The organism is Ruminococcus sp. YE71, from assembly GCF_900119155.1.
In the GTDB taxonomy this organism is placed as follows: domain Bacteria; phylum Bacillota; class Clostridia; order Oscillospirales; family Ruminococcaceae; genus YE71.
This window is the reverse complement of sequence record NZ_FPIR01000017.1, coordinates 1-57,671: the sequence shown is the minus strand read 5'-3', so window position 1 is coordinate 57,671 and position 57,671 is coordinate 1. Positions and strand designations below refer to the sequence as shown.

Sequence of the window (57,671 nt, the reverse complement as noted above, 5' to 3'; positions counted from 1 at the left end):
ACCGCATCTGCTGATACCCGTGCTCACCGAACCGCTGAAGGCGGCAGGTGCGCTGGGATGGGCGGTGAACGAGATGAACCGCCGCTACGCGCTACTCGAAGCAAACGGCGTGAAGAATCTCGAAGAATACAACGAATTCGTCGATGAGATGATAGCCAACGACCCCGAGTGCAAGCGCACCAAACTGCCCTACATCGTCATCATCCTCGACGAGCTGGCTGAACTTATGATGGCGGCGAAAAATGAGGTCGAGGCTTCGATACAGAGCCTTGCTCAGCTGGCAAGAGCGGCGGGTATGCATATGCTCATCGCTACCCAGTCGCCGAGAACCGACGTACTTACAGGTATAATCAAGGCTAACATACCGTCGAGAACGGCGCTGATGGTGTCCAATAATGTGGACTCAAGAGTAATCCTCGACGAGGTGGGCGCAGAAAAACTGCTGGGACGCGGCGATATGCTCTTCAAGCCCGCAGGCTACCCGAAGCCGCTCAGAATCCAGAGCGGTTTTGCGTCCAGTCAGGAGATACGCGATATCGTGGCGTTCCTGAAACAGGAACACGGCGCTCAGTACGATCAGGAGGTCGTACACGAGGTCGAGCAGAATATGCCGAAGCCCAAGAACGAGGAGGACACCGAGGTCCAGATAAACCCCGACGACGACCTCGTAAATCAGGCGATAACCATTATCGTCGAAACGGGCAACGCCTCCACAGCGTTCTTACAGCGCAAGCTCAAACTCGGCTTCCCCAGAGCCGCCCGCATCATGGACGACATCGAGGCCATGGGCATAATCGGCCCCCAGGAAGGCGCCAAACCCAGAAAAATCATGATAACCAAAGAAGAATGGTACGAAAGACAGGGGCGTTCGTGAGTGAGGCGCGGTTTATTACCGGAGAAACCCGCCTTAGCTTCTCACCCAGCTCCCCTTCCAAAGACTTTTAATATGTCGTTTGTTGTGGTTTAGAAGATGGACTATCACCGCTTCAAAAGTGACCATCTGAAAAATTCCGCAAATGATGTGTTGACCTCCTTTGAACGTCTTTTTGGCAAGGTCGCCCAATGAGAAAAAGAACCACAAATTTCCCGACCTGCACAAACTAATAAAGAACCACCCAAAAGCCAAAAAGTATTAAAAATTTTAGTGAGGGGGGTTGGTGGAAGACCCTTTTTTAAAAGGGTCTTCCACCAAGATAGACAGCACTTTTCCAAAGACAAGCACACAAAGGTGAATATAATGTAAGAAGGTCGTGATCGTAATGAGTCCCGAGCAGAAACATATACGAAAAGTCAAGAGAAAGAATCGGCGGAAGCTGATCTTAGCGGTCATCATTGCAGGGGTGCTGATGTTTTTTGCTGTGTTCATGGGGCTGACGACGTTTCTGATGAGGTCGAGGTTCACGAGGGTGGACTATCCTGACAAGAAGTACTCATACAACTACCGTTACAGCCACTACGCGAGCAAGTATCCGAGGGAGGAAGTCACTTTCCTGTCGGGGCACAACACTCTGCACGGCTACATTTACGGCATGGACAACGACAAGGGTCTGATCGTGTTTGCCCACGGCATCGGCGCGGGACACGAGAGTTATATGCCGATACTTATCTCGATGGTTGACAAGGGCTGGCGGGTGTTTGCGTATGACGCCACGGGAAGCTGTTCGAGCGAGGGTTCGAGCACGATAGGTCTGGCGCAGAGTGCCATTGATCTTGACAAGGCGCTGACCTACGCAGAGAGCGACGACAGGCTCAACGAGCTGCCCATGTTCGTCATGGGTCACAGCTGGGGCGGGTATGCGTCAGCGGCTGTGCTGAACTTCGACCACGATATTAAAGCCTGCGTGACACTTTCTGGCTACTGTACGCCTATGAAGGAGCTGAACGAGGCGAGCGAGCTGATACTCGGCAGCGAATCGGCGAAGTATCTGACCCCCTTCATCTGGCTGTACAACAAGGCTTGTTTCAGGAACTACTCAGACCTTTCGGCGGTGGACGGCATCAATAAATCCAACATACCCGTCATGGTCGTTCACGGAACGTCTGACAAGACCGTGCGCTACGACGGCGCGGCGATAATCAATCAGCAGAGCAAGATCACGAACGAGAAGGTCGTTTACGTGACGATGGATGAAAAGCGCAGACGCGGTCACAACTCATACCTCTACTCGAAAAAGACCGTAAACTATATGCGCAAAAAACTCGACCCGCAGTTTGAACTGATGATGAAGCAGTACAACGGTAAGATACCGAATCAGGCGCTTGCTGCCTACTACCGTTCGGTGAACAAGAAGCTCGCGAACGGGATAAATACAGAGCTCTTCGATCAGGTGGATGAGTTCTTCACGCAGCAGCTTGAGCCGTCGTGAGAAAAACAGGACCATGCTTTTGGGATACAGGGCATGGTCTTTATTTTCGGGAGAATGGAACAATTATGAAAGTTTTATGTAATCTATTGCAATTTGCGGAATAATGTAGTATAATATAGATTACAGCATTTCTCAAAAAACAGAAAGGAATGGTAAAACAATGCTTAACAGCGAAAAGACAATGGACAAGATCGTGGCTCTGTGTAAGGGCAGAGGCTTTGTATATGCAGGCTCGGAGATCTACGGCGGACTTGCAAACACCTGGGATTACGGTCCGCTCGGCGTAGAGCTGAAGACCAACATCAAGAACGCATGGAGAAAGAAGTTCATTCAGGAGAACAAGTACAACGTAGGACTTGATTCGGCTATCCTGATGAATCCGCAGACCTGGGTAGCTTCGGGACACCTCGGCGGCTTCTCCGACCCGCTCATGGACTGCAAGGAGTGCCACACCCGTCACCGTGCGGACAACCTCATCGAGGACTTTGACGGCACAAACGTTGCAGGCTGGTCGAACGAGCAGCTGATGGACTACATCAAGGAAAAGAACATTCCCTGCCCCCAGTGCGGCAAGCACAACTTCACCGACATCCGTCAGTTCAACCTGATGTTCAAGACCTTCCAGGGCGTAACCGAGGACTCGAAGGCTGAGCTGTATCTGCGTCCCGAGACTGCGCAGGGTATCTTCGTAAACTTCGCGAACATCCAGCGCACCACCAGAAAGAAGGTCCCCTTCGGCGTTGCGCAGGTGGGCAAGTCCTTCAGAAACGAGATCACTCCAGGAAACTTCATCTTCCGTGTAAGAGAGTTCGAGCAGATGGAGCTTGAGTTCTTCTGCAAGCCCGGCACTGACCTTGAGTGGTTCGACTACTGGAGAAGCTTCTGCCGTGACTGGCTGCTGTCGCTGAACATCAAGGAAGAGAACCTGAGACTGCGCGACCATTCTGCTGAGGAGCTGTGCTTCTACTCCAAGGCTACCACCGACTTTGAATATCTGTTCCCGTTCGGCTGGGGCGAGCTGTGGGGCGTTGCGGACAGAACCGACTACGACCTGAACCAGCACATCAAGACATCGGGCAAGAACCTCGACTATCTCGATCCCGAGACCAACGAGAGATATGTTCCGTACGTTATCGAGCCCTCGCTGGGTGTTGAGAGACTGTTCCTTGCAGTTGTATGCGAGGCATATGACGAGGAGAACATCGGCACCGAGGAGAAGCCCGACGTTCGTACAGTTATGCGTTTCCATCCTGCGCTTGCTCCTGTAAAGGCTGCTGTACTGCCGCTTTCCAAGAAGCTGTCCGAGCCTGCGAGCAAGGTATTCGAGGATCTGTCGAAGAAGTTCTTTGTTGACTATGATGAAGCAGGAAGCATTGGCAAGAGATACCGTCGTCAGGACGAGATCGGCACACCGTTCTGTGTGACATACGATTTCGAGTCCGAGACCGACGGATGTGTAACAGTACGTGAGCGCGACAGCATGGAGCAGGTACGTATGCCCATAGCTGATCTTGAGAAGTATCTCGAAGAGAAGCTCGCATTCTAAAAACCAAACCACTGTCCCGTACACGCCAGAGACTAAAAAAGTTAAGGAGGGATGGAGACCCCCGCCTTAGCTGCGCACGGCTACAAAGGCTCCCCCAGCAGTGGCTCGGGGACAGCGTCCCCGCCCAGGGAACATGGCTTTGACCCGAAAGAGAGCCATCATCCCCCCCCCACAAAAATAAAATCGGCATTTCCCGAAAATCGAGGAAAAGAACTCTGCATGACAGCAGAGCTCAAATGAACCCTCGAAGCGTGAAATGCCGATTTTATTTTGCCAAAAGAGCGGAGCGACTTTTGGCAAAGCCCCCAAAAATCGCACCAGCGATTTATACAGACCTGCACAAACACTGCCATACCGAAACAGAGTAAACGGGACGGTGGTCTTGTTCTAAAAATATACCGCCTGTACAGTTACGTACAGACGGTATTTTTTTAGCCGCTTATTATCGATAATGTGCCGCTCTGTACAGGTGCCATCAGTACTCGTCCTGTGCCCCTGTAAACATTCACAAGCCCTTCTCCCGACGCCGCTGATCCTACCAGCGTCTTCGTCGTGCGCTCTACCGTGAAATTCAGCGACGATGACCACGCGATCGCAAAGTTTCCGTCGATCTTCAGCTGATCGTTCTCCAGATCTACGATCACCAGCTCCTCCCTCGGAACAGGACTCTCCAGCACCGCAATGCCATTGCCCCTCAGGCAGGTGTTGAACATACCCTCGCCGCCAAGCATCGCCGACGAAATGTTCGAGCGGGCAGTCACACTGATGTCAACACTGTCGTTCGCCGCAAGGAACAGACCGTCCTCTATCACAAGACTGCCGCCCCACTTGCCGATGTCCTCAAGCAGGATGTACTTGTACGTCGGTTCGAGCACCAGCGTTCCCGTGCCGACATACCTCGGCTTGACCGCCGATTCGCCCGTCACCTTGCTGCCCACGAACTTCTTGAGCATATCGCCTGCGCCCTTGATGTTGGTCTGCGCCTCCACCGCGCCTGCGAACCACTGCATCGCACCCGACTGGATCACAACGCCGCTGCCGTTCAGACTGCAAATGACCTGACGCTTGTGTACGCCCATCTTGGACGAAAAATATGCCGACTGAGCCGTCGAAGGCGACACCGAAAGGTCGCGCTCATACTCCAGCACCGAAAAACCTCCGAGCTGCTGAACTACCTTGTGGGCGGCTGTCTCCTGGAAAATGTTTGTTCTTATCATAATCGTATCCTCCTTTATAACGCAATCGGTCATGAATGCTATGTCAATTATACCTCAAATTTCATCAATTGTCAATATTTTTTCTACATTTCACTTTGCTGAGGACGAAAAAAATCGGCAGAATCCACACTTCTGCAGATAGTCTTTTTATCCCAGTGCCGCGTAGGATGCGTTCACCACATCTCTTGCCAGCTGAGTCGTGCCTGCGCCGCAGCGCTGAACGAACAGCGTCACCGACAGCTTTTCCTTCGGGTCGCAGAGCAGATATGTGCCCGTCCAGCCGTCCCAGCCGAATGCGCCCTCGTTCGCCAGCGTGCCTGCAAGGTTCCTGTCCTCCAGCACTCTCACGAGGTTGCCGTAGCCGTAACCCCTTGTGGAGTCCCAGTTGTAGGTCTTTCTCTGTTCGGGTGAAAGACCGTTCGTGCGCATGAAGTCCACACCGCGCCTGCTGATAACGCCCTTTCCGCCGCAGGCAAGCTCAGCGCCGAGCTTTGCGAGGTCGTTTGCGGTCGTGAAGAGTCCCGCCCCGCCCGACTCGAACTTCGGCGGCTCGTCGTAATCGTAGATGCAGAGGTTGACGTACTCGGGCAGTTTCCTGCTTTCGCCAGCGCCCTCGTACAGCACCGCCAGTCTGTCGCGCTTGTCCGCAGGCACATAGAACGCCGTGTCCTCCATGCCAAGCGGTTCAAAGATATTCTTTGCAAGGTACTCGGAAAAGCGCATTTCCGCGACCCTTTCGACCACCGCACCGAGAATGTCCGCAGACGAGCCGTACATCCACTCGTCCCCTGCCGCGTACATCAGCGGAGCTTTTCCGACTGCCGCCGCGAATTCCTGAGTGGTCATCGGTCTGCCGTTCTTGATGCTGTCGTCAAGTGCATCCCATACCTTGTTCATGACCTCCACGCCCTCGTGCCAGTCGCCCGGGTAAGCGATGCCCGAAGTCATGTTCAGCAGGTCGCGGATGCGGATGGGCGGCGAATCGAGCTTCTTGCCGCCGCGGACGTACTTCGCATCGGAAAACTCGGGGATGAGCCAGCCCAGCTCCCAGCTTGTGTCCAGCAGTCCCCTCTCGATAAGCTGCACGCAGGCGGTGGCGGTCACTATCTTCGAGCAGGAAAAAGCCCTGCAAATGGTATCGGGTGTGAACGCCGTTCCTTTTTCGGCGTCGGCAAGTCCTGCCGCAAAGATGTGTATCGGCTTTCCGTCGCGGGTCAGCACGAAAGCCGCACCCGTTTCCGACTGCCTTTCGATACTGCGGCTGACCGCGCTGTTGATATTCTCAAAATTCATATATGTCCCTCCGTTAATCGATGGTCTTGAGCGATTCCGCCATATTTATCCGTTCGAGCTTGTTCTCCATGACAAGGTCAACGAGGAAATTGAACACGAACGTCAGCACCACGCTGTACACATAGCTCAGCGGCAGTATGCGCACGCTGAACGACACCATGTCCACAACTATCTGCCCCATCACGAAGCGGTGCAGAAGTATGCCCAGTCCCAGTCCGACCAGAGTGCCGATGGCGGTGAGCGCGATGTTCTCCCGAAGGACGTATGCGCTTGTCTCGCTTCGGAAAAAGCCCAGCACCTTGATGGTGGCTATCTCACGCAGACGTTCGGTGATGTTTATGTTTGTAAGGTTATATATCACGATGAACGCAAGCCCCGCCGCGCTGACGATGACCAGCAGGACAACGTAGTCAAGGCTCGACATGGTCTTTCTCATGCGCTCTTTCAGCTCGGAATAAACGGTCACGTTCTTCACCGCCTTGTCCCCTGCTATCGCCGCCGCTTCCTTGAATTCGTCGGTGCCCTCAGCAAAGTTCATGAAAGCGCCGTTGAACTCGGGGGCGGTCCCCAGCTGTTCCGTGAAGGTCTCGGGGCAGGTGAAAACGTAGTTATACACATGGTTCCTGAACACGCCGATGACTTTCAGGTGCAGTTCGTTCAGCTTGTCGTCGCGCAGGGTGATGGTATCCCCCGTATGAACGCCGTAGCGTTCTTCAAGGCTCCTGCTGACCACAGCTTCGCCGCTCTTCGGCACGGGAACAGGCTCGCCGTCCGCCGTATTCATCCGCACGAAGCTGTCCATCCCGTCGTAGTTTTCGGGGACTTCAAGTGTGATGCTCTTGGTCTTGTCCTTCGTCACCAGATCCCACGAACACTCGCGCAGGAGCTTGTGCTCGGCGGTGTGTTCCGCGAGCAGTTTTTCCACGCTTTCGGGGAGCTTTCCGTCCTCTGGGTCGAATATCATGTCGGCGTCGGTCACGAACACCTCGCCGTACTGCACGTCCGCAAAGCCTGCTACCGAATCCTTGATGCCGAAGCCCGTCAGAAGCAGAGCCGTACAGCCGCTGATACCGAGTATCATCATGAAGAAGCGTTTCTTGTAGCGGAAGATGTTTCGCACCGAGACCTTCACAAGGAATCTCAGCCGCTTCCAGATGAAGGGTATCCTCTCCAGCAGAACTCGCTTGCCTGCCTTCGGTGCTTTCGGGCGCATCAGCGATGCGGCTGTCTCGGAAAGCTCGTAGCGGCAGGATGCCCATGTGGTACCCACCGAACAGAGCAGCGAGACCGCTCCCGAAATGACCGCCAGCTTAACATCGAACATATACTTCATCTCAAGGTCTACATACATGAGCTGATAGGTCATCCAGATGACTCTCGGGAAAAGCATGGTCCCCACGGCGTAGCCTGCCGCCGCGCCGATGACCGCCGCACTTCCCGAATAGAACATCAGCCTGCCCATTATCGAGCCGTTTGAGTAGCCCAGTGCCTTGAACACGCCTATCTGGGTGCGCTGTTCCTCGACCATGCGGCTCATGGTGGTCATGCAGACCAGCGCCGCCACCAGTATGAAGAATATCGGGAACACCTTTGCGACCTGCGCCACTATGTCCGAGTCGTTCTCGAAGCAGGCAACGCCGATGTTCGTACCCCGTCCCATCAGGAACGTCTCGGGCTTTTTCAGCGATGCGACCGCATCTCTTGCGTCTGCGATCTCGCGCTCGGCGTCGGCTATCCTGCTGTCGAAATTCTGCTTGTTGCTGTTGTAGGTCTCAAGCCCCGAGGCATAATCATCCTCGCCCTTCTGATATTCGGCAAGCCCCTTTTCGTACTCCTCCTCGGAAGCGTCGAGCACGGCCTCCTGTTCGGCAAGCTGAGCCGCAGCCGCTTCTCCGAGCTGCTGCTTCATCTTTTCAAGCTCTGCCCTGCCGCTGTCTATCTGTTCCTTAGCGGCGGCAAGCTGTTGTGAGGTCTCGTCGAGGGTCTTTCTCGCCTCTGCCAGCTCCTGCTCCGCGTCCGAGAGCTTCTTTTCGCCCTCCGAACGGTTATCTTCAAGTTTACGGGTTCCGTCAGCTATCTTCTCTTCCGCGTCGCTGACCAGCCGTTCATAGCGTGCGTCGGCGTGTTCGCGGGTGATGCGCTCCCACAAGTCCTCGTGAGCGTCCATATAGTCCTTGTAGCCCTCCGAGTAGATAGTCTCATCCTCGTCAAAGCGGACGTATATCTCCGAGTAGGCTTTGCTTCGGAAGGCTTCGGGCATCACGTACATGAACCCCGAAACGCTTCCCGTCCCTATCGAAGTCGTGCCGCGCTCGAAGTTGATATACAGCGGAGAATAGCAGTAGCCCACGACCTTGTATTTCCTGTAGCGGAACATCCCGATGGTCTCCTGCTCGTTTGAGTCCTTGATGCGGATGACCGAGCTTCCCTCCATATCCGAGTTCTTCATGCCGCCCATCTTTGCATCAAGCAGGCACTCGTCTGGAGATTCGGGCATTCTGCCGCTGGTCAGCTTTATCTTGTTTACGTTCTCCGTCAGCGAGTGCGCCTTGAACACGTACTCGTTCTTTCCGTCCCTGTCGGTGCAGAGTATATCTGCGGAATACGCCCCCTCACAGGCACGCACATCGGGCTGTGAGGCGAGGTCTTCAACGTCCGACTTTTCCCATCCGATGGTCGAGAGCAGGCGGTAGTCATACAGCTGACCCTCCTGCAAAAAGCCGTTCATGTTGTATACCATCGTCGGGGTGGTTATCCTCACTCCCGAAAAAAAGCCGACGCCCAGCGCGATTATCGCGAGTATCGCCATGTATCTGCCGAGACTGCTTTTTATCTCCCGCAGTGCCGAGAGCTTCATTTTCGACTTCATCCGCTCACCATTCTATCTGCTCAACATCGACTATCTCGTCATTGAGCCTCATGCTCTCGACCATGCCGCTCTTCACCGTGATGATGCGGTCAGCCATAGCCGCCAGCGCCGAATTGTGAGTGATGACCACAACGGTCATTCCGTTATTGCGGCAGGTATCCTGAAGGAGCTTCAGCACCGACTTGCCCGTGTTGTAGTCGAGGGCGCCCGTCGGCTCGTCGCAGAGCAGCAGCTTCGGATTCTTCGCCAGCGCCCTTGCGATAGCGACTCTCTGCTGTTCGCCGCCCGACAGCTGTGCGGGAAAGTTCTTCATGCGCTCTGCCAGCCCCACCTGTTCGAGCACCTTTTCGGCGTCGAGGGGGTCTTTGCAGATCTGTGCCGCAAGCTCCACGTTTTCGAGAGCGGTAAGGTTCTGCACCAGATTATAGAACTGGAACACGAACCCGACGTCGTAACGTCTGTAAGCGGTCAGCTGTTTCTTCGTGAGCTGTGAGATATCCACTCCGTCGAGCTTGGCGCTTCCCGAAGTGAGGGTATCCATGCCGCCGAGAATGTTGAGTATGGTGGTCTTGCCCGCGCCCGAAGCGCCGACTATAACGCAGAACTCGCCCTTGCCTATCTCAAAGCTGACATCGCGCAGAGCCTCTATCTCGACCTCGCCTGTCCTGTAAGTTTTTTTTACGTTCCTGAATTCAACGAATGCACTCATGATATTGTCCTTTTCGTTCGGTTATAAAAACGCAGGACGGTGGCTTGCCTCCGCCCTGCTGACTGCGGCGGGTATTCAGATGATATAGAACCAGGTCTCGTCATCTATCTCGCGTCGTTCTATCGAAGCGTGGGGGTCATCAACGTTGCCCTTGTCGGAGCTGTACTTGAAGGTAAGCTCCTGATTCTTGATGCTGACTCTCGCGCCGTCGGGTATCGAGGATGTGATGAAGGCGTTGCCGCCGATTACTACATCCTTTCCGATGATGGTATCGCCGCCGAGTATCGAAGCACCCGAATATATGGTGACGTTATCCTTTATGGTGGGGTGACGCTTCTTTCCGCGGAGCGACTGACCGCCGCGGGTTGAAAGCGCACCGAGGGTCACGCCCTGATATATCTTTACGTTGTTGCCTATCTCGGTAGTCTCACCGATAACTATACCTGTACCGTGGTCGATGAAGAAGTATTCACCGATAGTCGTACCGGGGTGGATGTCGATACCCGTAAGGCTGTGAGCGTGCTCTGTCATCATACGTGGGATGAGGGGCACACCCAGCAGGAACAGCTCATGCGCGATACGGCTCGTAACGATCGCGTAGAGTCCCGGATATGAATATATTATCTCGTCGGTGGAGAATGCGGCAGGGTCGCCGTCGTAAGCCGCCTTGACGTCAGTCTCGACAAGAGCGCGGATCTTCGGCAGCTTGCTCAGAAACTCAAAGGTAAGGTACTCGGCGGCGTTCTCGACCTCTTCGGGAACGGCATTCTCGTACTCGGGCGAACAGCTGAGCACGACGGCTATCTGCTGACCGAGATTGAAGGTAACGTCCTCAAGCAGCATAGTCAGGGTGTTGCGTACCGTATACACCTTGTAAAGACCGTTCCTGAAATAGCCTGCGAACACGATGATGCGTATCTTTTCAAGAATATCTATAACTTTTTTCTTATCGGGCATCGCATGGGATTTGACCTCATCTATGATGCGTCCGCCCTCATAGTCGCTTACGAGCATTTCCGTCAGCTCGCTTAACTTTTTTTCGATATTAGACATACGCTGTTCCTCCTGCGAACATATATGTTATATTATACAACATTATATGAAAGTTGTCAAGGTCGGATCCACGGACGAGTAGTGCATTTCGGGTCATGCAGAAAAAAAGCCTGCCCTGCGGAGCTTGGCTCGCGGGGGGCAGACTTTGCGCTTTAAGAGGAGAAATATCACGATTTTACACCGCCGAGCGCCACACCTGCTACGATGTACTTGGAGAGCAGGAAGTAGACTGCAAGCAGCGGAAGAACGGTCAGGAACAATCCAAGATAGATCGCGCCGTACTCGGTCTTGTAGATATCACCCTTGAGCAGGCTTACCATGATAGGCATGGTGTACTTTTCCTGCTTGGTGAGCAGGATGCTCGAAAGGAAGAACTCGTTCCACTTTCCGACGAAGGCGAAGATAGCCTGAGTAGCCATCGCGGGCTTCATCATCGGGAGAACGATCTGGTTGAATATGCGGAACTCTCTTGCGCCGTCGATACGTGCCGACTGGAGTATCTCCATCGGAAGGGAGGGTATCATGTATTGTCTCATGAAGAAAACAGTGGTAGGTGCGGCGATAGAGGGGAGTATCAGCGCGAGGAAGTTGTTCGTCATGCCTATCTGATACATGAACTGGTAGAAACCGATGGAGGTCACCTGAGCAGGTATCATCAGCACCGCCATGATGACGGTGAAGAAAGGCTTGCGGAGCTTCCAGTTATAAGCGACCAGCGCGAAGGCGGTCATGGTAGAGAAATAGATGTTGCAGAGTGTCGAGAAAAAGGATATGCCCAGCGAATTCAGGAATCCGCGGAGAGGATTGAAGGATTTGCCCGTCAGTACGGCGAAGTTCTTCAGCAGGCTGGTTCCCGGTATCAGCGAGATGGAGTGCTGCTGTATCTGGGTGGTGCTCCTCGTGGAGTTTACGATCATTATCACGAAGGGGAACAGGCACATAACGGTAAGCAGTACACAGACGGTATATGCCACTATCTTGAATGTCTTCTGTGACTCGGCTCTGCTTTTTATCTCATCCGAGCTGCTTGAAACAGGTGCGCTCGGTACAGTTCCGGCTGTAGTTGTCATTATTCCGTCCCTCCCTTACCTGGAAGCCGCAGCCTTCTGCGAGCGTTTCCATGCCTTTAATGCTTCTTTCTTTTCCTTCTCAGCCTTAGCCTCATCCTTGTCTCTCATGATGTAGAACAGTATCGCCGAGCATACCGCGATAACGATGAACATCAGCATACTTGCGGCAGCTGCACGGTTATAGAGGTAGCTTCCGCTGAACGCCTGATTGTAGATGAACACGCTTGTGGTGAGCGTTGAGTTATCGGGTCCGCCGTTCAGGAACAGCTTCGGGATATCGTACATATTCAGACCGCCGACCAGCGAGGTGATGAGGGTGTAAAGGAGTACGGTCTTGAGGTTGGGTATGGTTATCTTGAAGAAGGTCTGAACACCGTTCGCGCCGTCGATGTCGGCAGCCTCATAGATGTCGGGGCTTATGCCGAGAACGCCCGAGATGAGCACTATCATAGTATTTCCGTACCATGTCCAGAACTGGATGAAAGCCACGATGAACTTCGCCCAGCCTTTGCTGGTGAGGAAGTTGAAGGGCTTCGGAATGATGTGGAGCGAGGTGAGGAAATCGTTCACGGGGCCTACGGGGTAGCCGTAGAGCGAGTTGAACAGGATAGCCACAGTCGCCGCTGTGATTATGTTCGGCATATAGAACACTACCTTGAAGAAGCCCTTGCCCTTCAGCTCATACGAGTGGGATGTGAACCACGCCGTAAGCAGGAGCGCTAAGGTTATCTGGGGGATGAAGTTCATTATCCAGATAACGAGGGTGTTTTTCAAGGATGTAACGAACGATGGATTGTTTATAACATTTCTGAAATTGTCGAACGGGTTCTCAAGGATGCTCCAGTTCGTGTTGCCGAGACCTTTACAGTCGGTGAAGCCGAGTATAGCGGTATAGATCGTCGGATACAGCGAGAATATCAGAAACGCGGTCACGAACGGTATACTGAACAGATAGCCGTACTTGGCATAGTTCATACCATTGCTTTTGTTTTTCATAATATCACTCCCGAACGTGTCTTGACAGCTTCGGCTCCATTTCAGGGAGAAGCCTGCGGAGCGTGATACTCCGCAGAGCTTTCCGAGTTATTTCGTCCGAACTGTCGGGTCTTTTACTTTACGGTTACGTCAAGGTTATCGGCTACCTGCTGTTTGAAGTCCTTGATAGCGTCCTCGCGGCTCTTGTTGCCTGCGGTGTACTGACGTACCTGATCTCTCCAGTAGGTGTTGATAGTCTCATCGTACTGGGTCTTGTTCTTACCGTTCGCATACTGGTTAGCCTTGGTGAATACGTCGAACATATTCTGACCGCCGAGGAATTCGAGTTCGCCGTTGGACTTAGCCATTACAGTACCCGAAGCAACGCAGTCCTTTGTACCCGAATCGTTGTATGTACCGTTCGCCCACATATACTGTAAGCCGTTTTCGGAGCAGTCGAGGGTGATCCACTCGATGATCTCGCCGAGAGCTTCCTTGTTGGGCGAGGACTGGCTTGCAAGCAGCCAGGTACCGCCCCAGCAGAAGCCGATAGGAGAATCACATACAGCCCAGTCGCCGTAAGTGCCTTCGCCAACAGCTTTGCCGCCGCAGTTGTCGCCGAGAGTGTAGTTAATGAGCCATGCGGGTCCGAAGAAACCGAAGATGCCCTTATCGCCTTCGCCCTTCATATCAGCGAACCAGGCGTCCTGCCAGTCCTGAGTATCGTTGTGCCAGCCGTTGTCCTTGAGCATCTTGGAGTAGTCGAGGAACTGCTCGCGCTTGGGGTCGATGGTGAGTGTGCCGTCAACGATCCATGCCTGATCGGAGCTGTTCTCAACAGCGTGCCAGAGGTCGCCGTCGCCCGAAATTATGCCGTAGCCCTTAGCCTTGAGCTGTTCTGCAGCCTCCCAAAACTTATCCCAGCTCTGAGAACCGCCGCCGATAGCCGCCGAGATCTGATCGGGGTCATCGGTCCCGAAAACGTCCTTCGCGATGGAACGTCTGTAGATGAACGCACCGCCCGTAGCCTGATAGCCGAGACCAACGACCTTGTTGTCATTGTTGGTACCCATATCTACGGAGTACTGTGCGATGTCAGCTTCCTTTATCTTAGCGTCAACGTCGATGCCGAGCGACTCGTAGGGTGCAGCGTACTTAGCAGCGTCGCCCTGAGTATACTTGAGCACGAATGCGGACTCAGCGCAGTACAGGTCGGGAGCATCATCGCCGCCTGCCGAAAGTGCCTGGTCGAGTGCGGGCTGATACTGACCTTCGGTCGTAGCGATGATCGTGGTCTTTACCTCGTACTTCTTTGCGAAGTCGGGGTGCAGCTCCATGTACTTGTCGATCATTCCAGGTACCTCATCGGTGAACGCCCACACGTTGAGGACGGTCTTGCCGTCAGCGGTCTTTACCGCTTCTCTCTCCTGCACATCGTCGTCGGTCTTTCCGCAGCTGGATACTGCCAGTGCCATCGAAGTTGCGAGCATACCTGCTACAAATCTCTTGTGTTTCATAATCATTTCCCTCCTGAAACATTTTTGAAAGATTTTTTTGACTGTTGCGGAAATCACCTAATTGATCTCCGTTTCTGTATACATTTTATAACATTTGACCAAAATTGCCAATTCAAAAATTGCGCAGACTATAACAATTATTGCGCATTTTTTGGCAAGCCCATAAATTGTGGCAAACAGAAACGGACGCCGTCGCAAGCGTCCGTTTCTGTAAAAGCAATTAATAAGAAGGTGGAGGAAAAATTCATTTATAATATGCGCTGTTCCGCTTTTTCGGGGAAATGCAGGGTGCCGTCATCGGTCAGCCTGTCCCGTCCTGCCCTGTATAGGCAGCATCAGCGTCGGGTTTAATTATCATCTATCCTTTCAAATATTACTTTATAAGTCTGATATTATTTTACCACACACCCCAAAAATGTGCTATGCGTTTATTGCTTATGTGTTATCAAAAATTGCGCAGTTAAATAACAGGTTATTGTGAAATAAAAAATTATTGAGGTAAATCATTTCTTAATTTCGCAACAATTGATACATAAAATAAAAACCGAAAAGCAGCCGGGTCACAAAGACACGGCCGCTCTTCGGTTAGAAAGGTCAGAGGTTATATATGCTCTTCAGAAATATATCACTCTTATTCCGCAAGGTCGCTGTTCTGAGAGTTTGCGTCTGCGATGATGGTGTTTACAGAGATGTTGTTCTCATCAATAACAGTGCTCCAGTCCTTCGCGTCGTTAGGTCTGGTGGTAGCATCCTTCAGATCGAGCTGCTTTGACAGAGCGTCATTAACGCCGTTGGAGAAGTCAAACACAGCATTGGTCTTGCAGAGATCGAGGATGGTAGCACGCATAGCGATCATTTCCTCGCTCCACTTGTAGTCGTTTCTGAGCTGATCTTCGGTTATGTTCTGAGTCTCCTTGGAGCATAGCTGCATACAATTGAGGAACGCAACTACGCCCTTGGGGTTCGGAGCGCCTGCGATGAGGTGGTAGCCGTCGTTGCGGCTGGAAATGTAGTACTTGTCCGAATCATCCATTCTCGGCATCGGAACGAACATTACGCCGCCGTTTGCAACATCGCCGTATGCGATAGAGCTCTCGGGGTTGTTCTGGATGGACCATAAGCCGCAGGGATAGAACAGGGTATCGCCGTTGAGCACGCCGCCCGAACGACCGCGGTCGGGGCAGTAAACGCCTGTCTGTCCGAGTCCGTACATGAACTCCTGAACAGCAGCAACTTCAGGCTTCTCGATGTTGTTCACAAGCTTGCCGTCTTCCATCGTGATGAGCGGATAACCGCAGGCATCGTTCAGCGAAGAAGCGATCCAGTAACCGCCTACGCCGTACTTGCCCTGGCTGGAATCGGTGAACTGGATGCACATTTCCTTGAACTTGGACATAGTCCACTCGTCCTTCGCAAACAGCTCGGCAGGATCTTCAAGACCTGCTGCCTCAACAGTCTTGGGGTTGTAGATGCAGACATACTGCGGCTCGGCAGCGGTAGCAGCTACATAGTGACCGCCGTTGAATACGAACGCATCGTTAACGCTCTTGGAATCCTTCCAGAGGTCGGAGTCGAAGTCGAGATACTCGTCGAACGGCTGGAAGATATTCTTGAACACGCCCTTCGGGAAGCCGTCCATATCCATTGCGGGGAAGAAGTCGGGCGAATCCTTTGAGAGCACCTTCTTTGAGATGTCATCGTATCTCGTGTCCCAGGTCGTCGGGATATACTCGATATTGCCGTGATACTTGTCGCGGAACATCTGGATGTGCGGGGGAACGACCTGACCGTCGCCGGGGTTCAGATCCCAGTGTGCGATGAACTTGATGGTTGTATTCTCCAGCTCGATATCCTCCAGCTGATCGGAGAGGCTGTTTACCTGCTCCTGAGCCTCGGAATTGAGCTTGATCTCTTCGGGTTTCTTGGTAGTTGTATCAGCGGATGAATCACTGTTGCCGCCGCAGGCAGCCATACCAAGGCAGACAGCGAGCGAACATACAGCAGCCGCGATTCTCTTGATCTTTTTCATGTGAAAACCTCCATTTCGGTTGAACTCACGGAACGCCCAGACGTACCGTCCTGTGAACTTAATTAATTCTACAACACTTCTATCAAAAAAACTTGCCGATAATTGCTAAATTTCAACCATTAATTGCGGTTATTGTATAATATGTTACAATTTGGCATTATTTTAAGATAAAAATGTTACATTTTGACTTGGATATGATATGATTCCCCGATCTCCAAGTCTTTCCAATGATAAAATGATAATACATTTTGCACTTTTATTATATAGCACATATACATCCAGAGTTTAAAAAGAATATGTACAAAAGGTTAAAAATGCGTTTTCGTCTTGATTATACTCCTTTAATGTGGTACAATAACTATTGAGTGCTGGATCGGCGCTTATTTAATCGTTTACGGAATTCAACATTATCTGCGCAGACCGCTGTATACGGCACAAATGCGCACAAAGGAGAGATATATTTTGGCAGAATCTGCTACTTCACACGTAAATACGACTCCTGCTCAGCAGGGTGAAGAGATCAACCTCGTAATGCTCCTGCACGACTGTGTGCGCGGCGCCAAGAAATACTTCTGGCTGCTCATCGTGCTGTGCATTGTGGCTGTCGCAGGTGTGTTCGCATACAGCTACAGCACCTACGTGCCCATGTACCGCTGCAAGGCTTCCTTCACGGTATCCGCGATGGACAACTTCAACCCGAACTACTCCAGCAACTTCAACGCGAACCAGCAGTACGCGACTCAGATGGCTGCTACCTTTCCTTATATAATAGAGAGCGAGCTGCTGACCGACCTCGTCAAGAAGGAACTCAACGTTAACCAGATCAACGGCGAGATCACTGCAAGCGCTATCGAGAAGTCGAACCTGTTCACCATGATGGTAGAGAGCGACGACCCCGATGATGCTTACAATATCCTTATCGCGGTCATCAACAACTACCCCGAAGTTCTTGACTACGTTATCGGCGACACCCAGCTGGCTATCATCGAGCCTGCTGTACATTCCGACAAGCCCTACAACAGCTTCGACATCAAGAAGAACGGCGTTATCGGTATGGGTATCGGCTTTGTTCTGTGGTTAGCTGTAGTTGTTATTTACGCTATCAGAAGAAAGACCATCCGTACCGAAGAAGAGGTACGTCAGGTGCTGAACGCTCAGTGTCTCGGCTCTGTTCCGCTGACCATCCCGAAAAAGCGTTCCAGCGCAAATGCCGCTAAGCTCAACATCGCAAACTCCAAGACCGCTGAAAAGTTCAGCGAGTCTATCCGAAGCATCGCGATGAGACTTTCTAAGGAGATGCAGGAGAGGGATATGAAGATCCTCACCATCACCTCCTCCCAGAACGGCGAAGGCGTCAGCGTTATCGCATCGAACATCGCTTCCGCTCTCGCTGAGATGAACAAGAAGGTCCTCCTTATCGAGACAGACCCTTCTTCCGAGTCGGCTAAGTTCAACCTTGAGAAGCTCCTCGCAGGCGAATGCCAGTTCGAGGAAGCTGTAGGCTACGACAAGAAGCGCAAGCTCTATGTGACCACAACTCCCAACGGACTTTCCAACGCGAAGTTCGCGGCTTCGGTACTGTCCCTCAGACAGTTCATGAACACCATGTCCGAAAGAGTTGACTATATCATCATCGATGCTCCCGCCTGCTCCTTCATGAGTGAGACTTCCATCGCTATCCAGTATTCCGAGCTGGCAGTCCTCGTTGTGAAGCAGGATACCTGCGACCTCCGCAGAATCATGGAGAGCATTGAAAACATATGCAGTTTCGAAATCGATTTCGGCGGCTGCATCCTGAACGGAACCCAGACAGGTATCGGCGGCTACGGCTACGGCAAGTACGGCGGATACTACTACGGCTCAAGATACTCCTACTACAGAAAGGGTTACGGCTACGGTTACGGCTATGGCTACGGTTATGGCTATGGCTACGGCTACGGTCCTTCCCGCGACGAGGAGAGAGAGCAGGAAAAGCGCAGAGCGGAGCGTCCGACTGATGACTGATATCCACGCACATCTGCTTCCGGGCATCGACGACGGGGCACAGAACATGAAAGATACGCTCGATCTGCTCCGTGATTCAAGCGAGAGCGGTGTGACGCGTATCGTAGCAACACCGCACTTCAATCCATACTACGGCTGGAACAACTTCCGCACTCCCGAACTGACTCAGCTTTTTGAAAGCGTCCGACAGGCGGCTTCGGCTGAGAATATCGATATCGACATCGTGCTGGGGACGGAGATAAACGTTGACGATGATTCGGCAAGGCTCCTTGCCGAAGGAAAACTTTGTACCTACGGAAACTCGCGGTATGTACTCGCCGAGTTCGACGAAAGGGATACGGGCAGATGGGTCACTTCCCGTCTGGAAGATCTTGTTTCGGCAGGATATATCCCCGTAGTCGCTCACCCCGAACGCTACTACTTCGTGACGGATGAGCCCTGGATAGTCTACGACTGGCTCGAAGCGGGATGCCTGATACAGCTGACAAAGGGCAGCATCCTCGGCAGCTTCGGTCAGGAAGCGCAGGATAACAGCGATTACCTGCTCGATGAGGGCTGGGTGACCTGTATCGCCAGCGACGGACACAGAAGCGGAGGGATTCGCAACAGCAAGATGAAAAAGATCAAGGAATATATTGCAGACGTCTACTCCGAAAAAATGGCGAGACTTCTGCTTGAGGATAACCCGGCAGCGATCGCTCTCGGGAAAGAAATTGTTGAAAGAGGGGTAAGAGCTTGAGATACCTTAGAATAGGAGTCGTTCTGCTTTTTATAGCGGCTCTCGCACTGTATGTGCTCACGCTCATCAATGAACTGAAGCGTGACCATACTCCGCCAGTCATCAACAGCGTGAGCGATGTCGTTGAACTAAGCGTGAAAGACGATGAATCAAAACTGCTGGAAGGACTGACCGCTTCGGATGATGTCGATGGCGACCTTACAGATAATATCATCCTTTCAAACCTTTCGCACTTCACCGAGAAGGGCGTTTGTAAGGCTAACTACGTTGTATTCGACAAGGCGCACAATTCCGCGTTCTATACAAGAACTGTACGCTACACCGATTACACTTCGCCCCGTTTCGAGATCGACCAGCCCCTTTCTTACCGTCTCGGAAGCAACGTCCGCTTCGCTGACAGCGTAAGGGCTGTGGACTCCATCGACGGCGATATCACACAGAGCATCAAGATCGCTTCGGCAAATATCTCGAACTTCTCCGAGGGCGTTTATCCCGTGAGACTTGAGGTGACAAACCGCTTCGGCGACAAGGCTACCGCTGATATCATGGTGGTAGTTTCCGCAAGAGAGTATCAGCAGACGCTGGCTCTCAAAGACTATATCGTTTATATCAAGAAAGATTCTGAGTTCGATCCCTTCAAGGAGATCACAGGTACCACCGCTGTTGACGGCGACGGAAATAAGGCTCAGTTAAAGGACATACAGATCAACGGCTCGGTGGATACATCGACACCCGGCTGCTACAGCCTTGTCTACTCCTATAAGAAGAAAGAGGTCTTCGGCAGCAGCGAAGTATTCCTTACCATTGTTGTAGAGGGGGACTGATGTATGCAGGAAGAAAATGTCTTAAATTTAGAATATATCAATCCGAAAATAATGCTCAGGGTCCTGACAAGGAACATCTGGGTGATAGTTCTCGCGGCTGTCAGCGTGTTCATGATAACTTCGGCTGTCGGTCAGGTGATCTATAAACCACAGTATACTTCGTCCGCGACCTTCGCGATCAACGCAAAGAACTCCACCGCTACCGCTTCGCTTACGGTAACAAAGGAAATGGCTCAGGTTTTCGGTGAGATATTCCAGAGCGACGTCCTCAAGACCCTCGTCAAAGAGGATCTCGAACTGAACAGACTCTCCGATACCATCTCGACTGCCGTTATTCCCGAGACTAACCTCATGAAAGTCACTGTTTCCAGTGAAAGCCCCGAGAGCGCTTACAAGACAATGAATTCGGTGGTTTCAAACTACAGAAACGTTTCCGACTACGTTTATCAGGACGTTATCTTTGAAATAATAAAAGCTCCCGACGTTCCGCTTGAAGCTGAGAACGCAGGAATCTCTCTCAAAAACCGCGTGCTCTTCTCTCTTATCGCTGCCATCGCAGCTACCGCAGGTATCGCGATCATCTACATCTTCGACGACTCGATACAGACTATCGCAGCTGCAAGAGACAAGATCGACGGCGAACTTTACGGCGTTATCCCCCACGAGGAAAAGAATCAGAAGTTCAACAAGAAGACTTCGATCCTTATCGGAAACCCGACTACCAGCTTCAGCTTTACAGAAAGCTATCACAGCCTTTCCGCAAAGCTCGACTACAAACTCAAAAAGAACGCGCAGAAGGTACTGCTTATCAGTTCCGCTGCCGAGAACGAGGGCAAATCCACCGTTTCCGCGAACATCGCGCTTGCGCTTGCTGACAGAAAGCGCAGAGTTCTGCTCGTAGGATGCGACTTCAAGAAGCCCGCACTCAGAAAGATCTTCGATATCCCCGAGGAACAGGTCGATGACCTCTGCGACTATATCGAAGCAGGCGACATCAGCCATGATTACCGCTTCGTCAGAGCGAAAAACATCTTCCTCGCTTGCAGCGTTAAGGGTATCCACTCTACTCAGAAGATCATCTATTCCGACGCTCTCAAGGAGTTCGTTGAGAAGGTAAAGAACAACTTCGATTACATCATCCTCGATACTCCTCCTATGCTGCTGACTTCTGACGCTGAGGCGCTCTCGAAGATCGCAGACGCTTCCCTGCTCGTTGTTAAGCAGGACTACATCACCGCAGGCGGTATCAACGACTGCATCGATAAGCTCGTGACAAACAGCAAGTTCTTCATGGGCTTCGTCCTCAATAACTTTGAACAGTTCGGAAAGAAAGAGGATATCTCGGTATCCCACGGACACTCCCGTCATCACAAGCACCACAGTGCATAAGAAACAATTTCAGCCGATCGTTATTATTACGGTCGGCTGTTTTTTTCTGAAACAAATGTGAAAAAGTTTTCTCTGATTTGTGTAAGAATAGCACGATTTTTCATATACATTTGACAATTTCGGAAATTTTGGCAAAAATAATCAAAAAAAGTGTTGAAATTTATTTAGAATTGTGTTATAATATATTTGAGAAATGTATGGGCTGCATGAAAGGCAGCGAATAATTACATTCCGAGGAGGATTCACAATGTTTAAGATACTGATAGTTGATGACGAACACATGATGCTCACTATCGCAAAACGTGTTCTTTCGGAAAAATATGAAGTCGTGACCGCTTCGGGCGGTAGCGAGGCTATAGAAGTTTACTCAAAGGAACAGCCCGATATGCTGCTCACCGACCTGCTCATGCCGGGGATGTCGGGTATCGAGCTCAAAGCCGCTCTGCGCGAAAAGTACGGCAGGGAGATACCTACTCTCTTCATGACTGGTGTCGATGAGAGTGCCGAGCTTGACGGCGCCGATCATGTCACAAAACCTATCAACGCCGATGAACTGCTCGGTAAGACCGCGGAGATACTCAGCGGTATCGAGGACAGGTTCGCAAGAGTTTGCGCTAACGGCAACGGCGCCCTGATGCTCGCCGAGATAGTCGGCAGCTCCGCACCGTCGCAGGCTGTTACCGACGGCTTCGTGCAGGCGCTCCACAAGGCGCTCATGCCCGATGATCTGCTCGAAAAGAACGGCAGCGTGTTCAGGATATTCGTCTATGACCTCTCTTCGGACAGCTCCGCAGAAGAGTTCATAGCTTCACTTGACAAGACCGTTTCAAAACTCTCCGACGGCAAGAATTCCATCGCGGCTGGCGTTGTGTTTGCACCAGAGCACGGCACAGACTGCGCTGAACTTACATCCTTCGCCGAGAAGTGCCTCGCCGACATCAAATCGAGAAAGAACGGCGGATGTGCTGTATTCTCGCCCTTCGATGAACAGCCTATCGCAGGCTCGTCCTCACCGTCCAACCTCCAGAGCCTCAGCCTGATGTTCGAGGAACACTCGATGATAGACAGCGCCTTCGTTATCGAGACCGAAGCGTTCAGCTACGTCTACAGATTCCTGCTCAGATATATCCAGAGCTACAGCTCCTCCGCTTATAAGCTGCTGGTGACCCTCGCGCCCCACAGCGACGGCTTCGATGAAGAGCCCATCGCGGAAGTCACCGACGCGTTCGGCGATATGGTCGCACACTCACTCAGAAAGAGCGATATTATGGTGCGCACGAACGATAATCAGTACCTCATCATCCTGCCCGAGATCACCGAGACGGATACCGAGAGACTCGTCCAGCGACTTCTCAGAAAGTGGAGCACTCTCGACCTGGCGCGCTTTGCCGAGGTCAGCTATGAGGCCGAGGCGATAATCGCCGAAAAACATCAGCGCGAACACCGCAGAAACGTCCGCGCGACCGACGAAGAATAACTCAAAGCCCCTTTCCAAAAATCAGGAAAGGGGCTTTTTTCGATCTAATAAACCCATCCAGCAGAGACATAATCTAACCAAAGCCTCTATCTTCCCAAAAATTAAAAGTTTTTGGAAGGCGAAGGTTCTCCCCCGGTTTATTATGTATTATTCCTGTTGATAATGTCAGTGATAGACGCCTCGGCGGAGCGGACGTCGGCGAGGAGCTCGTTGGCGGACATCCTGAGTGCGCCCGTCCGCATGACCGACATCTGCACGAGCGCGTCGTTGCTGGCGACGCGGATGCGCAGCTTCGTTCTGTTCTCGCTGCAAAAGCTCTCGATGAAAGCGTCGCTGGTCTGACCCGAGGCGGTGTAGATCACCTCGATGGCTTCGGCGCGTATCTTGTGGGGCGTGACCGCAGGGGTTTTGTAGGCGTCGAACACCAGCATCAGCCGCAGACCCCGATAGCCTGCGTAGTTGCTGAGTATGTCCGCCAGCCGTCCGCAGGCGGAGTCGATGTTGACGCTCGCCAGCGACCGCAGCTCCTCCCACGCGAACACGATGTTATACCCGTCCACCAGCAGCAGACGGGGGCGTGTATCGGGCTTCTGCTTCGGCGACGACTGCCGCTTCTTTATCTCGAAGGCTTCCCTGCTGCGCTCCTCATCCTCATCGGCAGGCATCACACGCTTCGGGGCTATCTTCTCCATGATGCGCTCCAGCTCGTCCTCACCCAGCGAATAACTGCGGCGAGCGGCAGGCTCGGCGGCTCTGCCCTTGACAAGCGTTGACGCCAGATGCATCTTCTCGTCGGCTTCCGACCACTTGACCACCACGCCCGATCCGTGTGAACAGAACACCGAATCGGCAGTGTTCGCAAGGTCGGCTTCCGCATCGTAGGCGTACTCCGCGATGATCTCGTTAGCGTTGCCGCAGGGCGCATAACCGCTGTTTTCAAGGGAAAGCGAGCCGTGACCGCGGGTATAAGCCGTCACCTCGGAACCGTAGCTCCGCAGCTTTGCCGCAGGGGCGGTGCCGCTGAGGATGCTCATGTCGCCGTCGGTCTCGGGCTGCGAAAACTCCGCGCCCATCAGGTCAAGGTCGCTCATGGCTCTGCCAAGCTGCTCGGTCGGCACCGTGAGCCTGAACCCGAACTGCGGCTCCAGCAGCACTGACTTCGCCTTCATCAGACCCTGACGCAGGGCTCGCCACGCCGCCTCGCGGAAATCGCCGCCCTCGGTGTGCTTCGGATGCGCTCTGCCTGCCGTCAGAGTTATCTTCATGTCGGTTATCGGGCTGCCCGTCAGCACGCCGATGTGCTCCTTCGACCTCAGCGACGAAATGATAAGGTTCTGCCAGTTGCGGTCCAGCAGATCCTCGCTCACCGCCGTGTCGTAGACGATGCCGCTGCCGCGTTTCAGCGGCGTGAGGATCAGGTGGACCTCGGCGTAGTGGCGCAGCGGCTCGAAATGTCCGCAGCCCTCCACGGGCTCGGCGATGGTCTCCTTATATAATATGCGCCCCTCGCCGACGGTGATCTCAAGCCCGAAACGGCGTTTCAGCTCGCTTTTGATGACCTCGGTCTGCATCTCGCCCATGAGCCCGAGGGTTATCTCGCCGAGACGCTCGTTGAACCCGACTTCGAGTGCGGGGTCTTCCTCGCGCAGTTCGTACAGCTTCGAGAGCAGCGTGAAATTGTCCGTGCCCGACGGCGGATAGACGGCGCAGCTCATGACGGGTCGGATGCGACCGTTCTCGGGGTCTGTCCTCGTGCCTATCCCCTGCCCCGCATAGGAAGAAGTCAGACCCAGAAGTGATACCACATCGCCCTGCACCGCCGACTCGACTTCGGTGAATTTTCCGCCGCTGTAGATGCGTATCCTCGCGATCTTTTCCTCGACAGGCAGTCCCGAGGCGCTGCGGTAGCGGAGCGTTTCGCGGACCTTCAGCTTGCCGCCCGTGAGCTTCATACAGGTCATGCGCTTGCCGTCGCTGTCGCGCTCGATCTTGAACACCCTCGCCGAGAATTCCGACTGCTGAGCAGGCGGCTGGATGTAGCGGTCGAGAGCGTCCAGCAGGGCGTTCACGCCCGTGTCCCTGAGTGCCGCACCAAAATACACGGGAAAAAGCTCGCGCTTCATGACCGCATCGCCGATCTCACGCTCGGTGAGCGTGCCGCTGCTGTCGAAGCTCTCGATAAGAGTGTCGGAGCAGAACGCCGCCGCTTCGATGCGCTCGTCGTCGGGCAGGGTGAAATCGCAGAGCTTGTCGCCGAGCCTGCGGGTCAGCTGCTTCATGAGGGCGTCCTTGTCGAAGCCCGAAAGGTCGGTCTTGTTGACAAAAAGGACAGTCGGCACCTTCTTTTCCGCGAGCAGTCTCCACAGCAGTTCGGTGTGAGCCGCAGCCCCGTCGGCGGCGCTGACCAGCAGCACAGCCGCGTCGAGCACCGAGACTGCGCGCTCGGCCTCGGCTGCGAAATCGGCGTGACCAGGGGTGTCAACAAGGTAGAAATGGGTGTCGCCGTACTTAAAAACAGCTTGTTTCGCGAAAATCGTAATGCCTCGCTGCTTTTCGAGTTCGTGCGTATCAAGGAAAGCATCGCCGTTATCGACCCTTCCGCGCTTGCGGACAGCCCCCGAAAGGTACATCATGCTCTCCGAGAGGGTGGTTTTACCCGCGTCAACATCCGCAAGGATGCCGATCGTGATCTTTTTCATGGTTTTTTCTCCTTTCAGGAAATTAACGAAAATATTTAACGAAAGCGGCTTGTTAGGACGAAAATCGCGGAATTTTACGTTTGCCACCGAAAATATTCGTTAAATAATTGAAGAATTTGGATAGAAACGATATTTATTCACTTCCCGTATTGTGCATTTGTACAATTATTTTGTTAAAAAAAGAATATTTCTCCGTCGTTCTTGACAAATAGTGATAAATATAGTATAATTAGAACATAGAAAAGAACAAGTGATAACAATTCACGAAAAAGCCGATGGTCGGTTTTCGCAGATTTAAGGAAAATAACTGAATAGAAAGAAGGAATCATTATGATGAAAAGGGTTAAAAATCAAAGCGGTTTTACGCTTGTAGAGCTGGTAATAGTTATTTCAATAATTGGCGTTCTTGCCGCTATTATCATCCCGTCTATACTGAATTACGTACACAGAGCCTGCCGTGCAGACGATAAGGTCACCGCACGACTGATCGGAACGACAGCAATGCAGCTGCTGGTCGAGGATCCCGATTTCGCTGATTTCTTCTATTCGGATGACACAGCGACGATGATTTGGGATGCAAAGATAGAAGGTCAGCACTACTACTTCGTAAGTGTTGCAAGAGCTGACGGTTCCAAGGCGTGCTACCAGAAGGACGTTACCGAGACCAAGGATAACAACAAAAAGAGCGGTGCAGGATGGGAGTTCTCGTCCTACAAATCGAATAACAAAGAGATCGTTAAGAAGCTCAACAACCGTCTCGACGAAGTTATCGGCGGCGATATAAAATTAATGAGCTATATCCCCATGAGAAGCACAGGTTATAAGCATCCTGCTTCTGACTGCAATCACGACACCACCTATTCCAACAGCAACGAAAAGGGTAAGAAGAGAGCTGCTTCCCCGACATACAGCTACACCGATAAGTGGATAATCGGATACAACGGCGGTCCCGCAACCAAGGGTAATGCCTGCAACTTAAAGAACAAAGATATGTCCAAGGGTCAGATAGAAGTCTGGGCCGGCGATTCTTACGGTAAGGGTGCAAACGGTCCCCGCGTTCGTCTGTGGCCGTCTCCCCCGTCCTACTATTGATATCCTCCTCCCGTCAATAGTGAATTCCGTCAGACATTTGCATAATAGGCCTTCATATAACTCCATTAAAAAAGCCTGCGCTTAATTAAAGCGCAGGTTTTTTTCTGCGGTCATTAAATCAGCACCGCACGCAGGACCATGCGATGCTGATTGTTTTTGTCAGCCGAGTTCGGGGAACTGGATCATGTAGAAGAAAACTTTCCCGTCATTGAAGTTTATCTGAACTTCATAGCCGTCAATGCCGTACCTGAACACATCGCCGTTTTCCTGAAGTCCGTCGCCGCCGAGAGCGTTCTTTACGTCATCGGCAGAAGCGCCGAGTCCCGGGCCGCTCACAAGTTTCACATCCGAAGAGGTGTGAGTCGTGTCGTCGATAGTCACCTGATAGATAACGCCGTTGTAAGCCGAAACATCCATACCGTCAAAGTGGTATACGACAGCGGTGTGGCCGCTCAGACAGCTCGGAGTCTCCTCGGACGGAGAGAGCTGAGTTCCCAGCTTGCCCTCAACATCTGCCATATTGTCGCCGATGCCGAACTCCTGTCCGTTGTAACTGATGCGCACCTTGTCCTTAAAGCTCTGCTGGGGCTGTTCGGGCTCCTGAGGCTGCTCGGGTTCCTGGGGCTGTTCGGGTTCGGTCTCAACAGGCACCTCGACGATGACCGTCTCGGGAGCTTTTGTGGTAGTCGTGGTAGTAGTCGTAGTAGTAGTCTCAGTCTTCTGAGTAGTGGTCTTTTTGGTGGTGGTGGCCTTCTCGGTGGTTTCCGCGGCAGACTCCTCAGCCTCGGAATTTGTCAGCTCAGGCCCTAAAGTCACAGTGACAGCCGCAGTGGTAGTGCTGGTCTTGAGAGTAGCAAGAGTCACGCTGCCATCTTTTTTATTCGTATCGTCTATTTTGCCGCAGGACGCCAAGCATCCGAGAGCCAATACCGCAGCTGCGATCTTAACCAGATTCTGTCTGTTCATTTTCATTAACCTCCTGTGTCTGATTGGAAACGGTGTACGTTGCAAGTACGCCTGTATTTTTCTGTATGCCTGTCAATGGGTCAAAGGTCATTACCTCCACCGAGTACTCGCCGTCGGGAAGGTCATTCTTATTGAGGAACATCGAAACGCCGCATCCGTCCGAGAGGTCGGTGACGCCATGCTTTTTCAGTTCCTCGGTCTCAAGTATCGGGAACGCCTCGTAAGCAAAACTTCCGCCGTCTCCCGTTAGCTTCACGTATATCCTCGTCATATCCGAGATGAGCGATTCGTCGAGCGCCCCGAAAATGCGCACGCCGTAGGGATAATCCTCCGCGAAAAGCACGCTTCCGTCGGGGAAATACTCCCCTTCCGTCTCCGCGAGCCCTCTCAGAGGAGCATTCATATTCGGCGCCGTCGAGATGACCGTCGCGAGGTTTCGCTCGACTATCTCGTACACGAAATCGCCTTTCATCGGGACGAGGTTCAGATTCGGCAGGTTCGTCCTCACGAACGTCGCCGTATCGTAGTTGTCTATCATGTAAGGCAGCAGCGCACGCCCGAAGGAATCGCGCACCATGTACAGCTTTGAGCCGTTGGTCATGGTCGTCTTGCGCGAGGTGAAGTTCGTGTCGTTGTCCTCTTTGTCGCTCATGAAGTTCGCAAGAGCCGCCTGAGTATCGGTCAGCCCCGGGGGACGCATGAACGAAAAATCATCGAACTGTATGCTGTAGCGGTACTGTTCATCCATGATACCGCCGCCGACGGGATACAGCAGCTTGTCAAGGTCGCCGCGCCAGTCGTCGGTGACGGTGTAAGCCAGCTGCCCCTCATACAGCTTATGCTCCTTGCCGAGACTTTCCATGATGCAGTTGTACCCCAGCAGCGCCCCGAGATAATTCCAGTGGGTGTCGCGCTTGTGATAGACCTGCATACCGCTGTTTTTCGCATCGGTAAGGGTCGTGAGCATATCCGCGTAGTTGACGCCGTAGGTCTCCAGCACTGGGTACAGCCGCTCGATGTCGGTCAGCTCCGCCCTGATGTAGTTCGAGGGCATATACTCGGAATAGACGGTATTCTTGTTCGGCATGGGCACGAAGGTGAAGCCTGCATCCCGCGCATCGCACTGCTCCTGAAGCAGTGAGAGCGTGATGCCGATGGCGTTCAGCTCCCTGTCGGTCAGCGCGTCCGAGCCCGTGTAGCTCGCGACGGTCGTGTCCGAGAAGATAAAGCCGTTCTTTCCCGTAATGACACCTGCCGCCGATGAGTGCAGCACCCTGCTCCTCACCCCGTCGGCAGCCGTCAGCAGCTGAGGACGGAAAGGCAGATGATCGGAGAACCAGCTGTCGAAATCGCCCGAGAAGTCGGAATTCAGCTTGCCGTCAGCCATCAGCTTCGGCTTTTCGGCGAGCTTTCGTTTCTCGACCTCAAGTGTGTTCTTTTTGGTCGGGTATAATGCGAGAGGAAGCGCACAGCACCCGAAGAAAACTGCGGAAAACACTATCCGCGCAGCTTTGTTCATATGTTGCGCCTCCTGTCAGAATCTGAAATAAATGAACGGGTTGTAGCTCGAAGAAACCAGCGACAGTATGCACAGCGCGAATATCCCAAGCACCGCGATATGCCCTGCGTAGTCGCAGACGGCAGCCGCCTTTGACTTCATGAGCCTGTCACGCAGCTTCGGCAGTATCGGAGCGGAAAATATCACCGCAACTGCCAGCGCGATAAAGAACACGGGTTCGAGAGTGGTCATCAGCGAAACGTTAACGGCTCTGTCGCCGTGCGCTCCCGTGAACATATTCCCGAGGATCCGTCCTGCCTGGGTCAGCGTGTTCGCGCGGAAGATGACGAAGGTCAGCATCGCCACCAGCACCGTGTAGATATGTCCTAACGGCTTGAACCAGTTCTTTTTTGTCGGTATGATGCCGACCTCTTCAAGCAGCAGGAACGCCCCGTGCAGCATACCCCACACGATGAACGTGAAATTCGCGCCGTGCCAGAAGCCCGTCAGGAAGAACACGATACAGCGGTTGAGTATGGTGCGTCCCTTCGAGACGCGGTTGCCGCCGAGCGGTATATATACATAGTTTTTGAACCATGTAGAAAGCGATATGTGCCATCTTCTCCAGAACTCCTGCACCGACCCCGATATGTATGGGTAGTTGAAGTTTTCCATAAAATCGAACCCGAACATACAGCCCAGACCTATCGCCATGTCGCTGTAGCCCGAGAAATCGTAGTAAATTTGCAGCATATAGCAGAGCGCCGCTATCCACGAAGTCAGGCAGGAGAGGTCTTTCGGGCTCTCGGCGAACGCCTTGTCCACGAACAGACCCATGTTGTTTGAGATGAGCACCTTTTTGCCGAGACCGATGATGAAGCGCGTGATGCCCTTCGTCACCCTCTCGGAGCTGAATTCCCTGTGCCCGAGCTGTCCGCTTATCTCGTTGTACTTGACGATAGGACCTGCGATAAGCTGCGGGAACAGCGAAATGAACAGCGCCATTTTCAGCAGGCTCTTCTGTTCGAGGGACTTGTCTCTGTACACGTCGATAACGTAGCTGAGCCCCTGAAATGTGAAGAAGCTGATGCCGATGGGGAGCCGTATCTGCGGCACGGGAATGCCGAGATGTGTGATGCTGTTGAAGGTCTCCGCGAAGAAGCCCGAGTACTTGAACACCGCCAGCATCCCGATGTTTGCGGCAACAGCCATCACGACTGCGGGCTTTGCGGTCTTTTCGCCTGCCGCCAGCCGCCCGAACAGGTAGTTTAGTATTATCGACGCGATCATGATGATGACCGCCGTCGGCTCGCCGAACGCGTAGAAGAACAGACTCGCGATGACGAGCAGGATGTTCCTGACAAGGTCGTTCCTGCAAACGAAATACAGTGCGAACACTATCGGCAGGAACATGAACAGGAACGGGAATGAACTGAATGTCAAATTATTTCACTCTCACTTACTTTGTGTAACCGGGGCGTGCAGCCTTAACCTGCTCCCAGGTCCAGTCATAGAACGGCACACAGTTCCACACGTTGAACGGACAGGCATCGAGGTAAAGTGTTCCCTTCGATGTCACATACTCGTTGTAGCCGTGTTCGCCGTAGCCCGACTGACCGATTATCATCTTGTGCGAGTATCCCGCACGTTCAAGCATATAATCGCAGGCAGCGGAATAATAGTAGCAGCTGCCGTACCTGTACAGGAACATCTCATATGCCAGCTTGTCGCGGTCCTTTCCGCCTTTGCCCTTGTTCATATAGTAGCAGTGGGTGTTTACCCAGAGACAAATGTTCTTCGGGGTAGGTCCGATGTCGAACAGCAGGTCGTCGATGTAGGCTTCCATATCCCCCGTGAGGGTACCGTTGGAGGTGACGCCGAGCGACTTGTTGTAGATATATCCGTCAACGCCGCCGACCCTTATCTTCGCCCATCTGCCGACTGCGCCGAAGTAGAGCACTTTCTTGCCGTTCGGCACTGTGCCGATGGTGGTCTCTCCGTAAGCCGCAGAGGGATAGATAACAGTCTCGCAGGTCGTGGTCTTGTACTCGGCGGTAGTCAGCGTCTTGACGACAGTGTAGCTGCCGAGGTATTCGATGTTCGAGTATTTTCTGTAAGGAACAGCCTTGATGTAGTATGTGGTCAGCGGAGACAGTCCCGTTATCTTGCCCTTGAGGTTATCCTCGCCGACAAGGGTAGCCGCCTTGTAGAAATCCTTTCCGTCGGTGGAACAGTAGAGATAATATCCGTCAGCGCCCTTGCTGTGCGTCAGACTGACGGTGATGCTCTCGGTGTTGTAGGAGGTGACGGTCATGGTGGTGTTCTGCGGGAAGCAGTGTATCCACGTTCTGTTGGAGGTCAGTCCCCTGTATTCCTTGCCGTAGGAGTTCACGTATGCCTGAATGTAGACGCGTTTGTCGCTTCCCGTTTCAAGCCCCTTGAGCGTTACGGAAGTATTGTACTCGCCGCTGACGCGGGTAATCTCCTCATTTGTCTGAGCATCACAGACTATGTAGCCATCGACTCCCGGCGACCTTGTCCACTTCAGCGAAGCCGAGCATTTCTCGGTCATCGAGTGGGTGCGGTCGTAAACGGTAAGGTCTGTAGCCTTCTTGATGCCGCTGGTGGTGACGTTGAAGCTCTCGGTCACCATCGACGTGCCGTCCTCAAAGTACGCCGTCACCTTTATCGGCTGAGAGTACTGCGGGATAAGCTCGGTCAGGAGTATGTCCCCCTGAGCTTCCTCGGCGGTCACTTCTTTAACTATCCTGTCCTGCTTGCGGCTGTAGAGCTCGTAGCGGACAGCGCCCTCTTTCGGAGTTATCCTGACTACCGCGGTAGTCATGGTCTTTGAGAGCACCTGAGCTTTTTTCGGCAGTTCATCGGAGCGTCTTGCCGTGTCCTCAGCCGAAACACTTTCATCAGCCTCAAACTCATCGGCAACGGAAGAGGAACCTTCCGTTTCTTCCGCCGACGAAGTCTCTTCCGACGAAGAGTCCCCGACGGAGCTTTCGTCCGCTTCGGAAGAGTCGGAGCGCTCTGTCACGGCAGTCTCTTCGACCGCGGATTCGGAAACGGCAGACCCGTCCTCATCGGCAAAAGCCGTCACCGACACAGCTGTTGTCGATATACACAAAGCCGTCATCGCTGCGACAACGGCACTGATCTTCTTTACATCCATTTCAGACACCTCTTGAATAAGATACTCAGCGCACATTTTCTTTATCCGCGCACCGATAATAACGTCTAAAATGTCTCTTTCAAAAAAATGATCTACATATATTATTGTACTACAAGAACAGTATTTTGTCAATAACGGCGAGTAATTTTCAGCGTTATTTCCGAGAAATCTCAGTTTTTGAATGAAAATTTACACCTTTTTAATCTGGGTTCTTGCAATTTCAAAAAAAATGTGTTATAATATTAGTTATCGTTGAATAACCAAAAGGAAAACAGTTTAGAAAGAAGTGTTTTATATGACTAAGATCACGATTTTTTCGGGTTTTCTGGGCGCAGGCAAGACCACGCTCATTAAGAAGCTCATCGCTGACGGCTACAACGGCGAAAAGCTCGTCCTGATAGAGAACGAGTTCGGTCAGATAGGCATCGACGGCGGTTTCTTACAGGACGCAGGCGTTGAGATCACTGAGATGAACTCGGGCTGCATATGCTGCTCGCTGGTGGGCGACTTCGGCAAGGCTCTCGTGAAGGTGCTTGACGAATACTCTCCCGACCGTATACTTATCGAGCCCTCGGGCGTCGGCAAGCTCTCCGATGTTATCCGTGCGGTACAGAACATCGGCACCGAAAAGGCTGTTCTCGACGGCTTCACCACCGTTGTTGACGCGAAAAAGTGCAAGATGTACCAGAAGAACTTCGGCGAGTTCTTCAACAACCAGATCACTTACGCAAGCTGCCTTATCCTCAGCCACACTGCGGGTCTTTCCCAGGCAAAGCTCGATGACTGTGTTGAGAGACTTCGCGCCCTCAACCCTGCCGCTCCCATCGTCACTACCGACTGGGATCAGCTGACAGGCAAGCAGCTCACCGATGCTATGACTCAGAAGAACACCCTCGATGACGAGCTGAAAGCACTTCTTGAGGAAGCTGAGCATGAGCATCATCACCACCACGATCACGATGATGAGGACGAGCACGAGCATCATCACCACCACGACCACGATAATGAAGACGAACACGAGCATCATCACCACCACGACCATGATGACCACCACGACCACGATGATGACCATGACCACGAGCATCATCACCACCACGACCACGATGATGACCACGATCACGAGCATCATCATGACCATGACCACGGCGAAGGCTGCACCTGCGGCTGCCACGACCATGACCACGAACATCACCACCACCACGCCGATGAAGTGTTCACCAGCTGGGGTCTTGAGACCGCGAAGAAGTTCTCGAAGGAGGACATCGCGGCTGCGCTCGACGCTCTCGAAAACGAGGAGAAGTTCGGTTTCGTGCTGCGTGCAAAGGGCATCGTAGAGGGCAAGGACGGCGAGTGGATTCACTTCGACTACGTGCCCGGCGTGCCCGACATCAGAACAGGTTCGGCTTCGACAATGGGCAGACTCTGCGTTATCGGCTCGCAGCTCAAGGAGGACGCGGTCGCTGAACTGTTCGGCAAGGAGTAAACACGATGGAAGAAAATAACGTTGCGGTCTACCTGTTCACGGGTTTCCTTGAATCAGGCAAGACACAGTTCATTCAGAAGACCGTCTGCGGCAACGAGTCCTTCAACAACGGTCAGCGCACAGTGCTGATAGTCTGCGAAGAAGGCATCGAGGAGTACGACGAGGAGGAGCTTGCAAAGGCAAACACCGTCGTCCGCGTCATCGAGGATAAGGAAGACCTCACTCCCGAGACCCTTGAACGCTTCTATACCGAGACCAACGCCGAGCGCGTCATCATCGAGTACAACGGGATGTGGCTGATAAACGACCTGTTTGAGGCTCTGCCCGAGGACTGGATGATCTATCAGATACTCAATTTCACCGACGCGACCACTTTCCTGAGCTACAATCAGAATATGCGCAGTCTCGTCGTGGACAAGCTGAATATGTGCGAGCTCAACGTCTTCAACCGCGTTGACAAAGCCACAATGGACAAGATGGAGTTCCACAAGATCGTCCGCGGAGTCAGCAGACGCACTCAGATAGCTTACGAATATACCGACGGCACAGGCGAGTACGACGACATCGAAGACCCGCTGCCTTTCGACGTGACCGCCGATCATATCGTCGTTGACGACCGCGATTTCGCCCTCTGGTACCGCGACATCGGCGAAGAACCGAAGAAGTACGACGGCAAGACCATCAGCTTCAAGGCGGCGGCAATGGGCAACCCAAAGTTCCCGAAGGGTGTCATCGCGCTGGGCAGGCAGATAATGACCTGCTGCGTCGAGGACATCCAGTTCTGCTGGTACGTCACCCTGCACGACCAGCCCCTGCCCGACAAGCCCCAGTGGTTCAACGCCACCGTCAAGGCCGCCTACAAATGGCACAAAATGTACCGCGGCAAAGGCCCTGTCCTCACCGTGGTAAGCCTCGACCCCTGCGACCCGCCCGAACAACAGGTCGCGACCTTCTATTAAATAAAACGAAGCCGCTCATCTTTGCGATGAACGGCTTTTTTACTCTGGGGGAAACCTTTCTGAAGAAAGGTTCTCCCCTTGCCGTGCGTAGCTACGGCGAGGGTCTCACACAATAAATACGCACTATATTAAAGCACTCACTTCCCCACAGCCTTAAAAGCGGCGGCTGCACTGTTGAAGTCGGCGGCGTCTACGACGTCGGCTGTCACGCGGAGGCTGAAGCCTTCGCCGAGGAGTTCCATGTTGTTGACGCTGATGTAGCATTCTTCCATGTCGCCTTCGGCATTCATGGTGTAGCCGTCAAACTCGGTGTTGGCGTACTGCCAGTCCACGGGGAGCACTATGTAATCGTAGAGCGAGCAGACATCGCCCTCGGAGTACTTCTGAGTGCAGATAACGGTGCGTTTGAAGGGTTCGGTCTCGTCGCTGAGGATGACCAGATCATCCGAGTCGAAACCTGTGGAGACACCGCCGCTCTCTTTCAGCTGGGCGAGGTCGTCCGTGGAGTAGGGGCGGTTGTGGGAGATAGCGTCCTCGCTCATGGAGCGGCAAAAGGCGTCAAGCGCGAGCTCGCCCTTGGCAGTCAGCTGATTGTAGTCGTTGTACGTCCAGTAGATGCCCTCCTGAAACGCCCTGTAGCTCGCCATTTCGGGGTCTGCCATCGCTTCGAGCTCTGCCCTTTCGCTGAGCTTGTCCTGCAATTTCTGATCTATCGGCGTGCCGTCGCTGTCGAGAAGCTCGATGTTGAACCGAACATACCCCTCGCCCTGAGTGATCTTCACGCCGCGTTCGCAGGTGACGGTCGAGCCTGCACTGAGCGAGCCCGTCGCACCGTCGGCGGCATCCACATACTCCGCCTTGACGTGGACCTTATCAGCCGAAGCCGCCGCCGCGTTATTCTTTTCAAGATAGTGTCTCGCGCCGAAAGCCGCCGCAGAAAGCACCACGAACCCGAACGTCAGGCAGGTCCGCAGTTTTCCTGTTGTAAATGCCTTCTTCTTTTCTACGCTGCCCATTTTCGGACTCACCTCATTCATTCAAATTACATTATATATGATACCAAATATTGCATCAAATGTCAATGAAAATTTGGTGAAAATCGCGAAGAAGAACATTTCAGACTCTTTTAAGCCTTTTTTAAGACCTGATTTAAGTGTTTTTTAAGACCTTGCTGATATAATTAAGTCATAGAGAAAAACACCACCGACAGGAGGAAAACAAAAATGCGTGAGACGATACTCAAGACCGAAAACCTCACAAAGAGCTACGGAAAATTTACGGCTCTCGACAACGCCGATATTAATGTATACCGCGGTGACATCTGCGGACTGATCGGCCGAAACGGCGCGGGCAAGACCACCTTCATGAAGATAGTCACGGGGCTTACCGACCAGACCTCGGGCAGCTTTCAGCTGTTCGGCAACAGCGGCAGCACCAAGTTCGACAAGCGCCGCATCGGATGTCTTATAGAAAACCCTGCTTTCTTCGGAAGCATGACCGCGTTCCAGAACCTGAAATACTACTGCCTGCAAAAGGGCATTGCCGATATGAGCAAGATAGACGAAGTGCTTGCCCTCGTGAACCTCACCGACGCGCGGAACAAGAAGTTCAAGACCTTCTCCCTCGGTATGAAACAGCGACTCGGCATAGCCTTCGCGATGCTCGACGACCCCGACATCGTGATACTCGACGAGCCGATAAACGGCCTCGACCCCATCGGCATCAGCGAGCTGCGCGACACTTTCAAAATGCTCAACCGTGAGCGCGGCATAACTTTCATTATTTCAAGCCACATCCTCACCGAGCTGTACGCCGTTTCCGACCGCTTCATCTTCATCGACGGCGGACGAATACTCAAAGACATGACCCGACAGGAGCTTGACGTTGAGTGCAGCCGATGCACCGTCGTAAAATGCGATGACGTGAAGCACGCTTCCACCATCATCGATGGCATGGGCATCACCGAGTACAAGATAATCGACAAGAACGAGATACGCATCTATCAGGAAAACGTCAGCGTCAAGGAGCTGAACAAGCAGCTCATCAAGAGCGGCGTGGACGTTGACGGCATCAACGAATCGGGAGTTTCGCTGGAGGACTACTTCAAGCAGCTGGTCGGCAGCGGAAAGGACTAAGGAGGACACTATGACAAACATGATAAAAGCAGAGCTTTACCGCCTGACAAAGACAAAAGGCTTCTACCTGTTCTGGTCGGTGGCGCTCGTTACCTACCTCATCACGATCGTCTACAAGGAGGAAGGCGGGCTGTCGCTCGGCGCTCCGCTGATCTCGGACAAGTCCATAAAAATGGATATTAGAATGGTCCAGCGCAACTTCACATACTTCTATCTGTTCATTATTCCGCCATTTTCGCTGATCTGCTCAGAATTCACCGACAAGACCTACAAGAACACCATCACCTCGGCTGTCAGCCGCAGGGACTACTACATCGAAAAATCGGCGTTCTGCATCGGCTACTCGCTGGTCGGCTTCGTTCTTCTCAACCTGCTTTTCTACGCCGCCAACGCCCTCATCAACGGCTCGGAGTACTCATCTTCCTTCGGCGACTATTTCAAGGCGGTCATGACTCAGCTGCCGCTGATGAACGCGATAAGCTGTCTGTTCATCATGCTGGCTTTCCTGCTGAAAAAGGGCGCGGCATTCAACTCCGTGACCATCATCACCCCGATACTTTACACAACGGTCGCACTGACCATGTACGGCATCGGCACCACCAAGAAGATCGCAGAATCAATGCTTAAATACGAGATCAGCACGGTCATCCTCAATCTCCCCGTCTGCACCGCCGACCACTACCGCATGAAGTGCTACATCTTCTGCGCAGGTCTCTCGGCAGCCAGCCTGCTGATCGGATACCTGGTCTTCAGCAAAAAAGAACTCGACTAATGACCTTTCGGGGCGGAGCAACTCTCCGCCCTGTAGGTGTTTTTTGACTTACCGAAAGGACGTGTCCAAATGACAGCACTGGCAATAATCAGCACCATCGCAGCAGCCGTTCTGCTTGTACTTTGCATATTCCAGCGAAATGAGATGCGAAGTATCGGCAGGCAGCTGCGGCAGATCAAGACCGCCGACACGAATTCCCTCGTGCATAACGAAAACGGCACCTCTGGGACGCTCGTCAACGAGGTGAACGCGCTGCTGACCGAAATGCGGCGGTCACGCGCCGAGTACAGCCGCAAAAATCACGAGCTCGAACAGATGGTGACCAACATCGCCCACGACCTGCGAACGCCGCTGACCTCCGCGATGGGGTACATCAACATGATCCGCACCTCGGATATGCCCGAGGACGAAAAAAAACGGGAGCTTGAGATCATCGAAAAGCGTCTTGACCGCCTTGAATCGCTGATTGACTCCTTCTTCGAGTTCTCTAAGATGATCTCGCGTGGGGAACCTCCTCAGCTTGAAGACCTGAACCCCTGCGCCGTCCTTGAAGAAGCGGTGGTTCATTACTTCGACGACTACACCGCTCGCGGACGGAGCATTTCTCTCGACACGCCGCCGAAACGGATGACGGTCAGCTCGAACCGCCGCCTTCTGCTGCGGATCTTCGACAATCTCATCGGAAACGCACTAAAACACGGCTGCGACGACCTCTTCATTAAGCTGACCGAGGAAAACGGTCTGACCATAACGTTCCGAAACGACGTTTACGAACAGATCGACACCGAGCGCGTCTTCGACGAGTTCTACACCACCGACATCTCCCGCACGAAAGGCAATTCGGGACTGGGACTTGCCATCGCGAAGCAGTTCACCGAGCTTCTCGGCGGCAGCATCACGGCGGACTGTTCGGACAAATCCTTCACGGTGACCATCCGCTTCTGAATCCGCATACAGATACAAAAAATGGCTGTACAGTTCAAGACCGTACAGCCATAAATTATTGCTTTTTCATGCCTTTGGATTAACCCTTAACAGCACCGAGCGATACACCGCCAACGATGTTCTTCGAGAGAAGCAGGTAGATAACTACAACAGGCAGGATAGCGAGTACCATGAACATATTCATGAGACCAGCGTCAGCGTCCATAGGATTGGATGCGATGTTTGCCTTGATTATCTGAAGGATAACCGGGATAGTCTTCTTGTTCTGATCGTCGAGAAGCATCTGAGGGAGGAACAGGTTGTTCCAGCTGCTTACGAATACGAAGATCGACTGAACTGCAAGCGCAGGCTTGAGGATCGGAAGAATGATCGTATTGAAAGTCTTATACTCGCCGCATCCGTCCATTCTTGCAGCCTCAACGATCTCGAGAGGGAGCGAGGAAGCCATATACTGGATCATGAAGAAGTATACAGCGGGAGCAGCGATTCCGGGGATGGTCAGCGGGATGAAGCTGTTGGTGAGCTTCATGTTAACGAGCTGTCTGTACAGACCGATAGCAGCTGCCTGAGTCGGAACCATCATGATGATGAGTATGAATGTGTGGATCGCCTTCTTGAGTCTGAAGTCGTATACGTGGATAGCGTATGCGGTCAAAGCCGAGAAGTAAACGGAAAGCAAGGTAGTGACCGCAGATACGAATACACTGTTGAAGAATGCTCTGCCGAAGTTACCGTAAGCAGAGAATGTCTTACCGAATACCTTGCCGATATTCTTGAAAAACAGGGTGCTTGGGAAAAATGTAATACCGGGCTGCACCTTACCGCGGGTCGCATTGATGAGAAGCAGATAGAAAGGAAGCAGTGACATTATCACGAGAAGGACAAGTACAACATATGCTACAGTTCTTCTGACCATCAGGCTTGTACGGCTGTCGGATTCGCCAGCAATACCTTCGATTCTTGCCATGTGAACTTACCTCCTTACTTTTTCTTCTTCTTGCCGTATCTGGTTCTGATGCTCTGGTCATCCATAACTTTAAGAGTGATAAAGCCGAGGATAGCAGAAACGATGAATACCATAACGGAAAGTGCGGAAACTCTGCCGACGGACGAATTCTTACCGAGCTGGATCTGCGATACGAGCGTCTGAAGAACGCCGGACGGGTTACCCGAAGTACCGCCGATGAGGTAAGGAACGTCGTACATCTGCAAACCACCGATCATGGAGGTTACGAGTACGTATGCAAGAATAGGCTTGATAAGAGGCATGGTGATCTGCCAGAACACCTGAGAGGGGTTCGCGCCGTCGATCTGTGCAGCCTCATAAAGCGAGGTATCGATACCCATCATAGCAGCCATAAGAAGTATGGTAGTATTACCGTACCACATCAGGAAGTTGATGAAACCAACAACACCTCTTGCGCCCCAGATCTTCGTGAGAAGAACAGGGTTGCCGAACAGTGTATCAAGAGCGCCGTCCTGAGTGAACAGCGAGTAGAACAGCAGCGAGAGAGCCGATGCCATGATAACGTTCGGAAGATAGATAACAGTCTTGAAGAATCCCTGAGCCTTGAGCTTGAGTCTGATATCAGTGAACCAGGAAGCAAGCAGCAGAGAAACGATGATCTGCGGAACGAAGCCTACGAGCCAGAGAATTACAGTATTCTTGAACGAAAGGCTGAACAGACCATCGGACTTGAGAACAGCAGAGTAGTTAGCAAAACCGCAGAAGCCGTTGTTGATAATGGTGCTGTCCCCTGCTCCGGGGTCTCTTATGCTTTTTACCGTACCCTGACCTACAACATAATCAAGGAAGCTGTAGCCAAAGGTCTGGATCAAAGGCAGGAACGAGAAAATAAAATAAACCACAAAAAACGGGATCAGAAATATGTAACCCCATTTAGCGTAGCTGATCGTCTTCTTTTTCATTTAATTATTCACCTACAATATTTAGTAAAGAAGAAGTAAAAAGAAGGGGACTGAGGTACTCCTCAGTCCCCCCGATTTTTACTGATATGATCAGATCACTTGGGATCGTCTATTAATCTACAGTAAGATCGCCGTACTTGGTCTTGATATCGGTCTTGAACTTAGCAAGAGCCTCATCATAGCTGGAGTTGCCGTTGAAGTAGTCCTTCATAGCGCCCTGGAAGGTCTCGTTGCAGCCCTGGTCATAAGCAGAAAGCTTGCCGCTCATGTTGATGTTCTCAGCTGCAGAGGAGAGGAGCGAGAGGTGATCCTGACCGCCGAGGAACGGGTTGGTGTAACCGCCGTCGATCAGCTTCTTGATAGCTTCCTTGTTGTTGGTGTAGTCCTGCTCGGTCTCAGTGATCTTAGCCATGATATCGGTGTCGCAGGTAAGCTTCAGCATGATATCTCTGGTGATAGCGATGTTATCGGAACCGTATGCACCGCAGATCCATGTGCCGCCCCAGAAGTAAGCCTGAGGACCTTCGCAAGCTCTCCACTTACCGTAACCGCCGTTACCTTCCTTGAGCTCGCCGCCCTCATCGGTGGACTTGTCAAGGGTGTTAGGCAGCAGGCAGAAAGGAATGCCCCATGTAGAATAGAAGTAACCGAATACGCCGCCGTCGATCTTCTGACCGGCAGTCCAGGTCTCATCCCAGAGGGAAGCCTTCTTGTTGTAGCCCTTGTCGGTGTAATCCTTGGTCTGCTTAACCCACTCGTCGATCTGAGGATCGATTACAACCTTACCATCCTGAACCCAAGGACCTGCAACGTTGTTGGAGAAGCATCTGTAAGTATCGTCAAAACCAGCTACCATTGCGATGCCTGCGTCTGCCATCTTCTGAGCGGTCTCAGCGAACTTGTCCCAGTCAGCAACTGCCTTCTGTACCTCAGCAGGATCGTCAGTACCGAGAACCTGCTTAGCGTACTCAGCGTTGTACATGAACAGACCCGGAGTAGCCTGCCAGGAAACACCCTTCAGAGTGCCGTTGCCATCAGTCATAGCTTCCTGAGTGTAGGCATACTGATTCTTCAGGTCGTCCTTAGTAACGCCAACCTCACCGATTACGTCGAGGCAAGCATCAGAAGTAACGTACTTCTGGCAGTAGTCAGCCTCTACGAGGAACAGGTCAACGTTGTCGTCGCCGCCGTCCTTGTTCTGCTTGCCGAGAGCCTCGTCCAGCTTGATCTGATAGTTGTTGTCGTCGTTAGGATTGATTACCCAGTTAACCTCTACGCCGTCCCAGAGAGCCTCGTCCTTGTTCGGCCAGTAGTAGGTCTCGAATCTGCTCTGGAACTCAGTGTTCCAGCAGTAGATGTTGTACTTCTTACCGGTGTTCTCTTCCTTGAGCTTCTCGGTATCTGCTGCGGATACGTCAGCGATGCTGTTCTTGCCGTCGGCGGACTTTGCAGCTCCGCCGTTGCTGGAATCCTTGTCTTCGCTTCCGCCGCAAGCGGTCATGAGCGAACCTGCTACGCAGAGTGCCATTGTGCCTGCCAGAAATCTCTTGAGCTGTGCCATAATAAATTTCCTCCTTAAAATTGCATTGCTTCTTATAATTTCAGAGCCGAATTGCTCTGTGAATGCCTTATTTGTTGATGACCTTGACGGATCCGCCTTCCTGGATCTCGCCCTCAACACTGATGACCTCAGTGAAAGTGGTCGTGGGGCTGTCGATCTGTGCGATCAGTTTTCTTGCCGCCTGTGCCCCGATGTCGGCGGTGTTCTGCTTATAAGATGTAAGCTTCGGCGAAAGAAACTCGCAGAATTCGATTCCGTCGTAGCCGACCACCGATACATCGTCGGGGATACTGAGTCCCAGATCCTTTATCGCGTTGTAGCCGCCTATCGCCGAGTAATCGTCGGGCATGAACACGCAGGTCGGTCTGTCGGGCTGCTGCATCAGTTTACGGGTGACCTCGTAAGTGAGCTGCGGACTGTGGTATTCTGCGCAGACGAGCTTGCTCTGGTCTATTTCAAGTCCCAGCGACATACAAGCCTTGCAGAAGCCCCCGAGTCGTTTCTCCATAACTGCCGAGCGTTTGCCCTGCACGAAACCGAGCTTTGTGTGACCCAGGCTGTGAACGTATCTCACCAGTTCCTCCATGCCCGACTCGTTGTTTGAAACAACTGCCGAACGGCACTCGAAGATATGGTCGATAGTCACAACGGGAAGCTCCCCGTTTATCAATTCGTAAACATCGGGATCCGAGAAATCGGTACAGATTATCACTATGCCGTCCACATTTCTGTAGCGGCAGTGTTCATATGTAGACATCTTTCTTCCGCCGATATTCTTATTGATAAAGGTGATATCGTATCCCGAAAGTTCAGCCTCGGTCTTGAACGAGTTCAGCACCTTTGCGAAGAACTCATGTGTCAGGCCCCTGCCTGCCTCATCCGAGAACATAACGCCCAGATTGTAGGTGCGGTTCGTTTTCAGCGCCCTTGCCTGTGAGTTCGGGAAATAGCCCATTTCCTTTGCTGTTTTAATGATGCGTTCTTTGGTCTGCGAGCTGACGTCCTTATGGTCGTTCAGCGCTTTACTGACCGTAGCTATCGATACTCCGCAGCGAACGGAAATGTCTTTCAGCGAAACCATCCTGGCACCACCCCCTCACGATTATAGGCAAACGTTTACATAAAACGTTTTCGCCTTAACATATATCCTTATTCGTTTTACGGGTCGAAGTGTCTGCCTCTTTGTGGTACCCTTTCGTTTCCGTTAATCAAATTGTACAATATATTTTCGTGGATTTCAAGTGTTTTTGCAAATTTTCTTCCGCGGTGTAATAAAATATGTATGTATGCACTAATTTCACGTCTGCTATTTGTGCAGTTTTACCATAGTTATTTACGGTTTGATATTCTTTTGTAACAACTTGGAGGGCTGAATTCCGATTTTTACACTTTGTCTCACAAATTTCCCGTCAGGAGCCCGACAAGGTTTTCGATAAGTGCGAATTTGTCCATTATTTTTCGTTATTCTCCATTTTACTATGTAAAATAAGCACAAAAGTATATGAATTTTTTAAACACTTTGCTTATTTCAATCGTTTTCGCACCGTTTTGTAATTTTCGGGTATTTTCTGTGTAAACAAATCCGTTTTTTTGGACTTTTGCTGTTTTCACTTGTAATATTAGTGTATTATTTACGCTGTCCCCACGCAATTTAGGTCTGTTTTAAACATTTTGTTGTTTAAAATCACAACAGAGGGCAACATATTTCAAGTCAATATCGACAAAATATGGGGCAAACCAAAGTCAGCCCCATACAATATAGAGTATATTAACTTATTCGTTTTAGAAAGTCACAAAATTAGCAGGATTCGTGATATATCCGTTATACCTGAGTTCAAAATGCAGATGGGTTCCCGTCGAATAACCCGTCGAGCCCATCAGACCTATCTGCTGACCCCGCTCGACCTTGTCGCCGACCTTCACCAGACCCTGCGTAAGATGCCCGTAGAGGGTCAGGAAGCCGTTGCCGTGGTCTATGATTATAAAGTTGCCGTAGCCGCCTCCGCAGCCGCAGGAGCCGTCCTTTCCGTAGTTGTGGGTGCATGAATTGTTGGTACGCACCACCTCGCCCGCTTCGGACGCCGTTATCGGGAATCCGCTCTCGCCGGGGATGTCGAGACCCGTATGATAGCTGCCCCATCTCGCGCCGACGCCCGACGAGACATAGGTATGCCCTGCCACCGGCCACTTGAAGTCGTAGCGGCACTCGCTCTTCGGTATCTCGATGCCTGCCTGCTCCTTCGTCTTGATGGAGTTGTGCAGCTGCTCGAGCACGACGGTCACTTCCCTCTCGGTCACGAGGCGCTGCGCCTCGTCCACCTCGCTGATATACGTGCCCTTCAGCAGGTCGCTGAGGATACCCTCATAGGAGAACACCTCGTTCTCGAACTTACGTTCGTCGCTCTCCAGCTTTTCCATCTTGTCCTTGAGCATCGCCTTGGTCTCGGCGCTGGAATCGTACAGCTCGGCGAGCCGCTTGCGCTCCATCGACAGCGCGAGGATCTGGTCGTCGTACTTGCCCTCCTGCTTTTGCAGGTCGATGAGTTTGGCGTCATACTCCGCCTTCTTTGCCACCAGCGAGTCGAGAGCCTTCGCGTCGTAGTCGGTCACGCGTTTGAGCAGCTCCGAGCGCATCAGCATATCGAAGAAGTCACCCGACCCCAGCAGGACATCGCCATAGCTCATATCTCCGGCCAGGTACAGCGCCCTCAGCCTGAGCTTATACGCAGCTATCCCCTCGTCTATCTCCTCGGAGAGAGCCTGTGCGTTGCGCCTTTCGGCGGACAGCTTCATCTCCATCTCGGTCAGGTAGGAGTTGATGACCTCGGTCTTCTCGTTGAGGATGCTTATCTCCTCAAGCACCAGCATCTGCTTTTCCTGCTCGGACTTCATGCCGTCGTCGGCAGCCTTCATCTGTTCCTCAAGGATTGCCTGCCTGTCGCCTATCTCCGACAGCCTGCTCTCGTAGACATCCTCCTCGGCGGCGGTATCGTCTGTGCTCTCGGTGCTCTCTTCCTCAGCGTTTTCGGCATGAACAGGCAGCCTTTCGGCAGCGGACGAAAAAGCCGCAGCAGTAAGGCACAGCACAAGCACGGTCAGTATTCTTTTGATCGAGTTCAGTCTGTTCATAACCGAGCGCTCTCCTTAAATTAAAGAAGTTTTTACGCACAACAAGGGTCCGAACGATTTTTCGTTCGGACCCGTGTATGTACGGGTTTGATTTTATTTTAGCACGTACTGCGTGCGAAAACTGTCGTTATACGTAGTCCGACGGGTTAAGTGCCACGCCGTCCTTACGCACTTCAAAATGCAGATGCGGGCCTGTCGAGTAACCTGTCGAGCCGACAGTACCGAGCTTCTGACCCTGCTTTACATACTGACCCTGTGACACAATGATGCCCTCGGAATGGCCGTAGAGCGTCCACCATCCGCCGCCATGGTCGATGATGCAGTAGTTGCCGTAACCGCCGCCGCAGCCGCAGGAGCCGTTCTTGCCCCAGTCGTGAGTACAGGTGTTGGACACAAGGATGACCGTGCCCGAATCCGCAGCCACGATATTATGGCCTCTGATACCCTCCGACCAGATGTCGATACCCGCGTGGTAAGCGCCCCATCTCCAGCCTACGCCGTAAGAGATGTAGTAGTATCCGGGCACAGGCCATGTGAAGTTGGTCTTGCGAACGTAGCCGTAAGGCTCGTTGGGGTCATCATAATAGTTAGTCTGACCGCCGCCCGATTCGGAAGAAGAATCGTCGTAGCTGTCATCCTCCGAAGAATCCTCCTCGTAGTAGTAGCTTGAATCATCCTCACTGCTGCTGTCGGGCTCATACGACGTGCTGCTTGAGTCATCCTGACTGCTGCTGTCGTCGTAGGTCTGCGAGCTTGTATCATCGGCAGACTTTGAAGAGGTCGAGGTAGAAGTCGATGAAGTCGAACCGCCGCCCTTCGAGCTTGTGGTATCGCCCTTGGAGGACGAGCTGTCGTCGTCCTTCTTTTTCTTGTCTTCCTCTTCCTTTTTCTTCTTTTCCTCTTCTTCGAGCTTCTTGCGCTCCTCGAAGAGTTTCATGAGGTCTTCCTCAAACTTCGCGTGCTCGGCGTCTATCTGAGCCTTGTTCTTCTCATAATTCTCCTTATCGGACTTGAGCACGCCGATAGAGAGCTCGCTCTCGCGGTAGAGAGCTTCGAGCTTCTGCTTCTGGAGAGTCTGCTTGTTGCGTCTGTCCTGAAGAGTACCGAGCTCGTCCTCCAGCTTGCCCTTCTGGATGCTGAGTTCCTGCTCTTCTTCCTCGTACTGAGCCTTCAGCTCCATGAGGTTGTCGATAAGCTCGTTATCGTGATTAGCCACGCGCTTGATGAGCTCTATCTTCATGAGCATATCGTAGAAGTTGTCCGCACCCACGATGATACCCGTGTACGAATCGCTTCCCGCTATGTACATCACGCGCAGACGCTTTTTAAGGCCGTCCACGCCCTCGATTATTTCCTGTTTCTTCGACTCGACAGCCGCTTCCTTGCGTGCGATGTCCTGTTCGGTCTCGCGGATCGACTTTTCGAGTTCGCCTATCGACTCCGCCAGCTTATGCAGCGTAGCCTCGATAGTAAGTATCTGCTCGGAAACGAGCTTCTTGCGCTCTTCCTGAGCGGCGATATTGCCCTCAGTCTCCTTGAGCTTAGCGTCAAGTTCTGCCTGTTTCTTTTCGAGATCGGCAATGTCGTTCTCGGTGCTGGTTATCTCCTTGTCCTTAGCGTCAACATCAGAGCTGAGCGAGGACGACGAAGAATTCGCCATCGTTCTGATAGAAGCGGCGTCGGTAAATGCTGCTGCCGCGACAGATATCGCGAGCGCATAAGCCGCTATTCTTTTCAGCCTTGCTTTTGCTGCTGTTTTCATTTACAGCACGCCTCCTTTGCACACGAAGGGCATCTGCCCTCTGATCTGCACCCCGCCTGTCTTTTTGGCGATATTTATACTTTAAGGTGCTTGCTTGCGCTTATGGAAGTACCCAGTGCGCCGATGACCGCTCCAGCGATGATGTAGGAAGCAGTTACCTTCACGAACATCTTTGCGAACGGGTAGAGGTTATCGATACCGAGTATCGACCAGAGGCTCATATCGTTCTTGAAGATGTTGTACACACCCTCGTAGGCAAACTTTGTCAGCAGCAGTGCCGCGCCCGCAGCGAAGATGCCGACTACCATGCCCTCGATAAAGAAAGGTATGCGGATAAAGGTGTTGGTAGCACCAACGTACTTCATAATATTGATCTCCTTGCGTCTTGCAAAAACGCTTGCTCTTGTGGTGTTCGAGATGATGATGAGACATACCACGATAAGCGCTGCGATGACGCAGGTCATGATTATCATGAGGATATTCTTGATGGATACGAGAACGTCAGCGAACTGTGTCGGGCTCTTTACCGAGTCAACATCGTCAAGGAGCTCGATCTGCACCGAAGTGTCAGCCATCAGGCTGATATCCTTTACGGTAACGCGGAAAGTATCGGGCAGAGGGTTGTCGTCAGCATAGCGGAAAAGGTCCTGCTGTTCGTCGCTCATATCCTTCTTCATGTTCTTCCACGCCTCGTCCTTGGAGTAGAACTCGACGGTAGCGACGTTGGACAGTGCCTCGATCTCCTTCTGCAAAGCCTTCTGTCTGTCCTCGCCTATATCGTCCTTGATGGTAACAGCCGCCTCCGACTGATCCTCGATACCGCTGATGATGCGGTTAAGGTTAATGGTGACAAGCACGGACATACCCACCATCAGAAGCGAAACAAGTATGATGCAGAACGAAGCGAACGACATCATCCTGTTTCTCCATATGCTTTTCATACCCTGTCCGACAAGGTATCTTGCACTACTTGCCTTCATTTCGGTTAGTACCTCCTATGACCTCGTCAAAGGCGATGACGCCCTTGTTGATATTGATGATCCTTCCGCCGAAATAGCGCACAAGATCATGCTCATGAGTTACCATGAGCACAGTAGTGCCGCATTCATTGATAGACCTGAGCAGATCGACGATCTCGTAAGAGAGTGCGGGGTCGATATTACCCGTAGGCTCGTCCGCGATGATGAGCTTCGGGTCGTTGACGAGCGCTCTTGCGAGGGCGACTCTCTGCTGCTCACCGCCCGAAAGCTCGGTCGGGTAGCTCTTTGCTTTATCTTCAAGTCCCACAAGGCTGATAACGTAAGGGACGCGGCTGCGGATATACTTCGCAGGCGCATCGATAACTCTGAGCACGAATGCCACGTTCTCATACACCGTCATGGTCGGTATCAGTCTGAAATCCTGGAACACAACGCCGATAGTGCGGCGGAGTGCGGGAACTTTGCCGCGGCGGAGCTTGGACAGGTTGAAGCCGTTGACCATCACCGTGCCCTCAGTCGCGTCTATCTCCTTGAGTATCAGCTTGATGAGTGTGGATTTACCTGCACCCGACGAACCGACAACAAAAGCAAAATCGCCGTCCTTGATCTTCAGATTGACCTTGTTCAGAGCGTCAACGCCGCTCGAATAGGTAACGGATACATCCTTGAATTCTACCAAAGTTGATTCACCTCTTATGTTTTCTCACCAATTTTTTACACAAATTCTTCCTGTTTATCTATAATATTTCAACTATATTTCACATTTTGTCAAAACGTCATAAATGGCTGTCCGAGTCCAAGGCGATTGTCTGAAAAAACAGCCTTTGAGCGCGGTCAGCCATTTAATAAACGTGATAGTTGTCTGTTGTATATCAGAACTTTGCAGGGTTAGCTGCGAGGTACTTTCTTACCATAAGAGCGATCTTGAAGATGATAGCGTGGTCGAACTCTCTGAGGTCGAGGCCTGTCAGCTTCTTGATCTTTTCAAGTCTGTACACGAGGGTATTTCTGTGTACGAACAGTTTTCTCGAAGTCTCGGAAACGTTCAGGTTGTTCTCGAAGAACTTCTGGATAGTGAACAGAGTTTCGTGGTCGAGACTCTCGATGCTTCCCTTCTTGAAGACTTCCTTGAGGAAGGTCTCGCAGAGGGTAGTCGGCAGATGATAGATAAGTCTTGCGATACCGAGGTTATCGTAGGAAACGATGACCTTATCGGTGTCGAACACCTTTCCGACCTCAAGCGCGGTCTGAGCTTCCTTGAAGGAGCGGGACAGATTTCTCACGCTCTCGACAACGGTACCGATGCCGACATTGACCTTAGTATAGAACTCACCGCTGAGAGTATCTGCGATGCTGCGTGCGAGCTTTTCAAGGTCGCGCGAATCGATGCCGGGAGTTACCTCCTTGACGAGTACGATATCGCTCTCAGTGATATTGAACACAAAGTCCTTGTTCTTATCGGGGAACAGGTTCTGGATGACCTCGTAAGCGGAAACATCGTTCGAGTGAACGATCCTGATGAGCAGCACGACTCTCGAAACATCGGAGTTGAAGTGCAGCTCTCTTGCCTTTACGTGGATGTCACCGGGAAGGACATTATCGAGTACAACGTTCTTGATGAAGTTGTTCCTGTCATACTTTTCATCGTAGTACTGCTTGATGGAAGCGAGCGAGATCGCGAGGATGCTCGCATACTTGGCAGCCACTTCGTCACTGCCCTCAACGAATACTGCGTAATCGGGCTTCATATGCGCTCCGAACGGCTTATAGGTGTAACCGTCCCTGACGAAGATGTCATGCGAATCGCTGAGATCAAGCGATACGAACTCATTTGTCGTGCCGACCTGTGCAAGCTCGGAGCAAGCTATGATGGTAGCAGTCTCATCGATAACACCGATAGTGCAGTCGATGGTCTCTCTCATCTGATGTATCACGTTCTGAAATAATCTGTTTGACATAAACTATCTCCTCTTTTCATCATTTTTACAGTAAGACCGTTGAAAATACGAACAAATCGGTCAAGTACAAATGTATAATACTATTATACCAAAATATTTCCTCAATTTCAAGTGGTCTGTAGTAAAAATGTCAAAAAAGTTTTTCAGAATGCCGATCACCTTGTTCCGAACGGCTCTTATATATTACAGATTGTAACATATTTCTCCCGTTCATGTGTGAACAATTCGTTAAAACTTGAAATTTTCATGCAATTTTCAGAAAATGCGCACCGGCTGTGATGAATTTTTGGTAAAAAAGAGTTACGAATGGGTTACTTTTAAATTTTTTGTTAATATTGCCGATTTTGTAAAAAATAAGCAGTCCCCTCACGGAGACTGCTCAAAGTCAGATATTACTTTCTCTTCTTCTTGGTAACAACGATAGCCGCACCGAAGAGTACAGCCGCGATGCTTGTCAGACCTGCGCCTGCACCTGTGGAAGGCGAATTGTCGGAAGATGCGGTAGTTGCAGCTGCGGTAGATGTGGCAGTGGTCGTTGCAGTAGAAGTAGTCGAAGCAGTGCTGCTCGAAGAGGAGCTGCTCGAAGAACTGCTGCTGGAGCTGTCAGCCGAGCTGGTCGAGTCGGTCTGCGAGGTGCTGTCGTCAGCGGGCAGACGGGTGATCTCGATCATTACAGCGTAAGTCTCGTAGTTGTTCTGATCCTTGTAAACTGCTCTTGCCTTAGTAGGCTCGCCTACGGGGAGATCGACCTTCTTGGACCAGCTCCAGCCCTCGGGGAGCTCGATGTCCTTGTTGGTAGCCTTCTCGTAAGGAACAGTCATCTTGTCCTCGGGCATATTGTCGGGGTGGTCAGCCTTAGCTACCTTGACAGTAGTCTTTGCAGCGCCTGCCGCGAAGGTCGTGCCGTCATCCTCGATGAACTGCGAGGGAGTGAATGCGTAGATGGTAGCAGTACCTGCGCCGACGATAGTAACGTTGCCGTCCTTATCAACGGTAGCGACCTTCTCGTTGGAGGAGGAGTACTTCATGCCTGCGATAGCAGCGTCGCGCATATCGGTGTAGCTCTCGGTGTAATCCGCCTTGTTCTCGGAGCCTGTATCCTTCTCGATCTTGACTTCGGTACCTAGGCTGAAAGGCTCATCCTTGTACGTAGCGGAGAATTCTTCCTTGCCGAAGCTCAGTCTGTAAAGGAATTTCTTGCCGTCGGCGGTAGTGGTGTCCGACTCGCCGAATACCTTGAGGAAGCTTGCGAGCCCGGGGTATTCAAGCTGACGGGTACGTCTGTTGTATACCTGATTTGCAGACTTCTGGTTCTCGTTGTAGGTGATATCCCAGAGCATCGGGCACATATCTCTGTTGCGGGAAGCAGCGCATACAGCTTCCATGTATTCGAGAGCGCAGCCCTCGTCCTTTTCAGCCATCTCAGCGCCGTTGCAGCACTCGCCGATGATTACGGGAACGCCCTTGGATACATATGTATCATACATCATATCCATGTACTTGGAGAGCTCCATGTAGTCGGCAGGCGTGCCCCAGCTCTTGCCCGTGTTGAGAGCGAAGTTGTTCGGAGTGTAGTAGTGTACAGAAAGTGCCAGATGATTTGCGGGATCCTCGGGCATCGCGAACATCTCGTCGCAGGTCAGGGTGATGTCGGTACAGTAGCCCGAGATCAGCAGGTGACGCTGGGAGTTGAATCCGCCCGAAGCTCTTACCACGTCAACGAAAGCCTGATTGAGGTCAAGAGTGTACTGATAGGAAAGCTCCTTGCCGCCCTCGACTACTTCCTTGCCTGTCCAGTAGTTGTACAGGGTCTCTCTCCAGGCGCCGAACTCCTCGTTCTGAGCCTCGAAGATAAGGTGCTCGTCGTAGTAGCTGAAGTTATCGGCAAGCTGAGTCCAGATGCTCTTGTACTTTTTCATAACGCCTTCGGGATCGGAAGGATAATTCTCGATCCAGCCGCCGTCCCAGTGCTCGTTGAGAACAACATAGAGGTCAGCATCGATAGCCCAGTCAACGACCTGCTTTACTCTTGCGAGGTAATCTGCGTTGATGGTGTAGGTGCCGTCGTCCTTCATCATATTCGACCAGGCCACAGGAATACGCAGGCTCTTGAATCCCGCATCTCTGTAGCCCTGGATGATCTCCTGAGTGATCTCAACGCTGCCCCATGCAGTCTCGTAAGCCTTGGGGGTAGTGCCTGTGATCCAGTCGCCGCAAGCCTCGAAAGTATTGCCGAGGTTGATACCGATACCCATGCGGTTAACGATCTCCTGCGAGCTGTAGTCATCAAAAATATAAGGGTCGTCAACGCTGATCGCCGACGCGCCGATGCTCGTCATCAGCGACGAAGCAACTGCCGCAGAAGCAAGCACCGCGGTAGCCTTCTTTATGAATGCCATAAATATCTCTCCTTTTGAAATAATGTCCTTAATAAGTCGATAATGAGGCTGTATCCTCAACAGGGCATAGCTATCCCCTGCACTGCTATTATATCATAGATTTTTCATAATGTCAACACCAAATATCCCATTTTGGCGTTTTTTACATAATGTACAGACCTTTTTGTATAAATATACTACTTTGATATAGCTATTCACCTATAGACTTATAACTATATAACTATTTGCTTTTTTCGACGATATATGGTATTATTAAGATATATTTACGGAGTATAGATTTATTGAAGGTCATATACTATTTATAATGGAGGACAATATCATGAAATCACACAAGATAATTGCAGGTCTCAGCGCAGCTGCCCTTGCGGCAAGCTGTCTCACTTTCACGGCTTTCGCTGAGGAAACGGCAGAGTACAACAGCTTCGAGCCCAATGCCGAGAATGTAAAGATCCTCGGCAGAGCAAAGTATATCAACGACGACTACCTGTGGTTCGGTCAGACCTGTGCCGGCATCGAGTTCAAGTTCAACGGCTCTTATGCAATGATACACATCTCGTCTGACGGAAACGGCATGAGCGACTCTTCACCCACAAGATACCGCATATTCCTTGACGGCGAGCTCCAGAGTTATGATCTTGTCGGAAACAAGACCTTCACACACGGCATCTACACTGATGACGGTGAGCACACCTTCAGACTGGAAAAGGTCTCCGAGAACGAGAACGGCACAATGCGCATCACTGAGATCACAACTGACGCCGAGAGCATCGCTCCCACCGCCGACCAGTCTCACAAGATCGAGTTCGTCGGCGATTCCATCACCTGCGGCTACGGCGTTGACGGTGAATACGGCAAGGACACCTTCTCCACCAAGAACGAGGACGGCTCCAAGACCTACGCTTACAAGGCTGCCAGCATTTTAAACAGCGATTACAGCTTCCTGTCCTTCAGCGGCTGCGGCGTTTACTCGGGCTACCCCGACGGCGGCAAGCGCAACACCACCCTCACCATGGAGCAGTACTACGACAAGCTCGGTATGAGCTGGTACTCCGACTACCAGTGGGATCACCAGATGAAGGACGAGGAGTGGGACTTCGAGCAGTACACTCCCGAGCTCGTTGTTGTCAACCTCGGCACTAACGACAACTCCTACTACTCCCTCGCCAAGGACGTTGAGAACAAGGATGAGATCAAAGACAATTTCGTTGAGTCCTATGTCAGCCTGCTGAAAAAGATCCGTTCCTGCAACCCCGATGCAGAGATCCTCTGCACCTACGGCATCATGGGCGACAACTTCAAGGATCTCGTACAAAAGGCTGCCGATAACTACACCACTGAGACAGGCGACGACAAGATCAACGTCTTCATCTTCCCTGTTCAGGACGAGGCTGCCGACGGCGTTGCAGTTGACTGGCACCCCTCCGACCTGACCCACAGCAAGGACGCTATCCTGCTCGCACAGAAGATAAACGAGCTTTACGGCTGGGAGCTCGACGAGAGCAAGTATCCCGACATCGACCCCAAGGAGCCCGATGACAGCTCTTCCGACACCGATTCCGAGAGCTCTTCGGATACTGACAGTTCGTCTGTTGCTGACAGTTCTTCCGTTGCAGACAGCAGCTCGCAGGCAGATTCTTCGAGCAGCTCTTCCTCAAGCTCGACCGCTTCGAGCAGCACCGCTTCGACCACTTCCACCACATCGAAGTCTGTGGCCACGACCACTACCGCAAGCACTGCCGACAATTCCCCTGCAACAGGTGCGGGCGGAGCTGTTGCAGCTGTAAGCCTTATCGCTCTTGCAGCAGTCGTTGTTTCCAAGAAGTCGAGAAAGTAAGCGATAAAAAGATAATATGAAACCAAAGCAGTCTGCATCAATTTGCAGGCTGCTTTTCTTTTGCATATAAATTTTTCATATTCTATTGATTTACAACAATATTTATGCTATAATAATATGGTATGATATATCATAAAACAGGAGATGACTGCTCAAAATGAAGCCGCTCAACTTTCTGACCGTCCTTTTCGGAAAAGCGATGGTCAAGGCACTGAAGCTCGCAGGGCGCGACGCGGGCAATTTCCCGGGTCTTGTGCTGTGGACGCTGAATAAGAACTACCTGAAGGTCTTTTCCTGCGACTGCCCGATAATCGCGGTCACGGGAACTAACGGCAAGACCTCTACCACCAACTTCCTGAACAATATGTTCAGGTCTCTTCCCGGCAAAAACGGCAAGAAAGCAAAGATAATCACCAATATGCAGGGCAACAACCTCGATACGGGTATCGGTTCGATGCTGCTCCAGTACTGCGATATGAACGGTCATATCGACGCGGATTATCTCGTGCTCGAAGTGGATGAGTCCCATGTGCCCGTCATTTTCAAGCACCTGAAACTTGAGACCCTCGTGGTGCTCAACTTCTTCCGCGACCAGCTCGACCGAAACGGCGAGGTGGAGACCCTCATCCTCAAGATACAGAAGTTCTTAAAGACCTACAACGGCAATCTCGTACTCAACGCCGACGACCCGAACGTTGCCCGTCTCGGCTACGCCAACCCGAAGAACAAGGACAACGTCTACTTCTACAACGTCGAGAAGTACGAGGGCGCGACTTCTGAGCTGTACGAAGCAGGCGAGGGACGCTTCTGCCCCAAGTGCGGCGAGGAGCTTGCCTACGACTACTACCAGTACTCCCACATCGGACGTTTCCGCTGCCCCAAGTGCGGCTACGGCAATATCACACCGTTCGTGCAGCTGCGTGACATCGACTTCGAGAACAACAGCTTCACCTTCGACGGCGAGCGCTACACCACAAAACACATGGGCATCTACCACCTCTACAACCTGTCGGCGGTATACGCGGTGTCCAAGCTGTACAACATCGATCACAAGGTCGTGAAGAAGGTGTTCGGCAAGTTCGAGGTCAACAACGGCAGACTTGAAAAGTTCAACACCGCAAACGCGAATATGCTGCTGAATCTGGCGAAGAACCCCGTCGGCGCGAACATGACCCTCCGCCTGCTCAATCAGGACAAGGGCGAGAAGGAACTGCTGTTCGTGCTCAACGACAACATCGCAGACGGCACCGACGTTTCGTGGATCTGGGACATCAACTTCTCGATATTCAACGGCGTCACCCGCGTCGTCACCAGCGGAACACGTGCTTACGACATCGCCATCCGCATCAAGTGCTCGGGCTACGACCCCGAAAAGATAACCGTACAGCCCGACCTCGACAAGGCGGCGGCGGAGATATTCAAGAACGGCGGCACAAAGTACGGCATCGCAAACTACACCGCCATCCAGCCGACCCGTGCGGCTCTCAAACGCTATATCGAAAGGAACGGGGGTGCAAAGTCATGAGAAAACTGAAACTCCTGCATATGTACCCGAACGTGCTCGACCTCTACGGCGACAGCGGCAACGTCGAGGTGCTGAAATACCGCTGCAAAATGCGCGGCATCGAGCTGGAAGTGTTCCAGCACCTGATGAACAAGCCCGACAGCGTGGATTTCTCCGATATGGATATAATCTATCTGGGCGGCGGCGCCGATTACGAACAGCAGCTCCTCGCGGAAGACCTCATGGGCTGCAAGGACCGCATCTTCAAGGCTTACGAGAACAAGGTGTTCCTGCTGATGATATGCGGCGGCTATCAGCTGCTCGGCAAGTTCTACAAGGACTCCAACGGCGAGAAGATACCCGGGCTTGGGCTCTTCTCCTACCACACCGAGGCATCCACCAACAAGCGTGACCGCTGCATCGGCAATATCATCGTCGAAACCGAACTGACGGGCAAGAAGTACAAGGTCATCGGCTTCGAGAATCACGGCGGTCAGACCACCGACGTCAGGACGCCTTTCGGAAAGACCCTCTGCGGCAACGGCAACGTCCGCGGCGGCGAGACCGAGGGCTACTGCGAGGAGCGTGTCATCGCGACCTATCTGCACGGTCCACTGCTCTCGAAAAATCCCGAGCTTGCGGACTATATCATCGCAAAGGCGCTGGAGCGTCAGGGTGCGGACACCACTCTCACACCGATAAACGACACCCTTGAAGCCGCCTGCCGCAAGGAACTCTTCGCAAGACTTTTACAGAACAAGAAATAACCGAAAATAACTATATTACAGGGGGAGAAGATCATGCTTGAACAGCTTAAACAGGAAGTATTTGAAGCGAATATCGAACTTATGAGACGTAAGGTCGTCATCTATACATGGGGCAACGTCAGCGGCATCGACCGCGAAAAAGGACTCATGGTCATCAAGCCCTCGGGCATCGACTACGACAGGATGAGCGCGAGGGATATGGTCGTCATCGACATCAGGACGGGCGAGAAGGTAGACGGCAAATGGCGTCCCTCGTCGGACACGGCGACGCATATCGAGCTTTACCGAAAGTATCCGCAGATAGGCGGCATCACCCACACCCACTCGGTCAACGCGGTGGCATTCGCTCAGGCAGGGCGCGACATTCCCGCACTGGGCACTACCCACGCCGACTACTTCTACGGGCCTATCCCCTGCACCCGCTCGCTGACGAAGGAAGAAGTCGAAAAGGGCTACGAGAAGAACACGGGCAAGGTCATCATCGAGACCCTTGAAGAGCGCGGTATCGAGCCGCTGGCTGTGCCCGGTATCGTTGTGCGCAACCACGGTCCGTTCACATGGGGCAGAGACGCTGCCGCTTCGGTCTACCATGCAGTCGTAATGGACACCGTCGCTGAAATGACGATGAAGACCCTTCTGCTGAACCCTTCCGCCGAGATGCCCCAGTACATACTCGACAAGCACTACTACCGCAAGCACGGCAAAAACGCCTACTACGGTCAGAAATAACTCCACAAACAGCAAGGGGCTGTTGCACCCCAAAAAGAAAGAAAAAGAGCTTAGCGAACCCCGAAAGGTATAGCTAAGCTCTTCGTTTTGTGGTATAATTTAATTGCGAAAAAAATAACCCACGAAAGGATTGTACCATAAAAATGAGAAATTGTCAAGTACGTCTTAACATGAATTATGAGATCTACATCGAAGAAAGCTCACCGGTCAGAGTACTGGGCAATGTGATAGACGAGATCTATTCCAAAGAAGATTACACGATACAGAGCAAGTGGAACGGCGCTGTGCCCGAGGATATCATGATGAAAATAC

At 52.2% G+C, this 57,671-nt stretch carries 43 protein-coding genes (1 of these 43 running past the window's edge); 18 read left to right on the top strand and 25 right to left on the bottom strand.

Annotation, left to right across the window (positions count from 1 at the left end; all coding sequences use genetic code 11):
• The 3 genes from BT142_RS14370 to BT142_RS14360 form a co-directional block, all read left to right on the top strand.
• Positions 1–874 carry the 3' end of an FtsK/SpoIIIE family DNA translocase gene (locus BT142_RS14370; protein ID WP_072418881.1) on the top strand. Its footprint begins 1,856 nt before the window's first position, so 874 of the gene's 2,730 nt are visible here — the last part of the coding sequence; the start codon falls outside the window, past its left edge; the stop codon is at positions 872–874.
• 472 nt (positions 875–1,346) lie between these two features.
• Positions 1,347–2,366, top strand: a complete 1,020-nt coding sequence (locus BT142_RS14365; RefSeq protein ID WP_072418912.1) for an alpha/beta hydrolase — start codon at positions 1,347–1,349, stop codon at positions 2,364–2,366.
• A gap of 160 nt (positions 2,367–2,526) precedes the next feature.
• Positions 2,527–3,912 carry a glycine--tRNA ligase gene (locus BT142_RS14360; protein ID WP_072418880.1) on the top strand — a complete coding sequence of 462 codons (1,386 nt, stop codon included), beginning with the start codon at positions 2,527–2,529 and terminating at the stop codon, positions 3,910–3,912.
• Positions 3,913–4,343: 431 nt separating this feature from the next.
• Here BT142_RS14360 and BT142_RS14355 read toward each other — a convergent pair whose 3' ends face one another.
• From BT142_RS14355 to BT142_RS14315, 9 genes are all read right to left on the bottom strand, one after another.
• Positions 4,344–5,129 carry an AIM24 family protein gene (locus tag BT142_RS14355; RefSeq protein WP_072418879.1) on the bottom strand — a complete coding sequence of 262 codons (786 nt, stop codon included), beginning with the start codon at positions 5,127–5,129 and terminating at the stop codon, positions 4,344–4,346.
• 147 nt (positions 5,130–5,276) lie between these two features.
• Positions 5,277–6,422, bottom strand: a complete 1,146-nt coding sequence (locus BT142_RS14350) for a serine hydrolase domain-containing protein (RefSeq protein ID WP_072418878.1) — start codon at positions 6,420–6,422, stop codon at positions 5,277–5,279.
• Positions 6,423–6,435: 13 nt separating this feature from the next.
• On the bottom strand, positions 6,436–9,291 hold the full coding sequence (locus tag BT142_RS14345; RefSeq protein ID WP_072418877.1) for an ABC transporter permease: 2,856 nt from the start codon (positions 9,289–9,291) through the stop codon (positions 6,436–6,438).
• 4 nt (positions 9,292–9,295) lie between these two features.
• Positions 9,296–10,000 (bottom strand): ABC transporter ATP-binding protein, encoded by a 705-nt coding sequence (locus BT142_RS14340; protein WP_072418876.1) that lies wholly within the window; start codon positions 9,998–10,000, stop codon positions 9,296–9,298.
• Positions 10,001–10,075: 75 nt separating this feature from the next.
• The gene (locus BT142_RS14335) at positions 10,076–11,053 is read right to left on the bottom strand and encodes a serine O-acetyltransferase (protein WP_072418875.1); all 978 of its coding nucleotides are present in this window, start codon (positions 11,051–11,053) and stop codon (positions 10,076–10,078) included.
• 167 nt (positions 11,054–11,220) lie between these two features.
• The gene (locus BT142_RS14330; RefSeq protein WP_084659500.1) at positions 11,221–12,123 is read right to left on the bottom strand and encodes a carbohydrate ABC transporter permease; all 903 of its coding nucleotides are present in this window, start codon (positions 12,121–12,123) and stop codon (positions 11,221–11,223) included.
• A gap of 15 nt (positions 12,124–12,138) precedes the next feature.
• Positions 12,139–13,119, bottom strand: a complete 981-nt coding sequence (locus BT142_RS14325; protein WP_072418874.1) for a carbohydrate ABC transporter permease — start codon at positions 13,117–13,119, stop codon at positions 12,139–12,141.
• 113 nt (positions 13,120–13,232) lie between these two features.
• Positions 13,233–14,615, bottom strand: a complete 1,383-nt coding sequence (locus tag BT142_RS14320; protein ID WP_242871989.1) for an ABC transporter substrate-binding protein — start codon at positions 14,613–14,615, stop codon at positions 13,233–13,235.
• A gap of 631 nt (positions 14,616–15,246) precedes the next feature.
• Complete coding sequence (locus BT142_RS14315) at positions 15,247–16,644, bottom strand: ABC transporter substrate-binding protein (protein WP_072418872.1); 1,398 nt, start codon at positions 16,642–16,644, stop codon at positions 15,247–15,249.
• A 462-nt stretch (positions 16,645–17,106) separates the two neighbouring features.
• Between BT142_RS14315 and BT142_RS14310 the strand changes: the two genes are divergently transcribed.
• The 5 genes from BT142_RS14310 (at position 17,107) to BT142_RS14290 (ending at position 23,077) form a co-directional block, all read left to right on the top strand.
• The gene (locus BT142_RS14310; RefSeq protein WP_072418871.1) at positions 17,107–18,648 is read left to right on the top strand and encodes an AAA family ATPase; all 1,542 of its coding nucleotides are present in this window, start codon (positions 17,107–17,109) and stop codon (positions 18,646–18,648) included.
• On the top strand, positions 18,641–19,387 hold the full coding sequence (locus BT142_RS14305) for a tyrosine-protein phosphatase (protein WP_072418870.1): 747 nt from the start codon (positions 18,641–18,643) through the stop codon (positions 19,385–19,387). Before BT142_RS14310 ends, BT142_RS14305 begins: the two co-directional genes overlap by 8 nt.
• A complete protein-coding gene (locus BT142_RS14300; RefSeq protein ID WP_072418869.1) occupies positions 19,384–20,211 on the top strand; it encodes an immunoglobulin-like domain-containing protein in 828 nt (275 codons plus the stop codon). Before BT142_RS14305 ends, BT142_RS14300 begins: the two co-directional genes overlap by 4 nt.
• A 3-nt stretch (positions 20,212–20,214) precedes the next feature.
• Complete coding sequence (locus BT142_RS14295; RefSeq protein WP_072418868.1) at positions 20,215–21,600, top strand: polysaccharide biosynthesis tyrosine autokinase; 1,386 nt, start codon at positions 20,215–20,217, stop codon at positions 21,598–21,600.
• A gap of 247 nt (positions 21,601–21,847) precedes the next feature.
• The gene (locus BT142_RS14290) at positions 21,848–23,077 is read left to right on the top strand and encodes a response regulator (protein ID WP_072418867.1); all 1,230 of its coding nucleotides are present in this window, start codon (positions 21,848–21,850) and stop codon (positions 23,075–23,077) included.
• 140 nt (positions 23,078–23,217) lie between these two features.
• Here BT142_RS14290 and BT142_RS14285 read toward each other — a convergent pair whose 3' ends face one another.
• Positions 23,218–25,776 carry a translation factor GTPase family protein gene (locus BT142_RS14285; protein WP_072418866.1) on the bottom strand — a complete coding sequence of 853 codons (2,559 nt, stop codon included), beginning with the start codon at positions 25,774–25,776 and terminating at the stop codon, positions 23,218–23,220.
• Between the two features lie 330 nt (positions 25,777–26,106).
• Between BT142_RS14285 and BT142_RS19905 the strand changes: the two genes are divergently transcribed.
• Positions 26,107–26,868, top strand: a complete 762-nt coding sequence (locus BT142_RS19905; RefSeq protein ID WP_072418865.1) for a type II secretion system protein — start codon at positions 26,107–26,109, stop codon at positions 26,866–26,868.
• Between the two features lie 159 nt (positions 26,869–27,027).
• Here BT142_RS19905 and BT142_RS14275 read toward each other — a convergent pair whose 3' ends face one another.
• The 4 genes from BT142_RS14275 to BT142_RS14260 are packed head-to-tail and all read right to left on the bottom strand — an operon-like array spanning position 27,028 to position 32,513.
• Positions 27,028–27,834: a hypothetical protein gene (locus BT142_RS14275; protein ID WP_072418864.1), complete on the bottom strand. Its 807-nt coding sequence runs from the start codon at positions 27,832–27,834 to the stop codon at positions 27,028–27,030.
• On the bottom strand, positions 27,812–29,353 hold the full coding sequence (locus BT142_RS14270) for an alginate O-acetyltransferase AlgX-related protein (RefSeq protein WP_072418863.1): 1,542 nt from the start codon (positions 29,351–29,353) through the stop codon (positions 27,812–27,814). Before BT142_RS14270 ends, BT142_RS14275 begins: the two co-directional genes overlap by 23 nt.
• A 15-nt stretch (positions 29,354–29,368) precedes the next feature.
• A complete protein-coding gene (locus BT142_RS14265; protein WP_072418862.1) occupies positions 29,369–30,775 on the bottom strand; it encodes an MBOAT family O-acyltransferase in 1,407 nt (468 codons plus the stop codon).
• A 16-nt stretch (positions 30,776–30,791) separates the two neighbouring features.
• Positions 30,792–32,513: an SH3 domain-containing protein gene (locus tag BT142_RS14260; protein ID WP_072418861.1), complete on the bottom strand. Its 1,722-nt coding sequence runs from the start codon at positions 32,511–32,513 to the stop codon at positions 30,792–30,794.
• Between the two features lie 295 nt (positions 32,514–32,808).
• Between BT142_RS14260 and BT142_RS14255 the strand changes: the two genes are divergently transcribed.
• Positions 32,809–33,996 (top strand): GTP-binding protein, encoded by a 1,188-nt coding sequence (locus BT142_RS14255; RefSeq protein ID WP_072418860.1) that lies wholly within the window; start codon positions 32,809–32,811, stop codon positions 33,994–33,996.
• A 5-nt stretch (positions 33,997–34,001) separates the two neighbouring features.
• On the top strand, positions 34,002–34,955 hold the full coding sequence (locus BT142_RS14250) for a TIGR03943 family putative permease subunit (protein ID WP_072418859.1): 954 nt from the start codon (positions 34,002–34,004) through the stop codon (positions 34,953–34,955).
• Between the two features lie 137 nt (positions 34,956–35,092).
• Here BT142_RS14250 and BT142_RS14245 read toward each other — a convergent pair whose 3' ends face one another.
• Positions 35,093–35,971, bottom strand: a complete 879-nt coding sequence (locus tag BT142_RS14245) for a hypothetical protein (protein WP_072418858.1) — start codon at positions 35,969–35,971, stop codon at positions 35,093–35,095.
• Between the two features lie 207 nt (positions 35,972–36,178).
• Here BT142_RS14245 and BT142_RS14240 point away from each other — a divergent pair, with 207 nt between their 5' ends.
• From BT142_RS14240 to BT142_RS14230, 3 genes are all read left to right on the top strand, one after another.
• Positions 36,179–37,090, top strand: a complete 912-nt coding sequence (locus BT142_RS14240; protein ID WP_072418857.1) for an ATP-binding cassette domain-containing protein — start codon at positions 36,179–36,181, stop codon at positions 37,088–37,090.
• A 10-nt stretch (positions 37,091–37,100) separates the two neighbouring features.
• Positions 37,101–37,862, top strand: a complete 762-nt coding sequence (locus BT142_RS14235; protein ID WP_072418856.1) for an ABC transporter permease — start codon at positions 37,101–37,103, stop codon at positions 37,860–37,862.
• 69 nt (positions 37,863–37,931) lie between these two features.
• A complete protein-coding gene (locus BT142_RS14230; protein WP_072418855.1) occupies positions 37,932–38,807 on the top strand; it encodes a sensor histidine kinase in 876 nt (291 codons plus the stop codon).
• Positions 38,808–38,886: 79 nt separating this feature from the next.
• Here the strand turns inward: BT142_RS14230 and BT142_RS14225 are convergent, their stop codons facing one another.
• The 10 genes from BT142_RS14225 to BT142_RS14180 all read right to left on the bottom strand — a co-directional run bounded on the left by BT142_RS14225 (position 38,887) and on the right by BT142_RS14180 (position 52,525).
• Positions 38,887–39,774 carry a carbohydrate ABC transporter permease gene (locus BT142_RS14225; RefSeq protein ID WP_072418854.1) on the bottom strand — a complete coding sequence of 296 codons (888 nt, stop codon included), beginning with the start codon at positions 39,772–39,774 and terminating at the stop codon, positions 38,887–38,889.
• 14 nt (positions 39,775–39,788) lie between these two features.
• Positions 39,789–40,736 (bottom strand): carbohydrate ABC transporter permease, encoded by a 948-nt coding sequence (locus BT142_RS14220; RefSeq protein ID WP_072418853.1) that lies wholly within the window; start codon positions 40,734–40,736, stop codon positions 39,789–39,791.
• Positions 40,737–40,848: 112 nt separating this feature from the next.
• Positions 40,849–42,297 (bottom strand): hypothetical protein, encoded by a 1,449-nt coding sequence (locus BT142_RS14215; protein ID WP_072418852.1) that lies wholly within the window; start codon positions 42,295–42,297, stop codon positions 40,849–40,851.
• 67 nt (positions 42,298–42,364) lie between these two features.
• Complete coding sequence (locus BT142_RS14210) at positions 42,365–43,378, bottom strand: LacI family DNA-binding transcriptional regulator (protein WP_072418851.1); 1,014 nt, start codon at positions 43,376–43,378, stop codon at positions 42,365–42,367.
• A 701-nt stretch (positions 43,379–44,079) separates the two neighbouring features.
• A complete protein-coding gene (locus tag BT142_RS19900) occupies positions 44,080–45,426 on the bottom strand; it encodes a murein hydrolase activator EnvC family protein (RefSeq protein WP_072418850.1) in 1,347 nt (448 codons plus the stop codon).
• 127 nt (positions 45,427–45,553) lie between these two features.
• The gene (locus tag BT142_RS19895) at positions 45,554–47,188 is read right to left on the bottom strand and encodes a murein hydrolase activator EnvC family protein (RefSeq protein ID WP_072418849.1); all 1,635 of its coding nucleotides are present in this window, start codon (positions 47,186–47,188) and stop codon (positions 45,554–45,556) included.
• A 74-nt stretch (positions 47,189–47,262) separates the two neighbouring features.
• Complete coding sequence (gene ftsX / locus BT142_RS14195; RefSeq protein ID WP_072418848.1) at positions 47,263–48,168, bottom strand: permease-like cell division protein FtsX; 906 nt, start codon at positions 48,166–48,168, stop codon at positions 47,263–47,265.
• Positions 48,155–48,847: a cell division ATP-binding protein FtsE gene (gene ftsE, locus BT142_RS14190; RefSeq protein WP_072418847.1), complete on the bottom strand. Its 693-nt coding sequence runs from the start codon at positions 48,845–48,847 to the stop codon at positions 48,155–48,157. Before ftsE ends, ftsX begins: the two co-directional genes overlap by 14 nt.
• Before the next feature lie 193 nt (positions 48,848–49,040).
• Complete coding sequence (locus BT142_RS14185; RefSeq protein WP_072418846.1) at positions 49,041–50,126, bottom strand: PucR family transcriptional regulator; 1,086 nt, start codon at positions 50,124–50,126, stop codon at positions 49,041–49,043.
• 392 nt (positions 50,127–50,518) lie between these two features.
• On the bottom strand, positions 50,519–52,525 hold the full coding sequence (locus tag BT142_RS14180; protein WP_072418845.1) for a cellulase family glycosylhydrolase: 2,007 nt from the start codon (positions 52,523–52,525) through the stop codon (positions 50,519–50,521).
• Positions 52,526–52,844: 319 nt separating this feature from the next.
• On the opposite strand from BT142_RS14180, the gene BT142_RS14175 reads away from it, so the two are divergent.
• From BT142_RS14175 to BT142_RS14160, 4 genes are all read left to right on the top strand, one after another.
• The gene (locus tag BT142_RS14175) at positions 52,845–54,359 is read left to right on the top strand and encodes an SGNH/GDSL hydrolase family protein (RefSeq protein WP_175444964.1); all 1,515 of its coding nucleotides are present in this window, start codon (positions 52,845–52,847) and stop codon (positions 54,357–54,359) included.
• 157 nt (positions 54,360–54,516) lie between these two features.
• Entirely contained in the window at positions 54,517–55,884 is a 1,368-nt protein-coding gene (locus tag BT142_RS14170; protein WP_072418843.1) for a Mur ligase family protein, read from the top strand.
• Entirely contained in the window at positions 55,881–56,630 is a 750-nt protein-coding gene (locus BT142_RS14165) for a type 1 glutamine amidotransferase (protein ID WP_072418842.1), read from the top strand. The genes BT142_RS14170 and BT142_RS14165 overlap by 4 nt, the downstream gene beginning before the upstream one ends.
• 33 nt (positions 56,631–56,663) lie before the next feature.
• Positions 56,664–57,359, top strand: a complete 696-nt coding sequence (locus tag BT142_RS14160; RefSeq protein WP_072418841.1) for an L-ribulose-5-phosphate 4-epimerase — start codon at positions 56,664–56,666, stop codon at positions 57,357–57,359.
• Positions 57,360–57,671: the final 312 nt, after the last annotated feature.

What these genes read in the sequence shown, in the direction of transcription:
- BT142_RS14365 (WP_072418912.1), top strand. Translation starts at nt 1,347, where the DNA reads ATGTTTTTTGCTGTGTTCATGGGGCTGACGACGTTTCTGATGAGGTCG.
- BT142_RS14360 (WP_072418880.1), top strand. Translation starts at nt 2,527, where the DNA reads ATGCTTAACAGCGAAAAGACAATGGACAAGATCGTGGCTCTGTGTAAG.
- BT142_RS14355 (WP_072418879.1), bottom strand. Translation starts at nt 5,129, where the DNA reads ATGATAAGAACAAACATTTTCCAGGAGACAGCCGCCCACAAGGTAGTT.
- BT142_RS14350 (WP_072418878.1), bottom strand. Translation starts at nt 6,422, where the DNA reads ATGAATTTTGAGAATATCAACAGCGCGGTCAGCCGCAGTATCGAAAGG.
- BT142_RS14345 (WP_072418877.1), bottom strand. Translation starts at nt 9,291, where the DNA reads ATGAAGTCGAAAATGAAGCTCTCGGCACTGCGGGAGATAAAAAGCAGT.
- BT142_RS14340 (WP_072418876.1), bottom strand. Translation starts at nt 10,000, where the DNA reads ATGAGTGCATTCGTTGAATTCAGGAACGTAAAAAAAACTTACAGGACA.
- BT142_RS14335 (WP_072418875.1), bottom strand. Translation starts at nt 11,053, where the DNA reads ATGTCTAATATCGAAAAAAAGTTAAGCGAGCTGACGGAAATGCTCGTA.
- BT142_RS14330 (WP_084659500.1), bottom strand. Translation starts at nt 12,123, where the DNA reads ATGACAACTACAGCCGGAACTGTACCGAGCGCACCTGTTTCAAGCAGC.
- BT142_RS14325 (WP_072418874.1), bottom strand. Translation starts at nt 13,119, where the DNA reads ATGAAAAACAAAAGCAATGGTATGAACTATGCCAAGTACGGCTATCTG.
- BT142_RS14320 (WP_242871989.1), bottom strand. Translation starts at nt 14,615, where the DNA reads ATGAAACACAAGAGATTTGTAGCAGGTATGCTCGCAACTTCGATGGCA.
- BT142_RS14315 (WP_072418872.1), bottom strand. Translation starts at nt 16,644, where the DNA reads ATGAAAAAGATCAAGAGAATCGCGGCTGCTGTATGTTCGCTCGCTGTC.
- BT142_RS14305 (WP_072418870.1), top strand. Translation starts at nt 18,641, where the DNA reads ATGACTGATATCCACGCACATCTGCTTCCGGGCATCGACGACGGGGCA.
- BT142_RS14295 (WP_072418868.1), top strand. Translation starts at nt 20,215, where the DNA reads ATGCAGGAAGAAAATGTCTTAAATTTAGAATATATCAATCCGAAAATA.
- BT142_RS14290 (WP_072418867.1), top strand. Translation starts at nt 21,848, where the DNA reads ATGTTTAAGATACTGATAGTTGATGACGAACACATGATGCTCACTATC.
- BT142_RS14285 (WP_072418866.1), bottom strand. Translation starts at nt 25,776, where the DNA reads ATGAAAAAGATCACGATCGGCATCCTTGCGGATGTTGACGCGGGTAAA.
- BT142_RS19905 (WP_072418865.1), top strand. Translation starts at nt 26,107, where the DNA reads ATGATGAAAAGGGTTAAAAATCAAAGCGGTTTTACGCTTGTAGAGCTG.
- BT142_RS14275 (WP_072418864.1), bottom strand. Translation starts at nt 27,834, where the DNA reads ATGAACAGACAGAATCTGGTTAAGATCGCAGCTGCGGTATTGGCTCTC.
- BT142_RS14270 (WP_072418863.1), bottom strand. Translation starts at nt 29,353, where the DNA reads ATGAACAAAGCTGCGCGGATAGTGTTTTCCGCAGTTTTCTTCGGGTGC.
- BT142_RS14260 (WP_072418861.1), bottom strand. Translation starts at nt 32,513, where the DNA reads ATGGATGTAAAGAAGATCAGTGCCGTTGTCGCAGCGATGACGGCTTTG.
- BT142_RS14255 (WP_072418860.1), top strand. Translation starts at nt 32,809, where the DNA reads ATGACTAAGATCACGATTTTTTCGGGTTTTCTGGGCGCAGGCAAGACC.
- BT142_RS14250 (WP_072418859.1), top strand. Translation starts at nt 34,002, where the DNA reads ATGGAAGAAAATAACGTTGCGGTCTACCTGTTCACGGGTTTCCTTGAA.
- BT142_RS14245 (WP_072418858.1), bottom strand. Translation starts at nt 35,971, where the DNA reads ATGGGCAGCGTAGAAAAGAAGAAGGCATTTACAACAGGAAAACTGCGG.
- BT142_RS14240 (WP_072418857.1), top strand. Translation starts at nt 36,179, where the DNA reads ATGCGTGAGACGATACTCAAGACCGAAAACCTCACAAAGAGCTACGGA.
- BT142_RS14235 (WP_072418856.1), top strand. Translation starts at nt 37,101, where the DNA reads ATGACAAACATGATAAAAGCAGAGCTTTACCGCCTGACAAAGACAAAA.
- BT142_RS14230 (WP_072418855.1), top strand. Translation starts at nt 37,932, where the DNA reads ATGACAGCACTGGCAATAATCAGCACCATCGCAGCAGCCGTTCTGCTT.
- BT142_RS14225 (WP_072418854.1), bottom strand. Translation starts at nt 39,774, where the DNA reads ATGGCAAGAATCGAAGGTATTGCTGGCGAATCCGACAGCCGTACAAGC.
- BT142_RS14220 (WP_072418853.1), bottom strand. Translation starts at nt 40,736, where the DNA reads ATGAAAAAGAAGACGATCAGCTACGCTAAATGGGGTTACATATTTCTG.
- BT142_RS14215 (WP_072418852.1), bottom strand. Translation starts at nt 42,297, where the DNA reads ATGGCACAGCTCAAGAGATTTCTGGCAGGCACAATGGCACTCTGCGTA.
- BT142_RS14210 (WP_072418851.1), bottom strand. Translation starts at nt 43,378, where the DNA reads ATGGTTTCGCTGAAAGACATTTCCGTTCGCTGCGGAGTATCGATAGCT.
- BT142_RS19900 (WP_072418850.1), bottom strand. Translation starts at nt 45,426, where the DNA reads ATGAACAGACTGAACTCGATCAAAAGAATACTGACCGTGCTTGTGCTG.
- BT142_RS19895 (WP_072418849.1), bottom strand. Translation starts at nt 47,188, where the DNA reads ATGAAAACAGCAGCAAAAGCAAGGCTGAAAAGAATAGCGGCTTATGCG.
- ftsX (WP_072418848.1), bottom strand. Translation starts at nt 48,168, where the DNA reads ATGAAGGCAAGTAGTGCAAGATACCTTGTCGGACAGGGTATGAAAAGC.
- BT142_RS14185 (WP_072418846.1), bottom strand. Translation starts at nt 50,126, where the DNA reads ATGTCAAACAGATTATTTCAGAACGTGATACATCAGATGAGAGAGACC.
- BT142_RS14180 (WP_072418845.1), bottom strand. Translation starts at nt 52,525, where the DNA reads ATGGCATTCATAAAGAAGGCTACCGCGGTGCTTGCTTCTGCGGCAGTT.
- BT142_RS14175 (WP_175444964.1), top strand. Translation starts at nt 52,845, where the DNA reads ATGAAATCACACAAGATAATTGCAGGTCTCAGCGCAGCTGCCCTTGCG.
- BT142_RS14170 (WP_072418843.1), top strand. Translation starts at nt 54,517, where the DNA reads ATGAAGCCGCTCAACTTTCTGACCGTCCTTTTCGGAAAAGCGATGGTC.
- BT142_RS14165 (WP_072418842.1), top strand. Translation starts at nt 55,881, where the DNA reads ATGAGAAAACTGAAACTCCTGCATATGTACCCGAACGTGCTCGACCTC.
- BT142_RS14160 (WP_072418841.1), top strand. Translation starts at nt 56,664, where the DNA reads ATGCTTGAACAGCTTAAACAGGAAGTATTTGAAGCGAATATCGAACTT.